This is a genomic window from Simplicispira metamorpha (assembly GCF_004341365.1).
GTDB classification, from domain to species: domain Bacteria; phylum Pseudomonadota; class Gammaproteobacteria; order Burkholderiales; family Burkholderiaceae_C; genus Simplicispira; species Simplicispira metamorpha.
In genome coordinates this window covers 55488-110694 of sequence record NZ_SLXH01000004.1, presented here as the reverse complement: position 1 = coordinate 110694, position 55207 = coordinate 55488, and the positions used below count along the sequence as shown (strand labels likewise).

Annotated in this window: 54 protein-coding genes and 1 tRNA gene (2 of these 55 only partly in view); 32 read left to right on the top strand and 23 right to left on the bottom strand. The window is 66.1% G+C overall.

Features of this window, described 5'->3' with window-relative positions; genetic code table 11:
* The 3 genes from EV674_RS03495 to EV674_RS03485 form a co-directional block, all read left to right on the top strand.
* Nucleotides 1-879, top strand: the 3' portion of a protein-coding gene (locus EV674_RS03495; RefSeq protein WP_119011999.1) for a S49 family peptidase. 165 nt of this gene lie to the left of the window's left edge; 879 of the gene's 1044 nt are visible here — the last part of the coding sequence; its start codon lies off the left edge, out of view; it ends in the stop codon at nt 877-879.
* 24 nt (nt 880-903) lie between these two features.
* On the top strand, nt 904-1497 hold the full coding sequence (locus EV674_RS03490) for a LemA family protein (protein WP_374761658.1): 594 nt from the start codon (nt 904-906) through the stop codon (nt 1495-1497).
* 91 nt (nt 1498-1588) lie between these two features.
* Nucleotides 1589-2674, top strand: a complete 1086-nt coding sequence (locus EV674_RS03485) for a M48 family metalloprotease (protein ID WP_119011998.1) — start codon at nt 1589-1591, stop codon at nt 2672-2674.
* Between the two features lie 81 nt (nt 2675-2755).
* Here EV674_RS03485 and EV674_RS03480 read toward each other — a convergent pair whose 3' ends face one another.
* The gene (locus tag EV674_RS03480) at nt 2756-3370 is read right to left on the bottom strand and encodes a Smr/MutS family protein (protein ID WP_241524865.1); all 615 of its coding nucleotides are present in this window, start codon (nt 3368-3370) and stop codon (nt 2756-2758) included.
* 263 nt (nt 3371-3633) lie between these two features.
* Nucleotides 3634-4347, bottom strand: coding sequence for a RadC family protein (gene radC / locus EV674_RS03475; RefSeq protein ID WP_119011997.1), 714 nt, complete (start codon nt 4345-4347; stop codon nt 3634-3636).
* Between the two features lie 57 nt (nt 4348-4404).
* Here radC and EV674_RS03470 point away from each other — a divergent pair, with 57 nt between their 5' ends.
* Together EV674_RS03470 and ispH are read left to right on the top strand one after the other, a co-directional pair.
* On the top strand, nt 4405-4857 hold the full coding sequence (locus tag EV674_RS03470; RefSeq protein WP_119011996.1) for an FKBP-type peptidyl-prolyl cis-trans isomerase: 453 nt from the start codon (nt 4405-4407) through the stop codon (nt 4855-4857).
* A complete protein-coding gene (ispH, locus tag EV674_RS03465; RefSeq protein WP_119011995.1) occupies nt 4854-5843 on the top strand; it encodes a 4-hydroxy-3-methylbut-2-enyl diphosphate reductase in 990 nt (329 codons plus the stop codon). Before EV674_RS03470 ends, ispH begins: the two co-directional genes overlap by 4 nt.
* Before the next feature lie 86 nt (nt 5844-5929).
* Here the strand turns inward: ispH and EV674_RS03460 are convergent, their stop codons facing one another.
* Nucleotides 5930-6622, bottom strand: a complete 693-nt coding sequence (locus tag EV674_RS03460) for a CBS domain-containing protein (protein WP_119011994.1) — start codon at nt 6620-6622, stop codon at nt 5930-5932.
* Between the two features lie 126 nt (nt 6623-6748).
* On the opposite strand from EV674_RS03460, the gene serS reads away from it, so the two are divergent.
* The 3 genes from serS to EV674_RS03445 all read left to right on the top strand — a co-directional run bounded on the left by serS (nt 6749) and on the right by EV674_RS03445 (nt 9629).
* Complete coding sequence (serS, locus tag EV674_RS03455; RefSeq protein WP_119011993.1) at nt 6749-8065, top strand: serine--tRNA ligase; 1317 nt, start codon at nt 6749-6751, stop codon at nt 8063-8065.
* Nucleotides 8066-8098: 33 nt separating this feature from the next.
* Nucleotides 8099-8188 (top strand) — tRNA-Ser (locus EV674_RS03450).
* Between the two features lie 133 nt (nt 8189-8321).
* Entirely contained in the window at nt 8322-9629 is a 1308-nt protein-coding gene (locus EV674_RS03445; protein ID WP_119011992.1) for a sensor domain-containing diguanylate cyclase, read from the top strand.
* 85 nt (nt 9630-9714) lie between these two features.
* Here the strand turns inward: EV674_RS03445 and EV674_RS03440 are convergent, their stop codons facing one another.
* Genes EV674_RS03440 through EV674_RS03425 form a run of 4 tightly spaced genes read right to left on the bottom strand, consistent with a single transcriptional unit; the run spans nt 9715 to nt 13253 of the window.
* Entirely contained in the window at nt 9715-11016 is a 1302-nt protein-coding gene (locus EV674_RS03440; RefSeq protein ID WP_119011991.1) for a tryptophan--tRNA ligase, read from the bottom strand.
* Nucleotides 11017-11053: 37 nt separating this feature from the next.
* Nucleotides 11054-11722: a site-2 protease family protein gene (locus tag EV674_RS03435; protein ID WP_119011990.1), complete on the bottom strand. Its 669-nt coding sequence runs from the start codon at nt 11720-11722 to the stop codon at nt 11054-11056.
* Nucleotides 11723-11733: 11 nt separating this feature from the next.
* Nucleotides 11734-12369 carry an L-threonylcarbamoyladenylate synthase gene (locus EV674_RS03430; protein ID WP_119011989.1) on the bottom strand — a complete coding sequence of 212 codons (636 nt, stop codon included), beginning with the start codon at nt 12367-12369 and terminating at the stop codon, nt 11734-11736.
* A gap of 20 nt (nt 12370-12389) precedes the next feature.
* Nucleotides 12390-13253, bottom strand: coding sequence for a 3',5'-nucleoside bisphosphate phosphatase (locus EV674_RS03425; RefSeq protein WP_119011988.1), 864 nt, complete (start codon nt 13251-13253; stop codon nt 12390-12392).
* 164 nt (nt 13254-13417) lie between these two features.
* On the opposite strand from EV674_RS03425, the gene EV674_RS03420 reads away from it, so the two are divergent.
* The gene (locus EV674_RS03420) at nt 13418-15202 is read left to right on the top strand and encodes a methyl-accepting chemotaxis protein (protein ID WP_119011987.1); all 1785 of its coding nucleotides are present in this window, start codon (nt 13418-13420) and stop codon (nt 15200-15202) included.
* Between the two features lie 160 nt (nt 15203-15362).
* Nucleotides 15363-15965, top strand: a complete 603-nt coding sequence (locus EV674_RS03415) for a TIGR00645 family protein (protein ID WP_119011986.1) — start codon at nt 15363-15365, stop codon at nt 15963-15965.
* 30 nt (nt 15966-15995) lie between these two features.
* Here EV674_RS03415 and recJ read toward each other — a convergent pair whose 3' ends face one another.
* From recJ to EV674_RS03390, 5 genes are read right to left on the bottom strand one after another with little or no spacing between them, the layout of a single operon-like run.
* Entirely contained in the window at nt 15996-17786 is a 1791-nt protein-coding gene (recJ, locus tag EV674_RS03410) for a single-stranded-DNA-specific exonuclease RecJ (RefSeq protein WP_119011985.1), read from the bottom strand.
* A complete protein-coding gene (locus tag EV674_RS03405) occupies nt 17783-18787 on the bottom strand; it encodes a phosphoglycerate mutase (RefSeq protein ID WP_119011984.1) in 1005 nt (334 codons plus the stop codon). Before EV674_RS03405 ends, recJ begins: the two co-directional genes overlap by 4 nt.
* Before the next feature lie 23 nt (nt 18788-18810).
* On the bottom strand, nt 18811-20484 hold the full coding sequence (locus tag EV674_RS03400) for a SulP family inorganic anion transporter (RefSeq protein WP_119011983.1): 1674 nt from the start codon (nt 20482-20484) through the stop codon (nt 18811-18813).
* 48 nt (nt 20485-20532) lie between these two features.
* Nucleotides 20533-21849, bottom strand: coding sequence for a sulfatase family protein (locus tag EV674_RS03395; protein ID WP_119012050.1), 1317 nt, complete (start codon nt 21847-21849; stop codon nt 20533-20535).
* A gap of 11 nt (nt 21850-21860) precedes the next feature.
* Nucleotides 21861-22841: a Bug family tripartite tricarboxylate transporter substrate binding protein gene (locus EV674_RS03390; RefSeq protein WP_119011982.1), complete on the bottom strand. Its 981-nt coding sequence runs from the start codon at nt 22839-22841 to the stop codon at nt 21861-21863.
* Nucleotides 22842-22924: 83 nt separating this feature from the next.
* On the opposite strand from EV674_RS03390, the gene EV674_RS03385 reads away from it, so the two are divergent.
* The 12 genes from EV674_RS03385 (at nt 22925) to EV674_RS03330 (ending at nt 33244) form a co-directional block, all read left to right on the top strand.
* Nucleotides 22925-23479: a MarR family winged helix-turn-helix transcriptional regulator gene (locus tag EV674_RS03385; RefSeq protein ID WP_119011981.1), complete on the top strand. Its 555-nt coding sequence runs from the start codon at nt 22925-22927 to the stop codon at nt 23477-23479.
* Between the two features lie 89 nt (nt 23480-23568).
* Nucleotides 23569-24231, top strand: coding sequence for a cupin domain-containing protein (locus EV674_RS03380; protein WP_119011980.1), 663 nt, complete (start codon nt 23569-23571; stop codon nt 24229-24231).
* 94 nt (nt 24232-24325) lie between these two features.
* Entirely contained in the window at nt 24326-24556 is a 231-nt protein-coding gene (locus EV674_RS03375) for a DUF4160 domain-containing protein (RefSeq protein ID WP_119011979.1), read from the top strand.
* Nucleotides 24544-24999 (top strand): DUF2442 domain-containing protein, encoded by a 456-nt coding sequence (locus EV674_RS03370; protein WP_119011978.1) that lies wholly within the window; start codon nt 24544-24546, stop codon nt 24997-24999. Before EV674_RS03375 ends, EV674_RS03370 begins: the two co-directional genes overlap by 13 nt.
* A gap of 39 nt (nt 25000-25038) precedes the next feature.
* Nucleotides 25039-26292 (top strand): lipoprotein-releasing ABC transporter permease subunit, encoded by a 1254-nt coding sequence (locus EV674_RS03365; protein ID WP_119011977.1) that lies wholly within the window; start codon nt 25039-25041, stop codon nt 26290-26292.
* 46 nt (nt 26293-26338) lie between these two features.
* The gene (lolD, locus tag EV674_RS03360; RefSeq protein ID WP_119011976.1) at nt 26339-27040 is read left to right on the top strand and encodes a lipoprotein-releasing ABC transporter ATP-binding protein LolD; all 702 of its coding nucleotides are present in this window, start codon (nt 26339-26341) and stop codon (nt 27038-27040) included.
* A gap of 2 nt (nt 27041-27042) precedes the next feature.
* Nucleotides 27043-27375, top strand: a complete 333-nt coding sequence (locus EV674_RS03355; protein ID WP_119011975.1) for a DMT family transporter — start codon at nt 27043-27045, stop codon at nt 27373-27375.
* A gap of 17 nt (nt 27376-27392) precedes the next feature.
* Complete coding sequence (locus EV674_RS03350; RefSeq protein ID WP_206613225.1) at nt 27393-27746, top strand: thioredoxin family protein; 354 nt, start codon at nt 27393-27395, stop codon at nt 27744-27746.
* A 160-nt stretch (nt 27747-27906) separates the two neighbouring features.
* The gene (locus EV674_RS03345) at nt 27907-28734 is read left to right on the top strand and encodes a TatD family hydrolase (protein WP_119011974.1); all 828 of its coding nucleotides are present in this window, start codon (nt 27907-27909) and stop codon (nt 28732-28734) included.
* 147 nt (nt 28735-28881) lie between these two features.
* Nucleotides 28882-29469 carry a DNA-deoxyinosine glycosylase gene (locus EV674_RS03340; RefSeq protein WP_119011973.1) on the top strand — a complete coding sequence of 196 codons (588 nt, stop codon included), beginning with the start codon at nt 28882-28884 and terminating at the stop codon, nt 29467-29469.
* Nucleotides 29470-29479: 10 nt separating this feature from the next.
* Entirely contained in the window at nt 29480-30553 is a 1074-nt protein-coding gene (locus EV674_RS17510) for a hypothetical protein (RefSeq protein WP_241524858.1), read from the top strand.
* Between the two features lie 18 nt (nt 30554-30571).
* Entirely contained in the window at nt 30572-33244 is a 2673-nt protein-coding gene (locus EV674_RS03330; protein WP_119011972.1) for a bifunctional diguanylate cyclase/phosphodiesterase, read from the top strand.
* Between the two features lie 30 nt (nt 33245-33274).
* On the opposite strand, the gene EV674_RS03325 is transcribed toward EV674_RS03330, so the two are convergent.
* A complete protein-coding gene (locus tag EV674_RS03325; protein ID WP_119012048.1) occupies nt 33275-34180 on the bottom strand; it encodes a DMT family transporter in 906 nt (301 codons plus the stop codon).
* Between the two features lie 107 nt (nt 34181-34287).
* On the opposite strand from EV674_RS03325, the gene EV674_RS03320 reads away from it, so the two are divergent.
* The 3 genes from EV674_RS03320 (at nt 34288) to EV674_RS17885 (ending at nt 36319) form a co-directional block, all read left to right on the top strand.
* The gene (locus EV674_RS03320) at nt 34288-35271 is read left to right on the top strand and encodes a quinone oxidoreductase family protein (RefSeq protein WP_119011971.1); all 984 of its coding nucleotides are present in this window, start codon (nt 34288-34290) and stop codon (nt 35269-35271) included.
* A complete protein-coding gene (locus tag EV674_RS03315; RefSeq protein WP_119011970.1) occupies nt 35268-36125 on the top strand; it encodes an NUDIX hydrolase in 858 nt (285 codons plus the stop codon). Before EV674_RS03320 ends, EV674_RS03315 begins: the two co-directional genes overlap by 4 nt.
* 62 nt (nt 36126-36187) lie before the next feature.
* Nucleotides 36188-36319 (top strand): hypothetical protein, encoded by a 132-nt coding sequence (locus tag EV674_RS17885; RefSeq protein ID WP_279389227.1) that lies wholly within the window; start codon nt 36188-36190, stop codon nt 36317-36319.
* A gap of 118 nt (nt 36320-36437) precedes the next feature.
* On the opposite strand, the gene EV674_RS03305 is transcribed toward EV674_RS17885, so the two are convergent.
* The 4 genes from EV674_RS03305 to EV674_RS03290 all read right to left on the bottom strand — a co-directional run bounded on the left by EV674_RS03305 (nt 36438) and on the right by EV674_RS03290 (nt 42701).
* Complete coding sequence (locus EV674_RS03305) at nt 36438-38090, bottom strand: Na/Pi cotransporter family protein (RefSeq protein ID WP_119011969.1); 1653 nt, start codon at nt 38088-38090, stop codon at nt 36438-36440.
* Between the two features lie 96 nt (nt 38091-38186).
* Nucleotides 38187-38690 (bottom strand): signal peptidase II, encoded by a 504-nt coding sequence (lspA, locus tag EV674_RS03300; protein ID WP_119011968.1) that lies wholly within the window; start codon nt 38688-38690, stop codon nt 38187-38189.
* Nucleotides 38691-41558: an isoleucine--tRNA ligase gene (ileS, locus tag EV674_RS03295; protein ID WP_119011967.1), complete on the bottom strand. Its 2868-nt coding sequence runs from the start codon at nt 41556-41558 to the stop codon at nt 38691-38693.
* A 108-nt stretch (nt 41559-41666) separates the two neighbouring features.
* Complete coding sequence (locus EV674_RS03290) at nt 41667-42701, bottom strand: bifunctional riboflavin kinase/FAD synthetase (protein ID WP_119011966.1); 1035 nt, start codon at nt 42699-42701, stop codon at nt 41667-41669.
* A gap of 181 nt (nt 42702-42882) precedes the next feature.
* On the opposite strand from EV674_RS03290, the gene EV674_RS03285 reads away from it, so the two are divergent.
* Nucleotides 42883-43452, top strand: coding sequence for an HNH endonuclease (locus EV674_RS03285; RefSeq protein WP_119012047.1), 570 nt, complete (start codon nt 42883-42885; stop codon nt 43450-43452).
* Between the two features lie 84 nt (nt 43453-43536).
* A complete protein-coding gene (locus EV674_RS03280) occupies nt 43537-44478 on the top strand; it encodes a bestrophin family protein (RefSeq protein WP_119011965.1) in 942 nt (313 codons plus the stop codon).
* 73 nt (nt 44479-44551) lie between these two features.
* Here EV674_RS03280 and EV674_RS03275 read toward each other — a convergent pair whose 3' ends face one another.
* Nucleotides 44552-45859, bottom strand: a complete 1308-nt coding sequence (locus EV674_RS03275; protein ID WP_119011964.1) for a tetratricopeptide repeat protein — start codon at nt 45857-45859, stop codon at nt 44552-44554.
* A 78-nt stretch (nt 45860-45937) separates the two neighbouring features.
* On the bottom strand, nt 45938-46630 hold the full coding sequence (locus EV674_RS03270) for a YceH family protein (protein WP_119011963.1): 693 nt from the start codon (nt 46628-46630) through the stop codon (nt 45938-45940).
* 21 nt (nt 46631-46651) lie between these two features.
* On the opposite strand from EV674_RS03270, the gene purN reads away from it, so the two are divergent.
* On the top strand, nt 46652-47230 hold the full coding sequence (purN, locus tag EV674_RS03265) for a phosphoribosylglycinamide formyltransferase (RefSeq protein WP_119011962.1): 579 nt from the start codon (nt 46652-46654) through the stop codon (nt 47228-47230).
* A 27-nt stretch (nt 47231-47257) separates the two neighbouring features.
* On the opposite strand, the gene EV674_RS03260 is transcribed toward purN, so the two are convergent.
* The gene (locus EV674_RS03260; RefSeq protein ID WP_119011961.1) at nt 47258-47521 is read right to left on the bottom strand and encodes a DUF1653 domain-containing protein; all 264 of its coding nucleotides are present in this window, start codon (nt 47519-47521) and stop codon (nt 47258-47260) included.
* A gap of 97 nt (nt 47522-47618) precedes the next feature.
* Between EV674_RS03260 and EV674_RS03255 the strand changes: the two genes are divergently transcribed.
* Entirely contained in the window at nt 47619-48941 is a 1323-nt protein-coding gene (locus EV674_RS03255; protein ID WP_119011960.1) for an RsmB/NOP family class I SAM-dependent RNA methyltransferase, read from the top strand.
* 81 nt (nt 48942-49022) lie between these two features.
* Entirely contained in the window at nt 49023-50240 is a 1218-nt protein-coding gene (locus tag EV674_RS03250; protein ID WP_119011959.1) for a DesA family fatty acid desaturase, read from the top strand.
* 81 nt (nt 50241-50321) lie between these two features.
* Here the strand turns inward: EV674_RS03250 and rpmG are convergent, their stop codons facing one another.
* From rpmG to trxB, 3 genes are all read right to left on the bottom strand, one after another.
* Nucleotides 50322-50492: a 50S ribosomal protein L33 gene (gene rpmG / locus EV674_RS03245; RefSeq protein WP_119011958.1), complete on the bottom strand. Its 171-nt coding sequence runs from the start codon at nt 50490-50492 to the stop codon at nt 50322-50324.
* 11 nt (nt 50493-50503) lie between these two features.
* Nucleotides 50504-50737 carry a 50S ribosomal protein L28 gene (gene rpmB, locus EV674_RS03240; RefSeq protein ID WP_119011957.1) on the bottom strand — a complete coding sequence of 78 codons (234 nt, stop codon included), beginning with the start codon at nt 50735-50737 and terminating at the stop codon, nt 50504-50506.
* A gap of 175 nt (nt 50738-50912) precedes the next feature.
* Nucleotides 50913-51872 (bottom strand): thioredoxin-disulfide reductase, encoded by a 960-nt coding sequence (gene trxB, locus EV674_RS03235; protein ID WP_119011956.1) that lies wholly within the window; start codon nt 51870-51872, stop codon nt 50913-50915.
* A gap of 233 nt (nt 51873-52105) precedes the next feature.
* Here trxB and EV674_RS03230 point away from each other — a divergent pair, with 233 nt between their 5' ends.
* Nucleotides 52106-54589, top strand: a complete 2484-nt coding sequence (locus EV674_RS03230) for a DNA translocase FtsK (RefSeq protein WP_119011955.1) — start codon at nt 52106-52108, stop codon at nt 54587-54589.
* Nucleotides 54590-54634: 45 nt separating this feature from the next.
* On the top strand, nt 54635-55207 hold the 5' portion of the coding sequence (gene lolA, locus EV674_RS03225) for an outer membrane lipoprotein periplasmic chaperone LolA (RefSeq protein WP_119012046.1). The gene runs 60 nt beyond the window's last position; the window shows 573 of its 633 coding nt (coding positions 1-573); the start codon lies at nt 54635-54637; the stop codon falls past the right edge of the window.

The following is a 55207-nucleotide window of genomic DNA, read 5'->3' as shown; positions in this document are numbered from 1 at the left end:
GCCGAGCAGCGCGCAGCGCGCCGCTGGCGCACTTTCACCCGTTTGGGTTGGCTGGCCTTTTTTGTTTTTCTGGCCTGGGCGGTGATGTCACGCGACATGAACACCGCCACCAAAAGCAGTCCACACACCGCCGTGGTGGACATCAAGGGCGAAATCGCTGCGGGCGCCGAGGCCAGCGCCGAGTTTGTCGTCGCCGCCATGCGCAGCGCGCTGGAAGACGAGGGCTCGCAGGCGCTGGTGCTGCTCATCAATTCGCCGGGTGGCAGCCCGGTGCAGGCGGGCATCATCAACGACGAAATCGTGCGCCTCAAGGCCAAGCACAACAAGCCCATCTACGCCGTGGTGGAAGAAACCTGTGCCTCAGCGGCCTACTACATCGCCGCTGCCGCCGACCGCATTTATGTGGACAAGGCCAGCATCGTGGGCAGCATCGGCGTGCTGATGGACGGTTTTGGCTTTACCGGCGCCATGGAAAAGCTGGGCGTCGAGCGCCGCCTGCTCACCGCAGGCGAGAACAAGGGCTTCCTCGACCCCTTCAGCCCCCAGACCGAAACGCAGCGCGCCTACGCGCAGGCCATGCTCGACCAGATCCACCAGCAATTCATCACCGTGGTCAAGTCGGGCCGGGGCGACCGGCTCAAGCCCACGCCCGAAACCTTCAGCGGCCTGTTCTGGACGGGCCAGCAGGCGCTGGACATGGGCCTGGCCGACCACTTGGGCAGCCTCGATTACGTGGCCCGCGAGGTCGTCAAGGCCGAAGACATCATCGACTACACCCGCCGCGACAACGTGGCCGAGCGGCTGGTCAAGCGCTTTGGTGCCGCCATGGGCACGGGCGCGGCGCGGGCGCTGCAATCGTCGGCGCTGCAATTGCGCTGATCCAACATCTGGGAGGAGCTTGCCATGGACATGCAACTGTGGGTAGGGGTGCTGCTGCTGGTGGCTGTGGCGCTGTGGGCCATGGCCGTTTACAACCGGCTGGTGCAACTGCGCAACCGCACCGCCAACGCCTTTGGCCAGATTGATGTGCAGCTCAAGCGCCGCCACGATCTGGTGCCCAACCTGGTCGAAGTGGCGCGCGGCTATTTGCAGCACGAAGCCAGCACGCTGCAAGCCGTGATTGCAGCGCGCGGCCAGGCCCAGGGCGCCGCCAGCAACGCGCGCCAGCATGTGGGCGATGCGGCGGCGCTGGGCGCGCTGGCTGCCGCCGAAGGCGTGCTGGGCAGCAGCCTGGGGCGCCTGATGGTGGTGGCCGAGGCCTACCCCGAACTCAAGGCCGACGCCACCATGCAGTCACTCAGCGAAGAACTCACCAGCACCGAAAACCGCATCGGCTTTGCCCGCCAGGCGTTCAACGACCAAGTGCTGGAGTTCAACAACGAGGCCACGCAGTTTCCGGCCCTCATCGTGGCGCGGCTGCTGGGCTTTGCGCCCGCCGCCATGCTCGAAGCCACGCGCAGCGAGGCCGAGCGCGCCGCCCCCCAGGTGAAGTTCTGAGCCGCTGCGCTGGCGCGCGCCTGCACCGCTGCTGGCCTCTGCCACCTGCCTGCTCCAGCGCCTGCGCCGCCTGCCACTGCGCCCACCCCCCATGAAGTTCTGGGACCACCAGCACAACGCCCGCGCTGAGACGCGCCGCCTGCTGCTGGCTTTTGCCGTGGCGGTGGTGCTGCTGGTGGCGTCAGTCCATGGCGCGCTGGTGCTGGCCTGGCAGATGATGAACTGGGCGCTGCCGGTGCAGTTGCCGTATCCGCGCGGCTTTTTGGCGGCCAACGTGGGCGTGTCGCTGCTGCTGGTGCTGGGCGGCTGGTGGCTGGAGACCTCGAATTTGCGGGCCGGTGGTGTGCGCCTGGCCCAGCGCATTGGCGCCCGCGAGGCCCGGCCCGCCACCAGCCACGCCGAGCAGCGCCTGTGCAACGTGGTGCAAGAGCTGTGCATTGCCGCCCACATGCCCCAGCCCCAGGTCATGGTGCTGCCACGCACCGAGGCCATCAACGCCTTTGCGGCGGGCTGGGACGCATCGGACGCCGTGGTGGCCGTCACCCAGGGCGCGCTCGACTGGCTGACCCGCGAAGAGCTGCAAGGCATGGTGGCGCATGAACTCAGCCACCTGCACGAGGGCGACACCCGCCTGAAAATGCGCCTGGCCGGCATGGTCTATGGCCTGGAGCTGGTACACCACTTTGGTGACGAGATGCGCGAACGGCCCGGTTTGGCGTGGTGGTTTGGCAGTGCCATCCGGCTGGCGGGCTGGGCGGGCTGGCTGACCGGGCGGCTGCTCAAGGCGGCGGTATCGCGCCAGCGAGAGTTTCTGGCCGACGCCCGCGCTGTGCAGTGGACGCGCAGCAAAGACGGCCTGGGCGGCGTGCTGCGCAAGGTGCAGACCCAGCGCGCCCAGGCCGGTGCTGCGGGCGCGCCGCACGGCCACACCGGTCTGGCCCACCCCGCCGTGCAGCACATGCTGCTGGTGGATGTGCCCAGCGCCAGCGTGCTACAGCGCCACCTGGACAGCCACCCCACGCTGGACGAGCGCGTGCAGCGCATCTATGGCCGCCGCATGCAGCCGCTGCCATTGACGCCCGTGCATGAGCCCCCCGAGAGCGCCCCGCGCACCGCTGCCGCTGCGCCCGGCGGTGCTTCGCTGGCCTCGCTGGTCGATCCGTTTGCGCGTTTTTGATTGTCAAAAAAGATAGCTGCTTGCGCCCGCTGCGTTTGGGCTGCAGGCCAAAAATACCTGAAATTTTTTCGGTGCGGGGGGCTACTGCCGCGTGCCCACTGGTTGCAGCAGCACCAGCAGCGCGCCTGCGCCGCCGTCCATGGGGCGCGCCTGCACAAAGGCCAGCACCTCGCTTTTTTGCACCAGCCAGCGCTGCACCCGGCTTTTGAGCACGGGGCTTTTGCCTGGCGAGCCCAGTCCCTTGCCATGCACCACGCGCACGCAGCGCATGCCGTTTTTGTGCGCGTTGCGGATGAACTGGCCCAGCGCCTCGCGCGCCTCATCGACGCGCAGGCCGTGCAGGTCGAGCTGGCGCTGGATGCTCCAGTGCCCGGCGCGCAGGCGCTGGGTGATCTCTACGCCAATGCCGGGGCGCCGGAAACTGAGCTGGTCGTCGGTGTCGAGCAGGGTGCTGACGTCGAAGTCGTCGCTGATGGATTCGCGCAGCACGCGCTCTTCGTCCAGCCAGTGCTGCACGGGCAGGGGCAGCGGCGGCGGGTCGGACAGGTGCAGGCGCTCGCGGGTGCGCAGCGGCCTGATGGCACCCACAGCGCGGCTGAACAGCTGGTGCTCGGCCTCGCGGCGGGCGGCGGCGGCGCGGCGTTCTTTGGCTTGGGCCTCCAGCCGGGCCTGTTCCTCGCGCAGCTGGCGGGCCACTGTGCCCAGGTCGTGCAAATCGGTGATGCGCGGGCCGCTGCGGCGCCGGGGAGAACTGGCACGCGCCCCTGTTCCCGCCGGGGCGGTGCGCGGCGCCTGGTGGATGCGCGCTGCCGCTGCGGCGCGCCGGGCCGCAGCGGGCGAGAGCGGCGGTGGCTCTGGTGGCGCTGGCAGTGGCAGTGCCTGCTGGCCCGCATCCGAGGCGCGTGCCGCCTCCAGTGCGGCGGCCAGTGCCGAGCGCAGCAGGGTAGGGTCTTGCAGGATCACAGCAGGCCCTTTTCTGCCATCGACAGCGCCTGGCCCGGCGCCACGATGACGTGGTCGAGCACGCGCACGTCGATCAGCGCCAGGGTGGTTTTCAAAGTTTGCGTGAGCGCCTCATCGGCGCGGCTGGGCTGCACATTGCCGCTGGGGTGGTTGTGCGACAGCACCACGGCAGCGGCCTGGTGGTGCAGGGCGCGCAGCACCACTTCACGCGGATAGACGCTGGTTTGCGTCAGCGTGCCACGAAACATCTCTTCCAGCGCCAGCAGGCGGTGCTGGCTGTCCAGAAACAGCACGGCAAACACCTCGTGGCCTTTGTAGGCCAGGTGCAGTTGCAGGTAGTGCTTGACGGCGTCGGGCGAGTCGAACACCTCGCCCTCTTGCAGCTGCTGGGCCAGGGCGCGGCGGGCCAGTTCGAGCACCGCCACCAGCTCGGCGCGCTTGGCCGGGCCCAGGCCCTTGATGCGCTCCAGGTCGGCCGCGCTGGTGTGCAGCAGCCCGCCAATGCCGCCAAAGCCGCCGCTGAGCTGGCCCGTGGTGGCGTCCACGCGGGGCGGGTCGAGCAGCTCTTGCGCCATCTGCAACACGTTTTTGCCGACGATGCCAGTGCGCAGCAAGATGGCCAGCAGCTCGGCATCGGCCAGGGCAGCGGGGCCGCGCGCCAGCAACTTCTCGCGCGGCTGCGCGTCGGCAGGAAGGTCTTTGAGGGGCATGGGAGAGCAGTGTGCGGGAGGCCAACCGTAAAATGGCGCCAGTTTATAGAGGCACCCATGGCACTTGTTCAACCGGGTTCATTCCTGACCCTGCATTACCGTCTGGCGGGCCCCGCTGGCGACATCATCAACACTTTTGACGGCAAACCGGCCACGCTTTCGCTGGGCGCAGGCGAGCTGTCCCCGGCCATGGAAGAGCGCCTGCTGGGCCTGAACGAGGGCGACCGCGCCACGTTTGAGCTGCCCGCAGGCGAGGCTTTTGGCCAGCGCAACCCCGAGATGCAGCAGTGGGTGGCGCGCACGCTGCTCAACGCCATGGGCGACCCCGACGACCAGTACCACCCCGGTGAAGTGGTCGAATTTGCCACCCCCGATGGCCTGGCCACCTACGCGGGCGTGGTGGTGCAAGTGGGCAACACCGACAGCCCCGATGCGTTGTTGATCGACTTCAACCACCCCCTGGCCAGCCAGCCAGTGACGTTTGAAGTCCAGGTGATTGGCGTGCTGTGAACCTGCCCCAGGAAGTGCTGCTGGCCGAGCCGCGCGGCTTTTGTGCGGGCGTGGACCGGGCCATTGAGATCGTGGAGCGGGCGCTGCAAAAGTTTGGCGCGCCCATCTACGTGCGCCATGAAATCGTGCACAACACCTACGTGGTCAACGACCTCAAGGCCAAGGGCGCCATCTTCATTGAAGCACTGAGCGATGTGCCGCCTGGCGCCACGCTGGTGTTCAGCGCCCACGGTGTGAGCAAGGCCGTGCAGATGGAGGCGCACGCGCGCGGCTTCAGCGTGTTTGACGCCACCTGCCCGCTGGTCACCAAAGTCCACGTCGAGGTGGCCAAGCTGGCCCAGGAGGGCTACGAGTTCATCATGATTGGCCACAAAGGCCACCCCGAGGTCGAGGGCACCATGGGCCAGCTCGACCACGGCATCCACCTGGTGGAAGACGTGGCCGACGTGGCCCGCGTGCAGCCGTTGCAAACGGCCAAACTCGCCGTGGTCACGCAAACCACCCTGAGCGTGGACGATGCCGCCGAGATCACCGCCGCCGTGCGCGCGCGCTTTCCGCAGGTGCGCGAGCCCAAACAGCAGGATATTTGCTACGCCACGCAAAACCGCCAGGATGCCGTCAAGGTACTGAGCCCGCAGGTGGACTTGGTGATTGTGGTGGGCAGCCCCACCAGCTCCAACAGCAACCGCCTGCGCGAGCTGGCGGCCAAGCTGGGCACCACGGCCTACATGGTCGATAGTGCCGATGAGCTGCGTCCCGAGTGGTTCAAGGGCATTGCCCGCGTCGGCCTGACGGCGGGTGCCTCGGCGCCCGAGATTCTGGTCAAGCAGGTGATTGACCGCATCAAGGCGCTGGGCGCGGTGTCGGTGCGCAGCATGAACGGCATCGAAGAGACGGTGAAGTTTCCGCTGCCCAAGGGCCTCAAGCTCGATGCCGCTACCGGCCTGGAACTGGCCGAGCGCCGCCCCGAAACCGGTGCTGCCTGACGCTGTAACACTCTCTTATTGATAGCTGGTAGCGCCCACCACGCAAGGGCTGGAGGCTGATTTGATCGATAATTTTATCGGCCAAGTCAGCTCCACAAGTCCAGCGGCGGGTCGGCGGCCACGGCGCGCAGGATGTCGGTGCGCGAGACAAAACCCGCCATGCTGCCCCACTCATCCGTCACCGGCAGGCCGGGCAGGCCGGTGTCCAGCAGCACCTGGGCGACGCGGCGCAGCTCGGTATCGACCGACACCGTCGGCACCGGGCTGACCATGGCCTCTGCCACCAGGCGGCGCACCAGCGCCAATTGTTCGCCCATGCTGCCCGGCGCGGGCAGCAGCTCCTGGGGCGCGATGTCGCTGCGCAACAGCAATCCCACCACATGGCCTTGTGCATTGAGCACCGGCGCCTGGCCGATGTGGTGTTCAGACAGCAGGTGCCAGGCGTCATGCACGCGCATGGTGGGAGTGACGGTGAGGGCGCCGCGCGTCATCACATCGCTCACGCGTGTCAGCGGCTGGCGTGCCATCTGCGGGCCTTGCTCGGTGCGGGCGTAGGCGCTGACGGCATCTTGGGCGCGCAGCGTCATGGTCGGCGGCGTGGGCGCTGTGGTCTGGGCCGGTGGTGGGGGCAGCGGGAAGGGCGCTACGCCATCGCCTTGCGGGTCCAGGCGCGCGCGCAGCGCCAAGGGGCGGCGCACGCTGCGCACGGGCGAGATTTTGGCCAGGTTCTCGGGGCCACCGCGGTACATTTGCCCAGACGGGCCAAAGACAAAAAACATGCTGAGCTCCTGCGGGCAGAATCGGCGCTGCCATTGGACAGGCATGTTAAAGGGCGGTGGTGGCGCCAGAGGGCAATACCCCGGCGCTGTGGCGGGCGCCGCCGCCGTGGCCCCTAAAATCGCTGCATGCTTGACATTTTTCTTCTCCGCAAAGACCTGGCCAGCGCCATCGCCCGCCTGGAAACCCGCAAAAATCCCCAGGCGTTCTTGGACGTGCAAGCGTTCCAAGCGCTGGAATCCGAGCGCAAAACCCTGCAAACCCGCACCGAGGAGCTGCAAGCCCAGCGCAACCAGCTCTCCAAGCACATCGGCATGCTGATGGGCAAGGGCGACAAAGAGGGCGCCGAGGCTGCCAAGGCCCAGGTGGCGGCTTCCAAGGTGGAGCTGGAGCAATCGGCCCAGCGCCTGGAGCAAATCCAGACCGAGCTGCAAACCATGCTCATGGCCGTGCCCAACCTGCCCCACGAGAGCGTGCCCGTGGGCCCCGATGAATCGGGCAACGTGGAAGTGCGCCGCTGGGGCACGCCCGCCACCTTTGCGTTCGAGGTGAAAGACCATGTGGACGTGGGCACCCCGCTGGGGCTGGACTTTGACATGGGCGTCAAGTTGTCGGGCTCGCGCTTTACGGTGATGAAGGGCGGCATCGCCCGCCTGCACCGGGCGCTTAGCGCATTCATGCTGGACGTGCAGACGCAAGAGCACGGCTATGCCGAGTGCTATGTGCCCTACGCCGTCAACGCCGATTCGCTCAAAGGCACCGGCCAGCTTCCCAAGTTTGAAGGCGACCTGTTTGCCGCCAAAAAGGGTGGCCAGGACGGCGAGCCCGTGCCCGACCACGCCGCGCTCTACCTCATCCCCACCAGCGAGGTGCCGCTGACCAACTTTGTCCGCGATGTGGTGTTGGCCGAATCCGAGTTGCCCATCAAGCTCACGGCGCATACGCCATGCTTTCGCTCGGAGGCAGGCAGCTATGGCCGCGACACGCGCGGCATGATCCGTCAGCACCAGTTCGACAAGGTGGAAATGGTGCAAATCGTGCATCCCGACCACAGCTACGAAGCGCTGGAAGCCATGACCGGCCACGCCGAGGCCATCCTGCAAAAACTGGGCCTGCCTTACCGCGTGATGAGCCTGTGTACGGGCGATATGGGCTTTGGCGCCGCCAAAACCTATGACCTGGAAGTGTGGCTGCCCGGCCAGAACAACTACCGCGAAATCAGCTCGGTGAGCAACTGCGAGGCCTTCCAGTCGCGCCGTCTGCAAGCGCGCTTCAAGAACGCCCAGGGCAAGAATGAACTGGTACACACCCTGAACGGCTCGGGCCTGGCCGTGGGCCGCACGCTGGTGGCCGTGCTGGAAAACTACCAGAACGCAGACGGCAGCGTGACCGTGCCCGAAGTGCTTCGCCCCTATATGGGCGGGCTGGAAGTGCTGGTGCCTTGAAATATCTGCTAGAATCGCAGGCTTCGACACACAGGAGAGGTGGCAGAGTGGTCGAATGTACCTGACTCGAAATCAGGCGTGGTAGCAATATCACCGTGGGTTCGAATCCCACCCTCTCCGCCAAATTAAAAACCCTTGCAAGTCAATGACTTGCAAGGGTTTTTTCTTTGGTCTTGGTGCTGTTTGCCGGGCCAGCCAAAGCAGCGCGTTACCATTCAGTGGCCATGCTTGCACCATCAGGATTTGTCGCGCCCCCATGAAAACCTTGCTCAGCCACATTGATCCCGCCGTGCTTGCCGTTGCGCTTGAGCAGTCGTTCAACGCGGTGGTGTTGACTGACGCAAGCCTGGACAAAGAGGGTTGCCGCATCGTTTATGCCAACGAAGCCTTTAGCCGCATGACTGGCTATAGCGAGCAAGAACTGCTGGGCCGTAACCCACGCCTGCTCCAGGGGCCGGCCACCAATCCCGACGTGATGGAGTGGCTGCGCGAGTGCCTGCGCCAGGGCAGCTATTTCCAAGGCTCCACCATCAACTACCGCAAGGACGGGCGACCCTACACGGTAGAGTGGAACATTTCCCCGGTGCGCAATCCGGCGGGCGAGATCACCCACTTCATCTCAGTGCAGCAAGACATCAGCAACCTGATGGCGGCACAAAAGACAACCCAGCTTTTTGCCCATGTGCTCAACGTCACCGACGATGGCGTGCTCATCACCAACCGCCACGGCGTCATCGAGTTTGTCAACAAAGGGTTTGAAAAAATCACCGGCTATGGGTTGACCGAGGTGCTGGGGCACACCCCCAGTCTGCTCAAGTCCGGTGAACATGACGCGGCGTTCTACCAGAACATGTGGGACACCCTGAAGCAGGGCAAAACCTTCAGGGGCACCTTCACCAACCGCGCCAAAAACAACGCGCTGATTTACTGCGACGAAACCATCACGCCCCTGACCGACGAGGCGGGCGAAGTGACGCACTACGTGAGCATTTTTCGCGACCTGACCACCCGGGTGCTGGAAGAGCAGATGTTTCGCGAGACCATGCGCTTTGACGCATTGACCGGCGCGCTCAACCGCGCCTCCGGTGAAATGGTGCTGGAAAAAGCCTACATGCAGGCCGTGGGCAGCAAACTGCCCATGTCGATAGCCATCGCTGATGTTGACTACTTCAAGCAGATCAACGACACCTGGGGCCACAGTTGTGGCGACGCAGTGCTCAAGGCGCTGTCGCGCAGCCTCATTGCCGCACTGCGCGCCAACGACAGCGTCATCCGTTGGGGTGGAGAAGAATTCTTGCTGGTTTTCAGTGGCTGTGACCTGGGGCAGGCGCTGCCTCTGGCTGAGCGCTGCCGCGCAAGCGTGCAACGGTTGACGCACGAGCAGGCGGGCCAGGTCACGTTGTCTGTGGGAGTCGGCGAGCTGCAGCCTGGCGAAACCCTGGCGCAGTTGATTGAGCGCGTTGACAAAGCCATGTACCGCGCCAAACACGCTGGCCGCAACCAGGTGCAGCCTGCGGCGGTGGTCATGCCCCCTGCGGCTTCAGGCACAGGGGGCGCATTTTGATGGTTTTTTGGCCGGCAGGGCTTGTGTAGCGTGCGCTTTATGCTATTTAAATAATAGCAATCTTATGGCGCTGCCTGGCACCCAATCAGGCGTTGGCAGCGTCGCTCAGTTGTTGCAGGGCTGCGGCTACGTCCTGCGTTGATACGCCTTCTACCGGCGCCAGGCGCGCGGCCAGGGTGTGCAGCGCATTGGCGTCTTTTTGCAGCTGGGCGATGGCCTGGCCTGCCTCTTGGGGTGCGGCAAAACCCGTGCTTTGCAGCAGCAGGCGGCCATCGGCGGCCACCAGCTTGAAGTAGAACTGGCCGTCTTTTTCGCGGTACTGCTTGAAGCTGGGCAGCGCAGCCTTGGTGGCTTTGGCTGCCTGGGGGGCAGCGGTGCCCTGGGCCAGGCTGCGCAGGCCCACGGCAGAGCGCAGCTCGCGGATGAACGGCGTGGCCAGCGTGCGGGCCCGCTCGGCACCGGCCAGCAGGGTTTGCTCGATGCGCTCGGGGTGGCTGATCAGCGCTTCGTACTGCGCCCGCATGGGCGTTATCACCTGGTCCACGCGCTCCAGCAGCAGCTGTTTGGCGTCGCCCCAGGCAATGCCGTCGGCATACTGCTGGCGCAGGGCGGCGGTCTCTTGCTCGGTGGCAAAGGCCTGGTAAATCTGGAACAGCGCCGAACCTTCGACTTCTTTGGGTTCGCCGGGCGCGCGCGAGTCGGTCAGCAGGCTGCCGATGAGCTTTTGCAGCTGCGCGCGCGAGCTGAACAGCGGGATGGTGTTGTTGTAGCTTTTGCTCATCTTGCGGCCATCGAGGCCGGGCAGGGTGGCCACGTTGTCGTCAATCACCGCTTCGGGCAGCGTGAAGTGTTCGCCGTAGAGGTGGTTGAAGCTGGCGGCCATGTCACGCGCCATTTCGATGTGCTGGATCTGGTCGCGGCCCACGGGCACTTTGTTCGCCTTGAACATCAGGATGTCGGCGCCCATGAGCACGGGGTACATGAACAGGCCGGCAGTGACGCCGTCGTCTGCCTCGCGGCCCGCCGCCAGGTTTTTGTCTTGCGATGCTTTGTAGGCGTGGGCGCGGTTGAGCAGGCCCTTGCCGGTGACGCAGCTGAGCAGCCAGTTGAGTTCGGCAATTTCGGGGATGTCGGACTGGCGGTAGAACGTGACCTGCTCGGGGTTGAGCCCGGCAGCCAGCCAGCTGGCGGCAATCTCCAGTGTCGAGCGCTGGATGCGCGCCGGGTCTTCGCATTTGATGAGTGCGTGGTAGTCGGCCAAAAAATAAAAGCTCTGCACGCCGGGGCGCAGGCTGGCCTCGACCGAGGGGCGGATGGAGCCGACAAAGTTGCCCAGGTGGGGGGTACCGGTGGTGGTGATGCCGGTCAGAAAACGCGTGGTGCTCATAAAAACGCAATCAGCAAGAAAAAAGAAAAGGCGCCATCTAGCGCAGCAGGGCGGTGAGCGGTGTCAGCAGCAGGTTGATGGCGCCGTAGCCCAGGCTCATCAGCGGGCGCAGCCACAGCGAGCCCACAATGCCCGCCAGAACCAGCGCCATCACGATGAAAAAGCCCCAGGGTTCCACGCGCGACAGCAGGTGTGCCTGCTTCCAGGGCAGCAGTCCGACCAGAATGCGCCCGCCATCCAGTGGCGGCAGCGGAAACAGGTTGAAGGCCCACATCACCAGATTGACCAGCACGCCAGCGCGGGCCATCTCTAAAAAGAAGCGCTCCTGCGTGCCCGTGCCCACCAGCACCACCAGCAGCACTGCCCAAAGGGCGGCCTGCACAAAGTTGGACGCTGGCCCGGCCAGCGCCACCCACACCATGTCGCGCTTGGGGTTGCGCAGGTGGCCAAAATTGACTGGCACGGGTTTGGCGTAGCCAAACAAAAATGCGCCCGAGGTGGCAAAGTACAGCAGCAGCGGCATCAGGATGGTACCGACGGGATCGATGTGCTTGAACGGGTTGAGTGTGATGCGTCCCAGCATGTAGGCGGTGTTGTCGCCATAGTGGCGCGCCGCGTAGCCGTGGGCCGCCTCGTGCACGGTGATGGCAAACAGCACCGGCAGGGCGTAGATCAGAACGGTCTGGATGAGGTTGGAGATGTCCACCGGGAGCCGCCTCAAAGACCAATGGCCGACAGGCTGCCGCGGCCTTCGCGCAGCACCACCGGGTCGCCGCCGCTGCCCATGGGTGTCAGGTCGATCACCGTGGTGGGCTCGAAGGGGCAGGCGCCCGCGTCGATCACGGCGTCAATCTGGTGCTCGTAGCGTTGGCGAATTTCTTGTGCGTCGTTGAGCGGCTCGGTCTCGCCCGGTGGGATCAGCGTGGTGGCCAAGAGCGGCGCACCGTGCAGGTCAATCAGCATTTGCAGGCCTTTGCGGTCGGGCACACGCAGACCGATGGTTTTGCGCGAAGGGTGGCTCACGCGCCGGGGCACTTCTTTGGTGGCTTCCAGGATGAAGGTGTAGGGGCCGGGTGTGGCCAGCTTGAGCAGGCGGTACTGCTTGTTGTCCACCAGCGCGTAGTTGGCCAGCGCCGACAGGTCGCTGCACAGCAGCGTCAGGTGGTGTTTTTCATCGACCTGGCGGATGCGGCGCAGGCGGTCTACCGCTTGCTTGTCATCCAAGTGGCAGACCAGGGCGTAGCTCGAATCGGTGGGCACGGCCAGAATGGCGCCTTTTTGCAGCAGCGCGGCGGCTTGCTTGAGCAGGCGTGGCTGGGGGTTGTCGGGGTGGATGTCAAAAAACTGGGCCATGGTGTCAGCCTTTGTGCCTATCAGGCAGCGGGTTGGATGCGATCGGCCAGCAGCTCCCACACGGGGGTGAGACCGGAGGGCAGGGCGGGCAGCTTGCCCAGATCGGTATGGGATTCGTCGGGGCCATGGAAGTCGCTGCCGCGCGAGGCGGCCAGGCCAAATTCGCGGGCCATGGCGGCGTAGGTGGCGTATTCGGCCACCGAGTGGCTGCCTGTGACCACCTCCACGCCTTGGCCGCCGTGTTCCTTGAACTCAGAAAACAGGGCGAATTCTTCGTTGGCTGTGAGCCGATAGCGCGCCGGATGGGCAATGATGGCCACGCCGCCGGCCTGCGTGATCCAATGCACGGCATCGCCCAGATTGGCCCAGCGGTGGGGCACAAAACCGGGCTTGCCCTCGGTGAGGTATTTGCGAAACACCTCGGAGGTCTCTTTGCACACGCCTGCCTCTACCAGAAACCGGGCAAAGTGCGTGCGCGAGATCAGCGCCGGGTTGCCCACATATTTAAGGGCGCCTTCATAGGCCCCGGCAATGCCCACCTGTGCCAGTTGCTCGGCCATCTCCATGGCGCGGGTGTCGCGCCCACCGCGCGTGGCCGCCAAGCCCTGGGCGATGCGTGGATCGCTGTCGTCAAAGCCCAGGCCGACGATGTGTACCGTCTCGCTGGCAAAACTGACCGAAATCTCGACACCGCTCAAAAAAGCCATGCCCTGGGCCTGCGCCGCCACCCGGGCGCGTTGCACGCCGCCGATTTCATCGTGGTCGGTCAGGGCCCATAAATCGACACCGTTGCCGCGCGCTCGCGTTGCCAGCACCTCGGGGGTAAGGGTGCCATCGGAAACCACAGAGTGGCAGTGCAGGTCAGCGTTGAGGTAGGAGTTCACCGGGCAATTTTAGAGTGTTTACCTTGGAGGGGTGTTCAAGCGCCAATGCAGGCAGGTATGGAAGCATTTGCTTACGTAGAATGCCTTTTTTTAATGTGTTCAGGCGGTGCGCCGCGGTCGCTGGTTTGATACCCCCTGGATGTTTGGCGCAGAAAAGAGAAGCTATGAAACTGGACAACATGAGGGTATCCCACAAGCTGTGGGGCACGATTTTGGGATTGCTGGGCCTGATTCTGGCGGTGGCAGCGTTCACGCAATACCACTCCAGTGCAGCGATGAGCCGGGCGTTTGAAGACATTGCACGTTATGAAAACGCCATCACCCAAGCCACGCGCTGGCAGGGGCTGACCGAGGTGGTGATGGAGCGCACCGTGGCCGCCATCAATGTGCAATCGGCCGAAGCCTACAAATTCCTCACCCAGAAAAGCGCCGCCGATTCCGCCAAGATCAATGAAATCCAGGCCAAAGCTGTCGAAAACGCCCGAACCGACGCTGAAAAACAGGCCCTGGAGAACGTGAGCAAGGCCCGCACCCATGCGCGCACCTTCCTGGCCAAAGTGCCTGAGCTCAAAGAGGCTGGCGACTACGCTGCCACCTTCGCGTTCACACAAAACGAATTCACTCCTGCCGCTGCTGGCCTGCTGGATGCGTTGGTGGCCTTTGTCAAGGTGCAGGAGGCGCAGCGCGACGCGGCCATCGCCGTCGCCCATGAAGCGCGCCGCAATGCCGTGGTGGTGGGCCTGGTCAGTGCCGCAGCGGTGTTGCTGGTGGCTATCTTGATGGCCATGGCGCTGGTGCGATCCATCATGCAGCCGTTGAACCGTGCCGTTGATGCCGCCAAAGCCATCAGCGCTGGCGACCTGACCCAAACTCTGGAAGGGGGGCGCCAAGACGAGTTTGGCGATCTGCTCAAGGCCTTTGACCAGATGTCGCAGCGCCTGCGCGCCCTGGTGTCGGAAGTGCGCACGGGGGTTGAATCCGTCTCGTCTGCCTCCAGCCAGATTGCCACCGGCAACCAGGACTTGTCGGCGCGCACCGAGCAAACGGCGGCCAACCTCGAAGAAACCGCTGCCAGCATGGAAGAACTTACCGCCACCGTTACCCAGGCCGCCGAGACGGCGCGCCAGGCCAACCAGCTCGCTGGCACGGCAGCGCAGGCCGCCGAGCGCGGTGGCGAAGTGGTGGGGCAGGTGGTGGCCAGCATGCAGCAGATCACCGACAGCTCGCGCAAGATTGCCGACATCATCGGCGTGATTGACGGCATCGCTTTCCAGACCAACATCCTGGCGCTCAACGCCGCCGTAGAGGCGGCCCGCGCCGGTGAACAAGGCCGGGGCTTTGCCGTGGTGGCTTCCGAAGTGCGCAGCCTGGCCGGGCGCAGCGCGGATGCGGCCAAAGAGATCAAGGCGCTGATTGGCGCCTCGGTGCAGAACGTTGAGTCGGGCTCCCAGCAGGTGGCACAGGCCGGACAAAGCATGCAGGAAATCGTCAGCGGCGTGCGCCGCGTCAGCGACCTGATCGGTGAGATCACGGCCTCGTCCACCGAGCAGCGCGATGGCATTTCCCAAGTCAACCAGGCCGTGACCAATCTGGACCAGATGACGCAGCAAAACGCCGCGCTGGTTGAGCAGTCTGCCGCCGCCGCCAGCGCCATGCATTCCCAGGCCCGGCGCTTGGCCGAGGTGGTGGGGCAGTTCAACGTGGGTGGTGCCAGCGCTGGTATGGTGGCCCGCTCTGTGGGCGCGTCGCCAGCCCGCCCGGCGTATAAGAGTGCCGCAGTGCCAGCACCCGCGCCCGCGCCCGCGCCCAAGGCGGGCGTGGCCAAGGCCGTGGCTGCACCCCGGCGTGCGCCGCCCGCCCCGGGTGCCAGCGCCCCCAGCACGGCGCCCCGCATTGCCCCCGCACCGCGCAGCACCCCGGGCAATGAGGATGATTGGGAAAGTTTTTGAGTCTTGATTTTTTGCTATTGATTTAATAGCTTTAGCCGCTTGCACCGCGAGGTTCAGGCGGCTTTTTTATGTAAAAAATACCTGGCGTGGGTGCCACCGCAGCGCCGGGCGCCCTTTTAAAATCAGCGCCCCGCGTTTTTTCTCTCACCACAGGCATCCCATGCTCTCATCGCCCCCCGGCGGCTCTCCGCTGCGCCCTTTGCCCTCCCTGATTTTTGCCAGCCGCTGGCTGCAACTGCCCTTGTATCTGGGGCTGATCGTGGCCCAGGGGGTGTACGTGTTCCACTTCTGGGTGGAGCTGGTGCATTTGCTCGAAGCCGTGTTTGGCAACAGCGATGCCTTGCAGGCGTTGATCAGCGGCATTGGCTACAAAACCGATGTACAAATCACCAAAATCAACGAAACCATCATCATGCTGGTGGTGCTGGGGCTGATTGACGTGGTGATGATCTCCAACCTGCTCATCATGGTGATTGTGGGCGGCTACGAAACCTTTGTCAGCCGCATGAACCTGGAGAGCCACCCCGACCAGCCCGAGTGGCTCAACCACGTGAACGCTTCGGTGCTCAAGGTCAAGCTGTCCACGGCCATCATCGGCATCAGCTCGATCCACCTGCTCAAAACCTTCATCAACGCGGCCAACTACGACCTGAAAGTGCTGATGTGGCAAACCATCATCCACATCGCTTTCTTGCTGAGCGCGCTGGCCATTGCCCTGACCGACCGGTTGATGAGCCACAACGCAGCGTCCGCCGACCACTGAGGCGCTGTAATCCGCAGGTGCGCACACGCCTTACAGCTGCGCGCCTTCGATCAGAAACTGCACCTTGCGCTCGCCGCGCCACTCGTTCACATCGAGGCGAAAGGCCAACACGGCGCGCGCTGGCAGCGGCTCGGTGCGGCCAAACCAGATGCCATCGACCGGCGTGCCCCGGTGCAGCAGCTTGAGCGACAGGTGGCTGCCGTCTTTGCCGACCAGGCGCTGGCTGAGCACCTCGACTTCTTCGCTGAAGGTGGGCGCGGCAAACCCCTGGCCCCAGACCTCGTGGCCCAGCGTATCGACCAGATCGGCGCGGCGGTACTCGGGCGCCAGCGGCCCGTCGGTTTCAAGTGTGCGCGTGAGCGTGGCCGCATCCAGCCACTCTTGCGCGATTTGCGCCAGCGCCTGGCGGAAGGTGTCGAAGTGATCGCGTGCAATGGTGCAGCCCGCCGCCATGGCGTGGCCGCCAAAGCGCAGCAGCACGCCGGGGTGGCGCTTGGCCACCAAATCCAGCGCATCGCGCAAATGAAACCCGGGGATGGAGCGGCCCGAACCTTTCAATTCATGGCCCTTGCCCGGCGCGGCGCTGGCGGCAAACACAAACGTGGGCCGGTGCAGCTGGTCTTTGAGGCGCGAGGCCACGATGCCGACCACGCCTTCGTGGAAGTCGGGGTCGAACACGCTCACGGCGGGCGGTGAATCGCTGGCCGCTGTGCCGGGTGCAGGCACCGTTGGGCCACCCTCTGCGGTGGCGGTAGGCGCGCCCGGCGGCGGGTTGGCCTGGCGGCGCAGCATGGCTTCGACCATGGCAAAGGCTTGCTCGCGCATGCCGCCTTCAATCTCGCGGCGCTCGCGGTTGATGGCATCGAGCTGGTGCGCCAGTGCGTCGGCGTGGCTGGCGTCGTCGGTCAGCAGGCATTCGATGCCCAGCGCCATGTCGGCCAGGCGCCCTGCGGCGTTGATGCGCGGGCCCAGGGCAAAGCCGAAGTCCTGGCTGGTGGCACTGCGCGCGTCGCGTCCGGCGGCGCGGAACAGCGCCGCCACGCCCACTGGCATCTGCCCCGCACGGATGCGCTTGAGGCCCTGCGCCACCAGGCGGCGGTTGTTGGCATCCAGCCGCACCACGTCGGCCACCGTGCCCAGGGCCACCAGCGGCAGCAACGCATCGAGTTTGGGCTGGCTGGCAGCGTCAAAAGCGCCGCGCTGGCGCAGCTGCGCTCGCAGGGCCAGCAGCACGTAAAACATGACGCCCACACCGGCCAGGCTTTTGCTGGCAAAGGTGCAGCCGGGCTGGTTGGGGTTGACGATGGCATCGGCCTGCGGCACAGCGTGGGAGGGCAGGTGGTGGTCGGTGATGAGCACCTGCATGCCCAGGGCATGGGCTGCGTCCACGCCTTCGGGGCTGCCGATGCCGTTGTCCACGGTGATGAGCACATCGGCGCCGCGTTCTTTCACGCGCTGGGCAATCGGCGCCGTCAGGCCATAGCCATCGACCACGCGGTCGGGCACCAGGTAGTCGAGGTGGCGCGCGCCCAGCAGGCGCAGGCCGCGCACGGCCACGGCGCAGGCGGTGGCACCGTCGCAATCGTAGTCGGCCACGATGCAGAGCTTTTTGTCTTGCGCGATGGCGTCGGCCAGCAGCACGGCGGCTTGCTGTGCGCCCAGCAGCTGCGCGGGCGGCAGCAGGCGCGCCAGGGCGTCGTCCAGCTCGTCGGGGGCCATGACGCCGCGCGCCGCGTACAGGCGCGCCAGCAGCGGGTGAACGCCCGCTTGCTCCAGCGCCCAGGCGGCGCGGGGGGGGATGTCGCGTACTATGATTTTCATAGCTGCTCGCGCACGTCAGCAAAGCGCTGGGGCCGGAAAATGCTTGAAATTTTGTGCCGCAGGCTGCGCCCTCCGCTGTGCCAGGTGATGGCGCTGCGCTGGCCGCACAGCGTCAGCTGCACCGGGGTGCCGCGCGCCATTTGGGCGTGCAGCCGGGCCAGCGGGCCCGCATCCAGCGCGGCCCAGGCGCTGGCCCAGGCGGCCCAGTCCTGGCGCAAGGCGGGTGCGCGCAGGGCGTCTTCTACCTGCACGGGTGCGCCCGAGGGCGCAGTGGCATGGAGCCGCCCCGCGCCATGCACCCAGAAGGCGTTGACCGGCAGCAGGCCCTGCGCGCTGCGCGCGTCGTTGAAGGGGTGGGTGTAGAGCAGCATTTGCAGCTCGCTGTGCAGGCGCTGCCAGGTTTGCGCGGCCTGCACCTGCGGGCTGTGCTGGCCGCTGGTTTGCGCCTGGTGTTGCAGCCAGCCTCGCACATCGTGGCCCTGGGCCCGCTCCAGCGACGGTGTGACCAGGTGCGCCAGCGCATCGCCCCGTGCCAGCCAGCGCGTGGGCTGCTCGTACACCAGGGTGATGCCATCGCTCTCCAGCCAGGGCGCCACGATGGCCAGCAGGGCGCGCGAGGCGGCTTCGTCCAGCGCCAATTCGTGCGGGTCGATCAGCGTGATGTGGTCGGTGCCCACCTGCCAGTGGCAGGGAGTGACAAAGGCCCAGGCGCTCGTGTCTGCGGTCTGCGCGGGTGGGTGTTCTGGCGGCGGCCCCTGCCGCTGCACCTGCCAGGCCGCCCAGGGCGTGTGTGCGCCATCACCGGGCAGGCCCAGGGCGCGGGCCAGTGCGCGTTCGTGCGGCATGGCGGGATGGTCTTCGTCGCCGCTGTCGCTGCCTTGGCGTTGCAGCTGGCGCAGCAGCCCGTCGAGGTGGGGCAGGGCCAGGGTTTGCAGCGTGTGCTGGCAGCCGGGGTGGTGGCTGGCGGCATAGGGAACCAGCAGGTGGAGCGTGTCGGACATGGGGCGCTATTGTCCCGGATGGCCTAGATCGCTGCCCCCGCAATGTCGTGTGGCCCCTCGTCCAGCCGGGCCAGCGCGGCCAGCAGCTCGGCATCGGTGCGGTACAGGCGCAGCCAGTCGCCCGGGGGCAGGGCGCCTGCGCGGCGCAGGGGCGCCTCCACCGGCAGCTTGAGGCCGCTGATGTGCAGGGTGATGCCTTGCAAATACAGCTGGGCGCACAGCTTGGCCATCACCTCGATCCCCGTGGCGTCGATGCGGTTGATGGGCTGGGCCAGCAGGCACACATGCTGCGTGCCCGGGTGTGTGGCCAGGTGTTCTACGATGGTGCGTTCAAAGCTGCTGGCGGCGGCAAAGTCCAGCGCGGCATCCATGCGCAGCGCGTACAGCCGCGGCGCCAGCGGCGGCAGTTGCCACAGGTGGCGGTCGCGCAGGCTGCCGTCGGGGTGCTGGCCCACTTCGATGATGCGCGGGTGCAGGCGCTGGTACAAAAAATGGCTCAGCGCCAGCAAAATGCCCGTCAGCACACCCCAGTACAGGCGCGGCGCTGCCACCAGCGTGACGATAAAAGTGGTGCCCGCAATGGCCGCTTCCACCCGCGAGATGCGCCACAGCCGCACAAACTCGCGCGGCTTGAGCAGCCCGATCACGGCCACCAGCACAATTGCCGCCAGCACCGCGTGAGGCACTTGTTGCAGCACCGGCATGAACAGCAGCAGCGCCAGCAGCACCACCACCACCGAGACCACCGTGGCCCAGCCGGTCTGCGCCCCCGCGTACAAATTCAGCGCCGAGCGGGAAAACGACGAGCTGGTCGGAAACGCCCCGCTGAACGCCGCCGCCAGCTTGCCCAGGCCCTGGCCGATCAGGTCTTGGTTCTGGTTCCAGGGCTTGCCCGCGCGCTCGCTGTCCACTTTGGCGCTGGAGGCTGTTTCCAGAAAACTCACCAGCGTGATCACCAGCGTGGGCAGCACCAGCTGGCCCAGCGCCTCCCAGCCCGGCCAGTGCGGCAGAAACAGCCCGGGCAGCCCGTGCGGCAGCACCCCCACCACTTTGCCGCCCAGCGCTTCAAAGCCCATCGCCACCGACACCGCTGCGCTCAGCAGCACGATCACCAACACCGAGGGAAACGCAGGCCGCCAGCGGCGCACCAGCACCAGCAAGGCCAGACTGACCAGACCGAAGCCCATGGCGTACACGTCGGGCCAGCCGCCCTCCCACACGCGCAGCCCTGCCGACAGCCCCAGCAGCGCGGGCAGTTGCGAGGCCACGATCAACACCGCCGCCGCCTGGGTAAACGCCATCAGCACCGGGGCACTGACCAGGTTGAGCAGCCAGCCAAAGCGCAGCAGCCCCAGCGCCGTTTGCAGCAGGCCGCTGAGCAGCGCCAGCCACACCGCCAGATTCACCCATTCCGCCCCGCCCGGCACCGCCAGGCCGTTGAGCGAGGCGCTGATCAGCAGGCAGCTCAGCGCCGTTGGCCCCACCGACAGCCGGGTCGACGCGCTGAACAGCACCGCGATCAGCGCGGGCAGCATGGAGGCGTAAATGCCTGTCTCCAGCGGCATGCCCGCCAGTGCGGCGTAGGCCACGCCCTGGGGCAAGACCATCAGGCCCACGGTCAGGCCCGCCAGCGCTTCGCTGCGCAGCAGCGCCGCATCGGGCCGGGGCCAGTGCAAAAAAGGAAGCAGATGTTTCATGGCGCCGAGACTGTAGCGGTGCGCGCCCGCAGGGGCACGCAGAGGGCTTTAGCGCTGGGGCATGTCTTTGACCGAATAGCCCAGCGACACGGTCGCATCTTCGGGGATGGCGGGCATGGTGGCGTTCCAGGCCTCCCAGGCGGCGCGCAGCTCGGCCAGGCGCGCGGGCTGGCGGCCACCCACGTTGGCGCGCTCGCGCTCGTCGGCAGGAATGTTGAACAGGTAATCGTGGCCATCCACGCGCAGGTATTTCCAGTCGCCATCGCGCAGCGCCCGCTGGCCCCGGTGGTTCATGCGGAAATGCACGGGCCGGGCAAACTCCTGCCCCGGCGCACGCAGCACCGGCAGCAGCGATACGCCGTCCAGCGGGTAGTCCGGGTGGGCGGCCACGCCAGCGGCGTCCAGCAGCGTGGCCGTCCAGTCCATGGTCAGGCACTGCTGGGTGCTTTCGCGGCCTGGGGCAATCACGGCGGGCCAGTGCGCAATCCAGGGCACGCGGATGCCGCCCTCGGTCAAGTCCATCTTGCCGCCCACCAGGGGCCAGTTGTCCGAGAAGCGTTCGCCGCCGTTGTCGCTGGTAAAGACGATCAGCGTGTTGTCCAGCTGGCCGTTGGCGCGCAGGGCTTCGACCAACCAGCCTATGCCCTCGTCCATGTGGTGGATCATGCGGCGGTACTGGTGGATGTTGCCGCCATGCAGGTGGAAGAGGTTGGATTTGACCTCTTCCGACAGCGCCTGGTCGTCGCGCGTCTCCCAGGGCCAGTGGGGGGCGGTGTAGTGCAGGCTCAGCAGAAAGGGTGTGTCTTGCGTGGCCATGCGGTTGACGTAGTCCACCGCGCGCTGTGAGAGCAGGTCGGTCAGGTAGCCCTCTTCGGTGTGGCTTTGCTCGCCCAGGTACAGGTCGTGGTGGCCGGCGCTGCTGTGGTGGCTGAAGTAATCCACCCCGCCCGACATGGGGCCAAAAAATTCCTCATACCCCGATTGCAGCGGGCCGAAGGCGGGCGGGTAGCCCAGGTGCCATTTGCCGATCAACGCAGTGCGGTAGCCCGCACCCTGGAGCAACGAGGGCAGGGTGGGGTGCTCGGGCGGCAGGCCCAGCGTGGTGCTGCCCTTGCTGCGGCTGTTGATGGGTTCTTCCGCCGCGCCGCGCAGCCGGTACTGGTAGCGCCCGGTGATCATGGCAAAGCGGGTGGGCGAGCACACCGGCGAGTTCGCATAGCCCTGCGTGAGCTTGAGCCCATGGGCGGCCAGGCGGTCGAGCACCGGCGATACCGGGCCAAAGGCGGCATCGCGCCCGCCGTAGCAGCCTAGGTCGGCAAAGCCCAGGTCATCGGCCACGATGAAGATCAGATTGGGTTTTTGCATGGTGGGCGCTTTCAATCCACTTTCATATTGGTGGCCTTGGCGATGCGGCCATATTGGGCCGACAAATCCGCCAGGCGCTTGCTGGCTGCAGCGCCCACCGCGCCATCGACCTGCAAGTCCAGCGTGGTCAGGCGGGCCTGGATGTCGGGGCGGCGCAGGGCGTCGAGCATGCCGCGCTGCAAGATTTGCATCACCGGCTCGGGCGTGGCGGCGGGCACCATGGCCATGTACAGAATCTCCTGCACCAGCTGCGGGTAGCCAGCTTCAATGACGGTGGGCACATCGGGCGCCACCTTGGAGCGCTGGCGGCTGGTCACGGCCAGCGCAGTGATCTTGCCGACCTTGATGTGTTGCAGCATGGTGGGCGCCGCCAGTATCCCGCCATCGACCTCACCGGCCAGCACGGCGGTGGAGGCGGGCGTGTTGCCCTTGTAGGGGATGTGTTGGATTTTCATGCCCGTGGCGTCACCCAGTATCTCGGCGGCCAGGTGGCCGGGGCTGCCGCTGCCTGCCGAGCTGAAATTGACGCCCTTCGCTTTGCCCGCCGCCACCATATCCGACAGGCTTTTGAATCCGGTAGAGGGGTGCGCCACCACCATCATCCCCGAGCTGGCCAGCACCATCAGCGGCTTGAGGTCGCCCGGCTTGAAGGGCATGGTGGGGTAGATGTGCGGGTTGATGGTGAAGGTGGTGTCGATACCAAACATCACCGTGTAGCCATCGGCGGGACTTTTGGCCACCATGTCGGCGCCAATGTTGCCGGCTGCGCCGGGCTTGTTTTCAGTGATGAAGGGCTGCTTGAGCTGCGTTTGCAGGGCATCGCCCAGCGAGCGGGCCAGCACATCGGCGGGGCCGCCCGGCGCCCAGGCGTTGATGAACCTTACCGGCTTGTTCGGGTAGTCGGTGCTTTGGGCGTGCAGCGTGGTGTGGGCCAGGGCGCAGGCGCTCAGGGCCAGCAAGGCCAGGCGGCGGGTGGGCAAAAGGGGGCGCATCGGGTTTGTCTCGCTCGAAAAAGTGAAGAAGCGGGGGCGACTGTAGGATGCGGGTTCATGATTGTTCTAATCAATCCATCCCCATGAAAACCCTCAACCCGCAGGGCATAGACGACATGTTGCTGTACCGCCTGGGCCGGGTGCTGGGCACGGCAGGCAGCCTGATCACGCGCATCTGCGAAGGCGAATTCGGCATCACCCGGCGCGAGTGGCGCGTGCTGGCCAATCTGGCCAAGAGCGATGGCCTGCTGTCGTCTGAACTGGCCGAGGTGGCCCAGCTCGACCGGGCACGCACTTCGCGCGCCGTGACAGCGCTGGTGGCCAAGCAGCTGGTGGTGCGCGTGCACCGCCCACACGACCGCCGCCAGGTGGCCTTGCACCTGAGCGAGGCGGGCCGCGCGCTCTACCAGGCCGTGTTGCCGCGCGCCACGGCCATCCACCGCGAACTGGTGGCCCCGCTCAGCCCCGAGCAAGCCGCCCAGCTCGATGCCCTGCTGGCCCTGCTGCAACACCAGGCCGACACCATGCAGCGCGATGCCGATTTGCCCAAGGCCGACCGGCGCCGGGGCGGACGCAAGGTGGGGCACGATTACCGGCGTGGCACGCCAGCTGGCTCCGCTGGCGAAGAGGGCGGCTGAAGCCCCGCCACGGGGCTGGGCCGTACGGCTGGCCCCACCCCGGCCCCAGTCCCCATCCGGAAAAGCCACCCGGGCTACCATCCTGCGCCATGCAGCTGAACACCGATTTTTCGCAGCGCTGCGTGGTCAACACCCACGCGCTGCCCTGGCAAGCCTCCCCCTCGCCCCTGGTGGAGCGCCGACTGATAGAGCGCGACGGCGGCGAACAGGCCCGCGCCACCTCCATCGTGCGCTACGCCCCCGGTGCAGCGTTTCCGGCGCACCGACATGACCTGGGCGAAGAAATCCTGGTGCTGGAGGGCCTGTTCACAGACGAAACCGGCGACTACGGCCCCGGCACCTACCTGCGCAACCCGCCGGGATCGGCCCATGCGCCCTCATCGCAGCCGGGCTGCACTTTGTTTGTGAAGCTGCGCCATTTGTCGCCCGGCGATGGGCAGCAGCTGGCCATTGACACCCGCAGCAGCACCGACTGGCGCCCCGGCCTGGTGCCCGGCCTGCGCGTCTTGCCCCTGGCCGGTTACGGCAGCGAGCACACCGCCCTGGTGGATTGGGCGCCAGGCACCCGCTTCAGCCCCCACCGCCACGCTGGCGGCAAAGAAATCCTGGTGCTCGAAGGCGTGTTCTCGGACGAGCACGGCGACTACCCCGTCGGCACCTGGCTGCGCAGCCCCGATGGCAGCGCGCACCAACCCTACAGCGAAACCGGCTGTCTGATCTGGGTGAAGACGGGGCATTTGCCGAGCAGATGACCCTTCTGGGCTGCTGCTGTGTGGCACCTAGTCCGCCCACCGAGCCAGCGCAGTCAGTACTGATATATAGAAATAATTTCTATACAATTCAAGCATGACCACCAAACAGCGCTTTCGCGGCAACAAATACCGGCTGGAAGTGCGCGAACGCGACCATGGCCCGGCGCATTGCCACCTGGTGGGCGGCGAGGTGGACGTCATCATTTACCTGGCAGACCTGCACACCGATGGCACTTGGCCGCGCGGGCTGCGCGCCGAGGTCATGGCGTGGGTGCAGGCCCATCTGACCGATTTGTGGAAGGAGTGGCACCAATGGCACGCATGAAACGCGCCCGCCTGGCGGGCATTGAGGTATTGAACAGTTTCAGGATGCGCCTGGATTTTGTCGGTGGCGAGGTCTATACGCTGGACTTTCAGCCGCTGCTGGACGAATCGCCCGGCCTGGCACGGCTGCGCGACCCGGTGGCGTTTGCTGGCGCCACCTTGGTTGATGGCGAGGGCTGGACGGTCGAATGGCCTGCGCTGGACATCCAAATCGGCGCCGACACCCTCTGGCTTGATGCGCAGGCACAGAACGCACCCGACGAGAACACGCGCATCTTTGCCCAATGGCGCGCGCGCCATGGCCTGAGCCTGTCGCAAGCCGCACAAGCGCTGGGCATGACGTCGCGCACCATCAGCGCCTATGGCACTGGCGCCCGCCCCGTGCCGCGCTATATCGCGCTGGCCTGCAAAGGCTGGGAGGCCGAGCACCGCCGCACGGCCTGAGCGGCTCCAGCCCCAGCCCGGTGCCACAATCGCGCTTCCATGCAAATCCCCTACGAACTCGCCCTGGGCTGGCGCTACACGCGCGCTGGGCGCGCCACGCGGCGCAACGGCTTTATCTCTTTCATCTCGGGCGTCTCCATGCTGGGCATTGCCCTGGGTGTGGCGGCGCTGATCATCGTGCTCTCGGTGATGAACGGTTTTCAGAAAGAAGTGCGCGACCGCATGCTCAGCGTGGTCTCGCACATCGAGATTTTTGCCCCCGGCGGCGCGGCGCTGCCCGACATGGCGCGCACCCTGGCCGAGGCCCGCCAGCAGCCGCAGGTGGTGGGCGCTGCGCCCTTCGTGGCCGCGCAGGCCCTGCTGGCGCGCGGCGAGGACATGAAGGGCGCGCTGGTGCGCGGCATCGATCCCGACCACGAGGCCGAAGTGACCGATCTGGCCGCCGCCAACCCCGCTGTGCTGGCGCAACTGGTGCCGGGCGCCTTTCGCGTGGTGCTGGGCGCCGAGCTGGCCCGCTCGCTGGGCGTGCGCGTGGGCGATGTGGTCACGCTGATTGCCCCCGCTGGCCAGGTCACGCCCGCCGGTGTGGTGCCGCGTCTCAAGCAGATGACGGTGGCGGGCACCTTTGATTCGGGCCACTACGAGTACGACTCCGCACTGGTCATGCTGCACCACGAGGACGCGCAGCGCATCTTCCGCCTCGAAGGGCCGACCGGTATCCGCCTCAAGCTGGCGGATTTGCACCAGGCGCGCAGTGTGGCCATGGCGCTGGCGGGCAGCCTGAGCGGCGACCTGCTGATCCGCGACTGGTCGCAGCAAAACCGCACCTGGTTTGCGGCCGTGCAACTCGAAAAACGCATGATGTTCATCATCCTGACGCTGATCGTGGCCGTGGCCGCCTTCAACCTGGTCAGCACCCTGGTGATGACGGTGCAGGACAAGCGTGCCGACATCGCCATCTTGCGCACTTTGGGCGCCAGCCCGCAAAGCATTCTGGGCGTTTTTGTGGTGCAGGGCGCCATGGTGGGCGTGATCGGCACGCTGGCCGGGCTGCTGCTGGGCCTGGGCGTGGCGCTGAACATCGACGTGATCGTGCCCGCCATCGAGCGGCTGCTCAACGCCAGCTTTTTGCCCAAAGACATCTACCTCATCAGCAAAATGCCCAGCGACCCGCAGCCATCGGACATCGTGCCCATTGGCGTGATCTCGCTGGTGCTGTCGTTTGTGGCCACGCTGTACCCCAGCTGGCGCGCCAGCCGCGTTAACCCTGCCGAGGCACTGCGCTATGAATAAGATAGCTGCTGGCGCAAGTCCTGTAAGCCTTGGAGGCCAAAAATACATGAAGAACGACGTGGTGCTGCAAGCCCAGGGCCTGACCAAGCGCTTTACCGAAGGGCGCCTGGACGTGACGGTGCTGCACGGCATCGATTTGCAGGTGCATGCGGGCCAGACCCTGGCCATCGTGGGTGCCTCGGGCTCGGGCAAAAGCACGCTCTTGCACCTGCTGGGTGGGCTGGACGCGCCCACCTCGGGCACCGTGCAGCTGCATGGGCAGGTGCTGTCGGATTTGTCGCCCGCGCAGCAAGGGCGCCTGCGCAACTTGCACCTGGGTTTTGTGTACCAGTTCCACCACCTGCTGCCCGAGTTCAGCGCGCTCGACAACGTGGCCATGCCGCTGCGCATCCGGCGCCTGCCGTATGCCCAGTGCAAACAGCAGGCTGCCGAGATGCTGGCCCATGTCGGCTTGGAGGGGCGCGTGCAGCACCGCCCGGCAGAGCTCTCGGGTGGCGAGCGCCAGCGCGTGGCCATTGCCCGCGCGCTGGTCACCCAACCGGCCTGCGTGCTGGCCGACGAGCCCACCGGCAACCTCGACCGCAGCACCGCCGAGGGCGTGTTCCAGCACATGCTGGCGCTGGCGCGCGGGCAGGGCACCGCCTTTGTGATGGTGACGCACGACGAATCCCTGGCCGCGCGCTGCGACCGGGTGGTGCGCATCGTGGCCGGGCGTCTGGAGGCCGACGGGGCGATGGGAGGGCACTGACCATGCAGGCTTACATGGCCCTGGGCCTGGCCATCGTGGCCGAAGTGATTGCCACCTCAGCGCTCAAGGCCAGCGAGGGTTTTACGCGGCCCGGGCCATCCGCCATCGTGGTGCTGGGTTATGGCCTGGCGTTTTATTGCCTGTCGCTGACCCTGAAAACCGTGCCCGTGGGCGTAGCCTACGCTGTCTGGTCGGGCCTGGGCATCGTGCTGATCACCGTGGCGGGCTACGTGCTGTACCGCCAGCGCATAGATGCCGCAGCACTCATCGGCATGGCGCTGATCGTGGCCGGTGTGGCGGTGATCCAGCTCTTCTCCAAAACCACCACCCACTGAATCGCCAGAGCACCACCATGACCATGCAGCCCCTCACCACCGAGCCGCAGCTGCACGCACGCATCGCTGCGGGGCCACTGCTGGTGCTGTACGGCGGCGCGCACTGCGGCGTGTGCCAGGCCATCCGCCCGCGCCTGGAGGCGTTGGTAGCCCAGCACTTTGCCGCTGTGGCGCTGGCCTATGTCGATTGCGCGCAGGCACCGGCCTTGTGCGCCCAGCAGGGCGTGTTCAGCCTGCCGGTGCTGCGTTTTTATGTGCAGGGCCAGCTGGCGCTGGAGTGGGCGCGCAGCTTCAGCCTGCACGAGGTGGCCGCGCAGATGGAGCGGGTGCTGGCGTTGGCGGGTGACACCACGGCGCCAGCGCAGCTGTGAGCAGGACGGCGCACCTTGCCCCACCCGGCAGGCATGGCAGATTTTTCAGCCACTGAAAACATCAAAAATGAGAGCTGCTCGCGCAAGCCAGACAAGCCCTGGAGCCGGAAAAGACCATCAATCGGCCAGCCCAGCCCCGGAACATGGCACCATCGCCCCCATGCCCGCCTGGATAGACACCCACTGCCACCTCGACGCCCCCGAGTTCGCGCCCGACGCCGATGCGGTGCGGGCAGCGGCGCGGGCGGCGGGCGTGCAGCACCTGGTGATTCCGGCGGTGGAACTGGCCCACGCCCCGGCGGTGCAGGCGCTGGCGCAGCGCCACGGCGACAGCTACGCGCTGGGCATCCACCCGCTCTACACCGGGCGCGCAGGCGATGGCGATGTGGCCGCGCTGGCGCAGGTGCTGGAGCGTGCGCGCCACGACCCGCACCTGGTGGCCGTGGGCGAAATCGGCCTGGATTACTTTGTTCAGGGGCTGGATGCGGCGCGCCAGGAGCAGTTTTACCGTGCGCAATTGCAGCTGGCACGGCGCTTCGATCTGCCCGTGATCCTGCACGTGCGCCGCAGTGCCGACCGCCTGCTCAAGGGGCTGCGCGAGGTGCCGGTGCAGGGCGGCATCGCCCACGCCTTCAACGGCAGCTGGCAGCAGGCGCAGGCGTTTATCGCACTGGGATTCAAGCTGGGCTTTGGCGGCGCACTCACCTACGAGCGTGCGCTGCAACTGCGCCGCCTGGCCACCGCGCTGCCGCTGGAGGCGCTGGTGCTGGAAACCGATGCGCCCGACATGCCGCCGCACTGGCTCTACCGCACCGCCGCCGAGCGCGCCGCTGGCCAGCCCCAGGGCCGCAATGCGCCCGCCGAGCTGCCGCACATCGCGCAGGTGCTGGCCGACCTGCGCGGCCTGCCCCTGGACACGCTGGCCGCCCAGACCACGGCCAATGCGCTGCACGCATTGCCCCGGCTGCAAGGGCGCGTCGGTTTATAGTGAAAATGGCCTCCAGCCCTTGATGTATCAGCGCAAGCAGCTATCAAATCAATACCGATGGGCGCCCAGTGGCCGACCCATAGAGCGCCCCCGCAGGCCCGCCGGGCAGGGCGCTGGCGCCGGGGCGGCAAAATCCATCCCCGCGATATGACCCATTCCCGCTCCCCTTTTGTCCAGCGCCTGGCGCCAGAGGCCGCCCCGGCCCATGCCGGGGTGTTGCCTGCGGCTGCACCGCTGCCCCGGCTGGTGGGCCTGGCGCCCGTGGTGGGCCCCGACACCGTGGTGCTGGTGCTGGGCAGCTTTCCGGGCGTCGCCTCGCTGCGCGCGCAGCAGTACTACGCCCACCCGCAAAACCAGTTCTGGCGCCTGTTGCAGTCGCTGTGGCCGCAGCACACCCTGCCTGCGCGCGAGGACTACGGCGCGCGCTGCGACTGGCTGCTGGCGCGCGGCCTGGGCCTGTGGGACGTGTACCGCGCCTGTGAGCGCAGCGGCAGCCTGGATGCGCAGATCCGCCACGCCGAGGTCAACGACTTCAGTGGCCTGCGCCTGCGCTGCCCGCGCCTGGCCGCCATCGCCCACAATGGCGCAGAGAGCTTTCGGCATGCGCGCAGCACGGCCGCGCTGGGTGTGCCGGTGGTGAAACTGCCGTCCACCAGCCCGGCCAACGCCTCCTGGAGCTTTGAGCGCAAACGTGCAGCCTGGGCACAGGCCCTGGCCGCTGATGGATTACTGTAAAGAAGACTGCATGGCCCGTACTGCCCCCAAAAAATCCCCCATCCTCCTGCCCGAAGTCACCGTCTCCGACGATGGCGATGTGCGCCACCTGCACTTGGGAACGCCCTGGATTCAGGGCTCCATGCGCGTCAAGGAGCCGTTCGAGATCGAGCTGGAATACGTCCAGCGCATGATGGCCTGGCTGCTGTTCATGGACGATGACAGCGTGGCCGAGCGCCACGCCATGCAGCTGGGCCTGGGTGCAGGCGCCATCACCAAGTTCTGCCACAAAAAGCTGCGCATGTGCGCCACCGCCATCGAGCTGAACCCGCAGGTGGTGTCGGTGTGCCGGGCCTGGTTCAAGCTGCCGCACGACGGCCCCATGCTGCGCGTGGTGCAGGCCGATGCCGGGCAGGAAATCCGCAGCCCCGAATGGACAGGCACCGTCGACGCCCTGGCCGTGGACTTGTACGACGACAACGCCGCCGCCCCGGTGCTCGACAGCGCCGACTTTTACGCCGACTGCCGCGCCCTGCTCACCGACCTGGTGGGGCGCCGGGTGCGCGTGTCCTCCAGCGGGCAAGCCGATTTTGTCGAAGCCCTGGGGGCCATGGCCGTGTTCACAGACTTCTCCCAGGTGGCGGCCAGCATGCAGTCGGGCGCCGTCGATTGCGCCGTGACCGGCACCCTGTCGGGCAACACGCTGGGCCTGCACCGCCTGAGCACCCACCTCTACCCCATGCCCCTGACTTGGGGACTGGCCATTTTTGCGGCCAACCGCCGCGCCTGGGAGGGCCTGCCCCCCGATCTGCGCACCCTGCTGCGCCGCGAACTGCCCCGGCTGGAGGCTTCCATCTGGGAGGCCGCGCAGCGTGACACCGCCGAGGGCATCGCCTGCAACACCGGCGCGCGCACCTGCGCCCCCGAGCAGCGCGGTGACATGGCGCTGGTGCCCGTGTCTGCGCAAGACGATCGCCAGCGCCAGACGCTCTTTGCCACCGTGGTTCTGCCGCGTTGGTTGCAGCGCTGCGGTCGGTCTTGCGCGCAGGTCTGGAACCAGACCATCGGGCCAGCGCGTGGCCTGCCAGCGCCCACCACGTACTGACCACCTGCAAGGGCCGCCATGGGTTTTCTGCGTACCAAAATTGCCGTCTGGACTTTGGCTGCGCTGTTTTTGCTGGCGCTGGCCATGACCGCTGCATCGCTGGCGTGGAGTGGTCGGCACAACGCGCTGCAAGACGGCCAGGCCCAGGTCGAGCGTTTCATGGCAGTGTCAGAGGCCGCACTCAACCGCAACTTTCTGGCCATTGATATTTTGCTGGCCAGCACGGAAGAGCTGCTGCTGCTTTCGGGCAGCGCCGCCGGCGCGATGGAGCCTTGGCAGACCAGCCGCTGGTTGCGCAGCGCCGCACGGCAAAACCTGCTGGTGCGCTTTATTGCGCTGCTGGACGCGCAAGGGCGGGTGCTGGCCTCATCGGATGCCGCCGCCGAGCAGGTGCCGCTGCGCCTGCCCGACGGTTTTTTTGCCAAGGCGATGGCGCAAGAGCTGCCAGCCACCCTGGTCAGCTCGCCCGTGGTGGGCCAGGCCAGTGCCGAGCAGGTGCTGTACTTTGCCCGCCCGGTGCCCCTGGCCGATGGCACCCAGCTGCTGGCCCTGGCCGAAGTGCCCGCTGCCATGCTGACGTCGGTGCTGCTGCAAGGCGGCAGCATTGCGGGCCTGGAAGTCACCCTGGAAGACCGCGAGGGGCGCCTGATACTGAGCACGCCCGAGCCGCCCTCGGGCCGTGACTACACCTCGCCCGTGCCATTGCACCGCCTGTCGGCCTCCCCCGTGGACTGGGACATGGTGGCGCGCCTGAGCGCCACACCCGCTTTGGTGCAGGTGCGCCCCACATTGCACCCGGCGCTGTGGATTTCTGCCAGCCTGCCCCGGGCAGCGGCGCTGTCAGGGTGGCAAATGCACCAGCACATCATCCTGGCCGTGGCCCTGGCCTTTGGGTTGACGGTGCTGGCCGTGGCAGGCTTTGCGCTGGATTACCTGGGTCGCATGGCCAACGCGCGCCAGACCATTGCACAGTCCAAGGCCATGCTGGACCAGGCGCTGGAGTCCATGGTCAGCGGCTTCATGTTGCTGGATGCCGGGCGCCGGGTACGGCAGTGGAACCACCGCTTCGAGGAGTTTTTTCCGTGGCTGGTGCCCATGCTGGCCCATGGCGTCAGTTTTCGCGATGTGCTGGAGGCCACCGTCCCACACCAACTGCCCCAAGCCAGCGCGGCAGAGCGCCAGCGCTGGGTAGAGCTGCGCCTGCTGGAGCAACTGAATCCGCAGGGCACATTTGAGCTGCTGCTGCCCAGTGGCCGCAGTGTGCAAATCGTGGAGCGCACCACGCCCGAGGGGGGCCTGGTCATCACCTACCACGACGTGAGCGACCTGCGCCGCGCCAGCGCTGAGATCGAGCACCTGGCTTTCTACGACCCCCTGACCGGCCTGCCCAACCGGCGCCTGCTGCTGGACCGCCTGGCCCAGGCCACCGTGGCGGCCGAGCGCACGGGCCAGTATGGGGCGCTGTTGTTTCTCGATCTGGACGATTTCAAGGGCCTCAACGACACCCAGGGCCACGAGATGGGCGACCGGTTCTTGCAGCAGGTGGCGCAGCGCCTGCGCGCCTGTGTGCGCCAGGCCGACACCGTGGCCCGGCTGGGGGGCGATGAGTTCGTCGTCTTGCTCACCGATCTGGCGGCCAGCCCTGACGAGGCCGCCACACTGGCCCGCCAGGTGGGCGAAAACGCCCTGCACAGCCTGGCCCAGCCCTATCTGCTGGGCACGCACACCTACCACGGCAGTTGCAGCATGGGGGCGACCTTGTGGGCAGGCAACGACCAGTCTGCGGCAGAACTGCTCAAGCGTGCCGACATCGCCATGTACCAGGTCAAGGCAGCGCATGGCAACGGCCTGTGCTTTTTCGACCCCCGGATGCAGACCGCCATCAGCCAGCGCGTGCAACTGGAGACCGACTTGCAAACCGCGCTGGTGTTGCAGCAGTTCAAGCTGCACTACCAGCCGCAGTACACGCTGGCGGGCACCATCGTCGGGGCCGAGGCGTTGTTGCGCTGGCAGCACCCCGAGCGCGGCCTGGTAACGCCCGGCGAATTCATCGCCGTGGCCGAAGAAAGCGACCTCATCGTGGCCATGGGCGACTGGGTGCTGCGCAGTGCCTGCGAGCAGCTGGTGGCCTGGGGGCGTGAGGCAAATCTGTGCCACCTGCGCTTGTCGATCAACGTCAGTGCGCGCCAGTTTCGCCGGCCCGATTTTGCCCAGCAGGTCATTGCCATGCTGCAACAAACGGGCGCGCCTGCGCACCTGCTCAAGCTGGAGCTGACGGAGTCACTGATGCTCGATAACGTGGACGACACCATCGCCAAAATGCACCAGCTGCGCACCAAGGGTGTGCGTTTTTCGGTGGACGACTTTGGTACGGGCTACTCCTCGCTGGCCTACCTGACGCGGCTGCCGCTGCACCAGATCAAGATCGACCAGTCGTTTGTGCGCAACCTGGGCGTGCGCCCCACCGATGACGTGATCGTGCAGACCATCATCGGCATGGCGCGCAACCTGGAGCTGGAAGTGATTGCCGAGGGTGTGGAAACCGAGGCGCAAAAGAAATTTCTCGCCCTGCATGGCTGCGATCTCTACCAGGGGTATCTCTTGGGGCGTCCCATGCCAGTGGCCGATCTGGAAGTCCAGCCGCCGCTCTGGCCGTCCCCGGCGTCTGGCGGGGGCGTCGCTGTGTTGTAGCGGTGCCGTGCAAGGTGCGCCAGCGCGCGTTCAGCGCCGGGCCGACACCACAATGCCGCCCACGATCAGCACAAACGCTGCGGCGTGGTACAGCCGGGGCATTTCACCCAGAAACGCTGCCGACAGCACTGCCGCAAACAGCGGCGTGAGGTTGGTAAAGAACCCCGCCACCGCTGGGCCAGCGCGCTGCACGCCAATCCCCCAGCTGCGGTAGGCCAGCAGCGCCGGGCAGGTGGCAATGAATGCCAGCGCCGCCGCCAGCGGCCAGCCCCACTGGATGTGCGGGTGCGCCGGGCCCAGCGCCCACTCCACGCTGCTGAAAAGGCCCGACCAGCCCAGCCCAAAAATCAGCTGTGCCATCAAAAACGCCGCCCAATCGCTGCGCACGCTGGCGGGCTCGCGGGTGCGCACCAGCAGCCAGCTGTAAAACGACCAGCCCATGGTGGCCAGCAGCATGAGCAAATCGCCCGGCACGGGGCGCAGCGCAATCAATTGCTGCCATTCGCCCCGGCTGAGCACCAGCAGCACGCCCGCCACCGACAGCAGCGCGCCCAGCAACTGCTGGCGCGTCACGGCTACGCCAAAAAACAGCGCGCCAATGGCCAGCATCCACACCGGCATGCTGGAACCTACCAGCGTCACGTTGATGGGTGTGGACGTTTGCAGTGCCAAGTACAGCAGCGCGTTGTAGCACCCAATGCCCAGCAACCCCAGCAGCGCAAAGCGGCGCCAGTGTGGCCACAGCGCGCTGCCCGGGCGCAGCACGCCATAGGCCCAGGGCAGCAGCAGCAGCCCGGCCAGCAGCCAGCGCAGAAAGTTCAGCGTCATCGGGGGGAGCATCTCGTTCACCATGCGGCCCACCACGGCATTGCCCGCCCACATCAGCGGTGCGGTTACCAGCAGCGCGGCGGTGCCAATTGTCATTTTTTGTGTCATGGCGCCACTGTAGCGATTGCCCTTGCGCTGCGTCGGCAGGGCGTGCAGATCCGTGGCAGGATGCTGGCCCATTGTGTTCGTCCACCCACCGCAGGAGAAACCCACCCATGAGCCTTGCCGTACAAATCCGCCAGCATGGCGGCCCCGAAGAACTCCAGCTCGTCGATGTCACCGTGGGCGCGCCTGGCCCCGGCGAAGTGCGCATCCGCCACCACGCCATCGGGCTGAACTTCATCGACGTGTACCACCGCACCGGCCTGTACCCGCTCACCATGCCCGCCACCATCGGCATGGAAGGCGCCGGTGTGATCGAGGCCGTGGGCGAGGGCGTCACGCACTTGCAGGTGGGCGACCGCGCCGCCTACGCCAGCAACCCGCCCGGCGCCTACTGCGAAGTGCGCGTGATGCCTGCCAAGTGCGTGTGCAAGCTGCCCGACGCCATCAGCTTCGAGACTGGCGCGGCCATGATGCTCAAGGGCCTCACCGCCCAGTACCTGCTGAAAAAGACGCTGCCCGTGCAGGGCCTGCAACCGGGCGACTTTGTGCTGTTCCATGCCGCCGCCGGGGGCGTGGGGCTGATTGCCTGCCAGTGGGCGCGCGCGCTGGGCTTGCAGCTCATCGCCACCGCAGGCACCGATGCCAAATGCCAGTTGGCGCTGGCCAATGGTGCGGCCCACGCGATCAACTACCAAACCGAAGACTTTGCCGCGCGCGTGAAAGACATTACCGGCGGCCAGGGCGTGAAGGTGGTGTACGACTCGGTGGGCAAAGACACCTGGGACAAGTCGCTGGAATGCCTGCGTCCGTTTGGCCTGATGGCCAGCTTTGGCAATGCCTCCGGCCCGGTGCCGCCGTTTGCGCCGGGATCGCTGGGCGCCAAAGGCTCGCTCTACGTCACGCGCCAGACGCTGTTTACCCACATCACCACGCGCGAGTCCACGCAGGCCATGGCCGATGAGCTGTTTGCCGTGGTGGCCAGCGGCCAGGTGCAGATCCACATCGCGCAGCGCTACCCGCTGGCCGATGTGCAACAAGCCCACCGCGACCTGGAAGCGCGCAAAACCACCGGTTCGACGCTGCTCACGCTGTGACGGCGTTGCAACCAAGCCTGTCGTTCAACCAGTGGCTGGTGGGCGCGCGGCAACGGGCGCACCAGCCCGCCCGCCAGCCACGCCAAGCGCTGCGGGTGGCAGGGCAGGTGGTGGGGTCGGTGGCAGCGGGGGTTTTAAGCCAAATCAGCCTCCAGCGCTTATGGGATAAGCGCTATCAGCTATCAAATAGCGAGCATTCTGGTGTGCCTGTGTGGAGCCTGGAACTGGCGCCCGAAGCGCTTTCCGAGGCCACACCCGGCGCCATCACCGATGCCTTGAACACCCTGGCAGCAGCGTTGCGCGACGCAAACCTGTGCGGCCCCTGGCGCAACGAGCAACTGGCGGTGACCAACCTCCAGGGCGACGTGGTGGGCACCGTGGAGCGCGGCGCCGTGCGCGTGCTGGGCATCACCACCTGCGCCGTGCATTTGGTGGGCCTGGCACCCGACGGTCGCATGTGGGTGCAAAAGCGGTCGCTGAACAAGCCCAACGACCCGGGCCTGTGGGACACGCTGATGGGCGGCATGGTCTCGGCCGCCGATTCGTTGTCCCAGGCCCTGGCGCGCGAGACCTGGGAAGAGGCCGGGCTGCACGTGGGCGCCCTGGCCGATGTAGCGCACGGCGGCCATGTGCTGTTCAGCCGCCCCAGCAGCGAGGGCGGCGGCGCGGGCTACATGGTCGAACGCATCGACTGGTTCAGCGCCGTGGTGCCCGAGGGCATGGCGCCCGTGAACCAGGACGGCGAGGTGGACGAGTTTGCGCTGCTACCGTTGGCCGATGTGCGTGCGCAGGTCGCCCAGGGCCTGTTCACGCTGGAAGCCGGTCTGGTGATTGCGGGGTTTCTGGGCCTGTGATTGGCGGGCGGTGCTGGGGCTGCGGCGGCTCTGCCTTCGTCAGATCACAGACGTTGGCCGACGTGGCGCAGCACCGCCTGGTTGGTTTTGACGCAGAAACGCCCTTTTTGCGTGCCACGCAAAAGGCCATGCCCGTCTGGCGGCGCGACCAGTTTGCCGTGCGCAGCGACAGCGACGTGGCGCACGCGGAGTGACGCGGAGGCGGCGTTGCCAGACACCATAGCGATGATTTGCTGCTAAATTGATAGCTGTTAGCGTTTATGGATGAAGCGCTTGAGGCCAAAAAGGCTTGAACTTTTTTGGCGGTGCTTCTCAAGCCTGGTCGGCCATCGCCCGCAGCCGGTTGGGCGCCAGCGCACCGGCCGATTCCAGAATCGGGTAGGCCACCGAGCACAGCAGCGAGTTGATGCGTTTGAGCTCGCTGATCAGGTCAATGTGCAGCGAGCTGGTCTCGATGCTGGGCACCGAGTTGTCTGACAAGCGTGCCAGGTGGGTGGCCGAATACGCATGCTCCAGATCGCGAAAGCGGGCTTTTTCTTCAAGCAGCTTTTGCGCATCGCGCACGCTGCCGTTCAGGAACACGCTCATGGCCAGGCGCAGGTTGTCCAGCAGGCGCGCGTGCAGGTCGTTGATTTCTTCCATGCCAGCTTCAGAGAACTGCAAGCCCTTCTTGATCTTTTTGTCCTCAATGTCGATCAGGATGCGCTCGATGGTGTCGGCCACCTGCTCCATGTTGATGGTGAAGCCGATGATGTCGGCCCAGCGCCGGCCCTCGCGCTCGTCCAGCGCCTCGCGCGGGATTTTGGTCATGTAGTACTTGATGGCCGAGTACAGGCCGTCCACCTGGTCGTCCAGGCGGCGCAGCTCTTGCGAGAGCTTGAGGTCGTCGGTGCGCAAAACGGTGTGGATGCCCTGCAACATCGTCTCTACCACGTCGGCCTGGTGCAGCGCCTCGCGGGCGGCGCACGAAATGGCCAGCGAGGGCGTGGCCAGGGCCGATGCGTCCAGGTGGTGTGGCCGGGTGTCGGTGGCGCTGGCTTCTTCAGCGGGCAGCAGGTGCGCCACCAGCCGCGCTACTGGCTTGGTCAGGCCGATGCACACCACGGCCATGGTGCAGTTGAAGGCCAGGTGAAACAGCACCACCAGCGTGGCATCGCTGGCCACGTAAGGGCGCATGTATTGCAGCCAGGGCGCCGCCAACGGGGCCATCAGCGCCACGCCGGTGATCTTGAACATCAGGTTGCCCAGCGGCACCTGGCGCGTGGCCACGTTGGCGCGCAGTGTGGTCAGCACGGCCAGCAGGCCGCTGCCCAGGTTGGCGCCCAGCACCAGGCCCAGCGCCACAGTGACGGGGATGCCGCCCGAGCCCACCAGCGTGGCCGTGAGCAGCACCGTGGCCAGGCTGGAGTACGACACCAGCGCCAGCAGCGCGCCCATGGTCAGCTCCATGGCCAGATCGCTGGCCAGGGCGCCCAGCAGCGCGCGCACGGTGTCGGACTGCGTGAGCACCGTGGTGGCCTCGGTGATCAGGCGCAGTGCCAGCAGCATCAGGCCCAGCCCGATGAACACGCGCCCCATGCGGCCCACGGTGGTGTCGGGGCGCGGCACGTACAGCACCACGCCGACAAAAATGCACAGCGGCGACAGCCACGACAAATCCAGCGAAAACACCACTGCCATCACGCTGGAGCCCACGTCTGCGCCCAGCATCACGGCCAGCGCCGCAGGCAGCGCGATCAGGCCCTGGCCGACAAAAGAGGACACGATCAGCGCCGTGGCCGTGCTCGACTGCACCACCGCCGTGACGCCCACGCCCGAGAGCGCTGCCGTCACGGGGGTGCGCACGCTGCGCGCAATGATCTGGCGCAGGCTGGCACCAAACACGCGCAAGATGCCGGTGCGCACCAGTTGGGTGCCCCAGACCAGCAGTGCCACTGCGGCCAAAAGATTGAGAAGATGCTTCATGGGTGAGCCGGGCACTATAGCGGCCCAGCCCCCTGGCGGTGGCACCGGCAGGCAATAGCGCACTGGGCAGTGCGCTATTGCGGCCAGCGCGGGCTTTTAGCGGGCGTTGCGCACGCGCAGCAGCTCGTCCAGGATCAGGCAGGCGGCGCCCACGGTGATGGCCGCATCGGCCACGTTGAAGGCCGGAAAGTGCGAGCGGCCCCAGTAAAAGTCCAGAAAATCCACCACGTAGCCGTGCACCATGCGGTCGATGACGTTGCCCACGGCGCCGCCCAGGATGCTGGCCAGTGCAAAGGCAAACAGCTTTTGCTCCGGGTGCTGGCGCAGTTGCCACAGGATGAACAGCGCCGCTGCCACGCCAAAGCCGGTGAACAACCAGCGCTGCCAGCCCCCGGCGTTCGACAGAAACGAGAACGCGGCCCCCGTGTTGTGCGCCCGCACGATGTTGAAAAAACTGGTGATGGGCGTGGCATCGCCCAGCTGGTAGGCGCCCAGGATCAGCGTTTTGGTGAGCTGGTCAGCGACCAGGATCACCAGTGCCCAGCCCAGCCAGGGCCAGATGCTGGCGCTCTTGCTGCCAGAAAAGTCGTTGCGGGCCATTTACGCGTGCGTCCGTGCTTCGCCGCTGCCGTGCAGGTTGCTGGTGCAGCGGCCACAGATGGTGGGGTGGGCGGCATCTTGGCCCACGTCACCGCGGTAGTGCCAGCAGCGCTCGCATTTGGCATCCGAACTGGCTGTAACGCCCGTGTGCAGGGCGCTACCAGCTACTAAATTGATAGTGGATACGATGAACACGAACTTCAGGTCATCGCCCAGGCTGGACAGCAGCGCGTAGTCTTCGGGCGGTACGGTCAGCACCACGTTGGCTTGCAGCGAGGCGCCCACCTGGCCGGCCGCCCGCAGCGCCTCGATGTCTTTGTTGACCACATCGCGGATGGCACGGATGCGCTCCCACTTGGCCAGCAGGCCATCGTCGGGCTGGCCCAGGGCCTGGAATTTCTCGACAAAGATGGATTCGGAGCCGCCAAAAATCTTCCACGCTTCTTCGGCGGTGAAGCTCAGGAACGGCGCCATCCAGCGCAGCATGGCGTGCGTGATCTGGTGCAGTGCGGTCTGGGCGCTGCGCCGCGCCAGGCTCTTGGGCGCGGTGGTGTAGAGGCGGTCTTTGAGCACATCGAGGTAGAAGCCGCCCAGGTCTTCCGAGCAGTACAGCTGCAGCTTGGCGACCACGGGGTGGAACTCATACACCTTGTAGTGCGCCAGGATGTCGTCTTGCAGCTGCGCGGCGCGCGTCAGGGCGTAGCGGTCGATTTCCAGCAGCTGGTCGAACGGCACGGCGTCCTGGGCCGGGTCAAAGTCGCTGACGTTGGCGAGCAAAAAGCGCAACGTGTTGCGGATGCGGCGGTAGGCATCGACCACGCGGGCCAGGATTTTGTCGTCGCCAGCGATGTCGCCCGAGTAGTCAGAGGCGGCCACCCACAGGCGGATGATTTCGGCGCCCAGCTTTTTGTTGATGTCTTGCGGGTCGATGCCGTTGCCCAGCGACTTGCTCATCTTGCGGCCCTGGCTGTCCACCGTGAAGCCGTGCGTCAGCAGGCCGCGGTAGGGCGCGCGGCCTTCCAGCGCCGATGCCAGCAAGAGCGAGCTGTGGAACCAGCCCCGGTGCTGGTCGTGGCCTTCGAGGTAGAGATCGGCCTCGGGGCCGCTGTCGTGGTGTACGCCGGGGTGCGTGCCGCGCAGCACATGGCTGAAGGTGGAGCCAGAGTCGAACCACACTTCCAGGATGTCGGTGCTCTTGGTGTAGTGCGGGGCATCTTGCGCGCCCAGAATGTCTTCGACGCTGACGCGGCTCCAGGCCTCGATGCCGCCTTGCTCGACGATGTTGGCGGCCTGGTCCAGGATTTCCATGGTGCGCGGGTGCAGTTCGCCCGAGTCTTTGTGCAAAAAGAACGGGATGGGCACGCCCCAACTGCGCTGGCGCGAGATGCACCAGTCGGGCCGGTTGGCAATCATGTCTTTGAGGCGGGCCTTGCCGTTTTCAGGGTAGAAGCCGGTGTGCTCAATGGCCTTGAGGGCGGTCTGGCGCAGTGTCTCGGGGGCTTTGTCGGTGGTGAACACGCCCTCGCCCTCGTCCATGCGGATGAACCACTGGGCGGCGGCGCGGTAAATCACCGGCGTTTTATGGCGCCAGCAGTGCGGGTAGCTGTGGGTGATGGTCTCGGTGGCCATCAGGCGGTTGGCCGTGCGCAGTGTCTCGATGATGACCGGGCAGGCTTTCCAGATGTGCTGGCCGCCAAACAGCGCAAAGTCGGGGGCGTAGCAGCCGTTGCCCTGCACCGGGTTAAGGATGTCGTCGTACTTCATACCGTGCGCTACGCAGGAGTTGAAGTCGTCCACCCCGTAGGCGGGCGCCGAATGCACGATGCCGGTGCCATCGCTGGCGGTGGCGTAGTCGGCCAGGTACACGGGCGACAGACGCTGGTAGCCGTAGCTGCCATCCTCGCTGGCCACGTCGTACAGCGGGTGCTGGAACTCCAGGCCACCCAGCTTTTCACCGGCCACGGTGGCCAGCACCGTAAAGCTGTCCATGCCCCAGCGCTTCATGCAGGACTCGACCAGCGTGGCGGCGACGATGAACAGGCCGCGTTCTGTATCGACCAGCGCGTAGGGCAGCTCGGGGTTGAGGTTGAGCGCCTGGTTGGCGGGAATCGTCCAGGCGGTGGTCGTCCAGATGACGGCAAAGGCGTCTTTGCCCAGCGCGGGCAGGCCAAAGGCGGCGGCCAGCTGCGCTTTGTCGTGGGCTTTGAAGGCCACGTCCAGCGTCTGGCTTTGCTTGTCCTGGTACTCGATTTCAAACTCGGCCAGCGAGCTGCCGCAGTCAAAGCACCAATAGACGGGTTTCAGGCCACGGTAGACAAAGCCGCGCTCGATGACGCGCTTGAAGGCGCGGATTTCGCCCGCCTCGTTGGCGAAATTCATGGTTTTGTAGGGGTTGTCCCATTCGCCCAGCACGCCCAGGCGTTGAAAGTCGGCCATTTGCTGCGCGATTTGTTCGGTGGCGTAGGCACGGCTTTTGGCCTGCATGTCGTCGCGGCTGAGGTTGCGGCCATGTTTCTTTTCAATGGCGTTTTCGATGGGCAGGCCGTGGCAGTCCCAGCCGGGCACGTACAGCGCGTCAAAGCCCTCCAGCTGGCGCGCCTTGACGATCATGTCCTTCAGGATTTTGTTGACGGCGTGGCCCATGTGGATCTGGCCGTTGGCGTAGGGCGGGCCGTCGTGCAGGATGAACTTGGGCGCGCCCTGGCGGGCCGAGCGCAGGCGTTTGTACAGACCGGTGTCGTTCCATTCCTTGACCCAGCCGGGCTCACGCTTGGGCAGATCGCCGCGCATGGGGAAGGGGGTGTCGGGCAGGTTCAGGGTGCTGCGGTAGTCGGCAGCGGCGGGGCTGGTGTTTTGCGTGTCGGACATGGCGAATGCTTCGGGGGGAGTGCGGGGGCAGGCTGGGCGCCAGACGCCAAAGCGCCCGGCGGGCCGTGAAGGGGTGGGAGGATGTTGGCGGCGGGCGGCGCCAACGCGTCAAATTCGGTCGCGCGTGGTCTGGCGGCGGGTTTCGGCGTGGGCGGCGAACCACGCACGCGCATCGGCGCAGTCGCGGGCGATGCCGGCGGTGAGGGCGTCGAGGCTGTCGTATTTCAGCTCGTCGTGCAGTTTGTGCAGCAGTTCCACGCGGATGATTTTACCGTAGGCCCCTTCGGAGCCCAGGTGTGCGGGCCAGTCCAGGCAGTGGGTTTCCAGCAGCACGCGGCCACCGTTGGCATCGTTGGGATCGAGCGAGGGGCGGATGCCCAGGTTGGCCACGCCTTCCAGCGCTTGTTCGTCCAGGCCGTGGACGCGCACGGCAAAAATGCCGCTGGCCGCAGGCTTCCAGTGGGCAAAGCGCAGGTTCAGGGTGCGAAAACCGTCGTGGGCCCCGGCGCTGCGCTCGCCCAGGGCGCGCCCCAGTTTGCGCCCATGCACCACGTGGCCCGAGATGGTGTAGGGCCGCCCCAGCAACTGCGCTGCGTCTTGCATGCGCCCGCTGCCCAGAGCATCGCGCACGGCAGAACTGGAGACGCGCAGGCCATGCACTTCGTAGCTGTTCATGCGCGCCACGTCAAAGCCGTGGGCCTGTCCGGCAGCGTCCAGCATGGCGTAGTCGCCCGCGCGCTGGCGGCCAAAGCGGAAGTCATCGCCCACCAGCACGTAGCGCGCGCCCAGGCCCTGCACCAGCACTTCGTCGATGAAGGCCTGGGGCGACTGCGCGGCCAGGCGTGCGCCAAAGGGCAGCACCACGGTCTGGCGCACGCCGCAGCGCTCCAGCTCGGTGAGCTTGTCGCGCAGGGTGCCGATGCGCGCGGGGGCCAGATCGGGCTTGTTCAGCGCGGCGGCAAAGTAGTCGCGCGGGTGGGGCTCGAAGGTCAGCACGCAGCTGTCCACACTGCGGTGGCTGGCTTCGTTTTGCAAGAGCGCCAGCATGGCCTGGTGGCCCCGGTGAACACCGTCGAAATTGCCAATCGTCACGGCGCAGGCGCTGGCAATGCCGGGGTGGTGGAAGCCGCGAAAAATCTTCATGAGTTGTTATCTTTTTAATAGCGCATGGCGCACAGCCATCAAGCGCCAGAGGCCGATTTGACTTGAAAAAAGCGTATATTGTGACGCAGCCCATGCAGTGCGCCTGTCGCCTGCGTGGGCTGTCCAGACAGTCCGCGTGGCGTTCCTTCCTTGTCTGCAGCGTTGTTCCAGGAGGTCAGTGGTGAAGGTCTTGAAGCTTTCGGCACAGGGTGTGCCCCAGTCATGGATATCGCTGGAGCAGGCTGTCATCCACAGCGCTGCGGGCGATGTGCGCTGGGTGGCAGGCAGCGAGGTGGCGGTGTTCCACGGCGGGCACAACGCCATCACCGGGCTGCAGTCGGTCATCACCGTCCACAGCATCATCGGCACCCGGGGCGTGCCGGGCATCAACCCCTTTGACATCCAGCCCGCGCTGGCCAACAGCAAACTGTTTGCCCGCGACCGCTGCATCTGCGCGTACTGCGGCGGGCATTTTGACGAGTACAGCCTCACGCGCGAGCACATCGTGCCGCTGGCACAAAAGGGCGCCGACCACTGGATGAACGTCGTCACCGCCTGCCGCCCCTGCAACCACCGCAAAGGCCCGCGCACCCCCGAGCAGGCGCACATGCCGCTGCTTTACGCGCCTTACGTGCCCAGCCTGTGGGAGGACTTCATCTTGCGCAACCGCCGCATCCTGACCGACCAGATGGAGTTCCTGATGGCCCATGTGCCCAAATCTTCGCGCTTGCTGGATGCGCTGGACTGCTAAAAAACCCTGGGCCTGGGCCTTTCGGTGGGGTCGGGGCTGTGGTCAAATCAGGGTTTACCCTTAAATGCCATCGGTGTTCTCCGCATGATTGTTCGTGATCGCCCCTCGGGGCTGCGCTTGTTTCTGGTGCTGCGGGGGTCTGTGTTGCAGCGCATCCGCCTGACCTTGCTGCTCAATACCTTGCTGGCCACGCTGGTCACGCTGGCGCATGGCAACCTGTTCACCGTGAAGATCACGCTCACGGCCATCCCGTTCACGCTGATTGGTTTGCCGCTGGCGATTTTTCTGGGGTTTCGCAACACCACCGCCTACGACCGCTACTGGGAGGCGCGCAAACTCTGGGGCGAGCTGGTGCTGCGCATGCGCAGCCTCTCGCGCCAGTGCCAAAGCCTGATCCAGCTGCCCCAGCCCATCGACCCGCTGGCGCGCGACAGCGACGTGCGCGTGCGCATGGTGCACCGCTGCATTGCCTTTGCCCACGCGCTGCGCTTGCAACTGCGCGGCCAGAAGGACGATGGCACCCTGGAGCGCTGGACGACGGCAGCCGAGTTTGCGCAAATCCGCAGCGTCCGCAGCCCTGCCGACGCGCTGATGCTGGCCATGGGCCGCGACCTGGGCGAGTGCGTGCGCCAAGGCCACATCGCCCCCAGCCTGGCCGTGCCCATCGACCAGACGCTGTCGGCCCTGACAGCGGCAGCGGCCTCGTGCGAGCGCATCAAGCACACGCCGATTCCGTTTTCGTACACGCTGCTGCTGCACCGCACGGCCTACATGTACTGCTTTTTGCTGCCCTTTGGCCTGGTGGACACCACGGGGTTCATGACGCCGTTTGTCGTGGCCATCGTGGCCTACACCTTCTTTGGCCTGGATGCCCTGGGCGATGAAATCGAAGAGCCGTTCGGGCTGGAGAGCAACGACCTGCCCCTCGATACGCTGTGCCGCAGCATTGAAATATCGCTGCGCGAATCCTTGGGTGAAACCGATCTGCCTGAGCCGCTACAGCCGGTCAATTTCCGCCTGACCTGAAAGCACACCGGCCCGCCAGCGTGGTGCGGGCGGGCCGGTGTGTGCGCACAACGTCGGGCGCGGGGCCGTGTGCTCAGGCGCCCTTGTGCGCCACCACCACAAAGCCGTGGACGGGGGCGTGGTTCTCGTGGCGCAGCACGGTGTCTTCGATGGTGACGTCAACGCCGGCCGCTTGGCACAGCGCCTCGACGTGGCTGTGCCGGTGGGCGTAGCGGCCCGTGGCTTGCAGCACCAGGTCGGGGCCGTCCTCGGGGGCGGCTTCGCACGAGAAAATCAGGTGGCCGCCGGGGGTCAGAATGCGCAGCGCATCGGCCAGGGCGGCGCTGATGTCGCCGGTGTAGATGAACACATCCAGCGCCGTGATCACCTGGTAGAGCGCATCGGGCGTGTCTTGCAGCGCGTCCAGCAGGTTGACGTGGTGGAAGCGGTCGTACACGCCGTGGCGGGCGGCTTGTTCGATCATGCCCTTGGAGATGTCCACGCCAATCAGAAAGCCGTCGATGCGCCCCAGGTACACGCCCAGCAACCCGGTGCCGCAGCCCAGGTCAAGGATGTTGAGCTTTTTGTCCGGGTGCAGGGCGGTGATTTTTTCTGCCACTTGTTTGGGCAGCTGGTACTTCAGGGTGCGCACCATGTGCAGGTCGTAGAACTCGGCCATGTCATCGAACAGGCCGCGGCTCAGTTCGGCGGGCTGGTGCGCGGGCGTGGCGCCGTGGGCCAGCGCGTTGTAGTAGGCATAGACCGAATCACCCGGTGCCAGCGCCAGCAGGGCGGTGGTGTCGGGCAGGGCGCGGGCTGCCTGGCCTTGGGCCACGTGGGTTTGCACCCGGCCCATCAGCGCCTGGGTGTCTTGCGGGTTTTCTTCGATCAGGGCGCTCCACACCGCAATGGCCTCGTCGTACTGCGCCAGGCTGCTCAGGTCGCGTGCCAGCGTGCGGCGCAGCGTGGCGTCGCCCGGCACCAGCGTCAGGCCCCGGCGCAGGTGGCGCACGGCCATGTCCAGGTGGCCCGCGCGGTGGGCGATATCGACCACACCGGCCAGCACCCGCAGGTTGCTGGGCTCCACCTGGGCGACTTTTTCTGCCGTGGCGATGGCCTTGTCGAACTGGTTTTGCCGCGCTTGCAGCAAGGCCAGTTCCAGCAGGCCCGGGCCCCAGTCGGGTGCCAGCGTGACGGCGCGTTGCAGCGCATCAAACGCGCCGGGGATGTTGCCGGATTTTTCCGCCATCACCCCCGCCAGCACGAACACACGCGGGTCGTTGGGCGCTTGTTTTTGTGCTTTGTTCAGCGTCTGTGCGGCGTTTTTCAGGTCGCCTTTGGCGATCTGTTCGCGCGCAAGGTGCAGGTGTTTCAGGTTGGGGTCGGTGGCGGTGGCGCTCATGTCGGACAAATAGGGTTGCGAACGTTGCGTGGTGGCCAGGGGCCGGGGCGCGGGTTCGGGTAGAAGAAAAGCCCGCCATTATCCTTGCGCTGCTTCGCCGGGCGCGGGCTCCACGCCCAGCTCGGCGCACAGGCGCTGCACGGTGGCTTGCAGGGCGGCGACCTGGGCTTCCAGGCTTTCCACGCGCGCTTGCAGGGCCGGGCTGCCTGCGCTGGCGCTGCTGGGGGCGTTGCCCAGCAGGGCGCTGGCATCGACCGGGCCACACAGCAAATGCGCCCAGCGCTGCTCACGCGCACCGGGGGCGCGGGGCAGTTGCACGACCAGCGGGCCGCCTTTTTCGGGGCTGCGCTCTTGCAGCTCGTCCAGGAAGGCTTCGACCGAGGAGATGTCGGCAAAGCGGTACCAGCGCTCGGCGTTGATGCGCAGCTCGCCCGCCGTTTGCGGGCCGCGCAGCATCAAGAGGCCCAGCAGCACGGCAGACTGCTCGGGCACGCCCACGCCGCGCTGGAAGTTGTGCTCCCAGCGCGTGGTGCGTCCGCCGCTGGCTTCATGCACCAGCGACAGGTATTTCAGCTCATCCAGCGCTTCTTGCGCTTGGGCGTCGCTGACGTTCATCACCGGGTCGCGGGTGGTTTTCTGGTTGCAGCCCAGCACCAGGGTGTTGAGGGTGAGCGGGTAGCTGTCGGGCACGGTGCGGGCTTTTTCCATCAGCGTGGCCAGAACGCGCGCTGCGATGAGGCTCAGGGGGCGGGTGGTGGGGTCAAAGGGCATGGCAGGGATAATTCCGGTCAAATGAAAAATATCGTGATTCTGATTTCAGGCGGCGGCTCGAACATGGCGGCCATTGTGCGGGCAGCGCAGCAACAAGACTGGGCGCAGCGCCTGGGCGTGCGGGTGGCGGCCGTCATCAGCAACAAAGCCGATGCCAAAGGGCTGGAGCTGGCCCGCGCGCAGTGCATTGCCACCGAGGTGCTGGACCACAAGCAGTTTGCCAGCCGCGAGGCTTTTGACACTGCGCTGGCCGCGCTGATCGACCAGTACGACCCCGCGCTGGTGGTGCTGGCAGGCTTCATGCGCATCTTGTCGCCAGGGTTTGTGGCGCACTACGAAGGGCGGCTGACCAACATCCACCCCTCGCTGCTGCCCGCTTTTACCGGCCTGCACACGCACCAGCGCGCCATTGACGCGGGCTGCAAGTTTGCCGGTGCCACCGTGCATCTGGTCACTGCCGAGCTGGACGTGGGCCCCATCCTCGATCAGGCCGTGGTGCCCGTGCTGCCCCAGGACACCGCCGACACGCTGGCCGCGCGCGTGCTCTCGCAAGAGCACCTGATCTACCCGCGCGCGATTGCGAATTTGCTATCTAAATAATAGCTGCTAGCGCATACCAGACGGGCGCTAGAGGCTATTTTTGCTTTCAATGATTTCGCCAGCCACCGGGGCAAAGCGTGCCTGGGGTTGGCCGTTGACCTGCACGGTTTCCAGAAACATGGCGGCGGGGCGCACCCACAGCCCCTGGTCGCCATACAGTGCGCGGTACACCACCATGGCCTCGCGCGTTTCACTGTGGCGGGCGGTGGCCACCACTTCATAGCGCTGGCCTTTGTAATGCCGGTACAGGCCGGGCGGGATGGTGGTCAGTGGAGGCAAGTCGTCGTGCATGGGGCGCTGGCGGGGGGCAAGGTAAAAAGCGCCAGCATAAGCCGCCGCAGCGCAGGACAATGCCCGCTGGCCTGCCCACAATGGGACAATCGCGCCCATGCATCCCAACGCCCTTATCGAAGCCTGCGCCGAACTCGTGCGGCTCACCCTGACTTTTGAACACCCTGCCGACGCCGTGGTGTCGCGTTTTTTCCGCGACCACCGGGGTCTGGGCCAGCGCGAGCGCGCTGCGCTGGCAGAAACCGTTTACACGGTGCTGCGCAAAAAACTGCTGTTTGACCACATGGCGCCTTCGGGCTCCGGCCCCAAGGAGCGGCGCTTGGCCATCCTGGGCTACGCCCACTGGCAAGACGAAGAAGCCCGGCGCAGCAACCCGCAAGCCGTGCACGGCCCGCGCGAGTTTTTGCGCGGCGCCTTGAACGACCGCGAAAAGCAGTGGCTCGACGCTTGCGACGCCGTGCGCCCCGATGAGCTGCTGGAGCGCCACCGCCACAACCTGCCCGAGTGGCTGGCCCAGCCGCTCAAAGCCCAGCTGGGCGACGGCTTCTGGCCGCTGGTGCAGGCGCTGTCGTCCAGCGCACCGCTGGACTTGCGCGTCAACGTTTTGAAAGAAAAACGGCCTGAAGTGCAGAAGGAGCTTGCGCAAGCAGCTATCAAATCAGTAGCGACGCCGTACTCGCCTTGGGGCCTGCGCGTCGAGGGCAAGCCCGCTCTGGCCAAGCTGCCCGCGTTTGTGCGCGGCGCCATCGAAGTGCAGGACGAAGGCTCGCAACTGCTGGCACTGCTGCTGGACGCCAAGCGTGGCGAGATGGTGGTGGACTTTTGCGCAGGCGCCGGTGGCAAGACGCTGGCCGTGGGCGCCACCATGCGCAGCACCGGGCGGCTGTACGCCTTTGACGTGTCGGGCCACCGGCTCGATGCGCTCAAGCCACGGCTGGCGCGCAGCGGGCTGTCCAACGTCCATCCGGCGGCCATCGCCCATGAGCGTGATGAGCGCGTCAAGCGCCTGAGCGGCAAGATCGATCGGGTGTTGGTCGATGCGCCGTGCTCGGGCCTGGGCACGCTGCGGCGCAACCCCGACCTGAAATGGCGCCAGTCGCCCAACGCGGTGCAGGAGTTGCAGGTCAAGCAGGCGGCCATCCTGGCCAGCGCCGCGCGCCTGGTCAAGCCCGGCGGGCGCCTGGTGTATGCCACTTGCAGCGTGCTGCCCGAAGAAAACGAGCGCATCGCTGAAGCCTTTGCCGCTGCCCACCCCGACTTTGTGGCGATGGATGCGGGCGAGACGCTGGCCCAGCTGAAGGTGGAGGGCGCGGCCAGCCTGTGCAGCGGCGGCGACACGGGCAGCCTGTACCTGCGCCTGTGGCCCCATGTCCACCACACTGACGGCTTCTTTGCCGCCGTCTGGACGCGCAAGCCATAAAACCGGCCCGCCACTAGAATCGCCGCTTTGCCCCCGTGCCGGGGGCGTTGTAGCGGCGATGCGCCGGGGGGCTGGTAGGGTATGTTGTTTTTTGAGGGGGCTGCCGCAAGCGCAGCCATCGATTGGTTGGCCCAGGGTGTGCTGCGCCTGTCCTGGTGGCAAACCGTGTTGTGGGCGCTGGGCCTGACGCACATCACCATCGCATCGGTGACGATTTTTCTGCACCGCTCCCAGGCGCACCGCTCGCTGGATTTGCACCCGGTGCCAGCGCACTTCTTCCGCTTCTGGCTGTGGCTCACCACCTCCATCGTCACCCGCGAGTGGGTGGCCATCCACCGCAAGCACCACGCCAAGTGCGAAACCCCCGATGACCCGCACAGCCCGCAAACGCGTGGCCTCAAAACCGTGCTGTGGCGCGGTGCCGAGCTGTACCGCGCCGAGGCTGAAAGACCCGATACCCTGGCCAAGTTTGGCCGCGGCACACCCGACGATTGGCTGGAGCGCCATGTCTATACGCGCCGCGCCTCCTGGGGCATTGCGCTCATGCTGCTGATCGACGTGGCGTTGCTGGGCGTGGCCGGTCTGGCCGTGTGGGCGGTGCAGATGGCCTGGATTCCGTTCTGGGCGGCGGGCGTGGTCAATGGCCTGGGGCATTTCTGGGGTTACCGCAACTTCGAGGCGCCTGACGCCAGCACCAACCTCTCGCCCTGGGGCATCCTGATCGGTGGCGAAGAGCTGCACAACAACCACCACACCTACCCCACATCGGCCAAGCTCTCGGTCAAGCCGTACGAGTTCGATCTGGGCTGGACTTATATCTGCCTGCTGCAAAAGCTGGGCTGGGCCAGCGTGAAAAAGGTGGCGCCACGCCTGAAGTTGGGCGCCATCAAACCCGTGGCCGATGAAAAAACCCTGGAGGCGTTGATAGCGCACCGCTACGAGGTCATGGCCGGTTATGCGCGCGGCGTTCGCCAAGCCTGCCAGGACGAGATGGCGGCGTTGCAGGCGCGCCAGGCCGATGTATCGGTGCTGCGGGCGGCAAGGCGCTGGTTGCACCGCGATACCGAGCAGGTGCCGCGTGCGGTACTGCCACACCTGGCCCAGGTGCGTGCGGCCCACCCGGTGCTCGACCAGATGGTCACCATGCGCGAGGAACTGCGCCAGCTGTGGCTCAACACCTCGCATTCTCGCGAGCAGCTCACCGCCGATTTGCAGGCCTGGTGCCAGCGTGCCGAGGCCAGCGGCATTACGGCGCTGCGCGAGTTCTCACTGCGCTTGCGCGCCGCCCAGCCGGTGTGAGGGCGCAGGGCAGGCCCCCTGCGCGCACAAAAAAACCGCCGGGCTTGCGCCGGGCGGTTTTTTTGCGGGCAATGCGCTGAATTACTTCAGCTTCATTTCCTTGTAGTCCACGTGCTTGCGAGCTTTGGGATCAAATTTCTTGATCAGCATCTTCTCGGGCATGGTCTTCTTGTTTTTGGTGGTGGTGTAGAAATGACCCGTGCCTGCAGTCGATTCCAACTTGATCTTGTCGCGTCCGCCTTTGGTTGCCATGGTGGTTCTCCTTAAGCCTGGCCGCGTGCACGCAGGTCTGCGAGCACCGATTCAATACCGTTCTTGTCGATCAAACGCAGGGCAGCGCTCGAAACACGCAGGCGCACCCAGCGGTTTTCGCTCTCAACCCAGAAACGGCGGTATTGCAGGTTCGGCAGGAACCGGCGCTTGGTTTTGTTGTTGGCGTGGGAAACATTGTTCCCGACCATGGGCTTCTTGCCCGTGACTTCACATACGCGTGCCATGAGGACACTCCGATATTTTGAACGGCCCCCAGCAGCGCTGGTGGCCTCACCTCGCCATTGAAGGGTGGCGGTAACCCGAATTTGCCTGTAGCCCCAAGCTGCCCCAGGGCCCTGATTCAAACGCCCCCAAAAGAGCGCAGCCAGTTTTGGCAAAGCCGCAGATTATAGCCTGCGCTCAGGCGCCAGCGCCTTGCTCCAGAAAACGCTGGGCGTCCAGCGCCGCCATGCAGCCCGTGCCGGCGCTGGTGATGGCCTGGCGATAAACGTGGTCTTGCACGTCGCCAGCGGCAAAAATGCCGGGCACGCTGGTTTGCGTGGCAAAGCCCTTGAGCCCGCCCTGCGTGACGATGTAGCCGTTTTCCAGCGCCAGCTGGCCCTGGAAGATGTCGGTGTTGGGCGCATGGCCGATGGCGATAAAGCAGCCTTGCAGTGCAATGTCCTGCGTGCTGCCGTCTTGCGTGCTTTGGATGCGGATGCCGGTCACGCCGCTTTGGTCGCCCAGCACTTCTTGCAGCGTGTGGAAGGTTTTGAGCTCAATCTTGCCGGCTGCCACTTTTTCCATCATCTTGTCGATCAGGATGGGCTCGGCCTTGAACTTGTCGCGCCGGTGTACCAGCGTGACCTTGCGCGCGATGTTGGACAGGTACAGGGCTTCTTCTACCGCTGTGTTGCCGCCGCCGACCACGCACACGTCCTGGTCGCGGTAGAAGAAGCCGTCGCAGGTGGCGCAGCCCGAGACACCCCGGCCCATGAACGCCTCTTCAGAGGGCAGGCCCAGGTACTTGGCCGAGGCCCCCGTGGCGATGATGAGCGAATCGCAGGTGTAGGTGCCGCTGTCGCCGGTGAGCGTGAAGGGGCGCTGGCTGAAATCGACCTGGTTGATGTGGTCAAAAATGATTTGCGTCTTGAAGCGTTCGGCGTGCTGCAAAAAGCGCTCCATCAGCGCCGGGCCTTGCACGCCATGCACGTCGGCAGGCCAGTTGTCCACCTCGGTGGTGGTGGTGAGTTGCCCGCCCTGGGCCATGCCGGTGATGAGCACCGGGTTGAGGTTGGCGCGTGCGGCGTAGATGGCGGCGGTGTAGCCGGCAGGGCCGGAGCCGAGGATGAGGACTTTGGCGTGGGTGGTGGTGGACATGGTGCAGACTCGCTGAAAGTGCGCCGGGGCGCGTTCCAAAACCGCAAGTATTAACCAACTGCTGCTGCTGGCCGGTGCTGGCCCCAGGCATGGCCGCCGTGGAAAAGGGCCATGTGAGGCCAAGGCGGCCCCATTTTGCAAGCAGGTGTTGCAAGCGCTGCGCTGGCAGCGGCGGGCAGGGGGCCTGCCGGGTTTTGCAGGGAGTGCTTGGGGTAAGCTTCGCCCGCACGCCCATGACCTACTCTTTCAATACCCTGAACGCTTCTCCCCCTGGCAAGTCTGCACTGCGCATCGGCGTGGCCCGTTTTGGCCACGAGGTGGCCTTGGTGGTGGGCTTGCTGGCCCTGGTTTTCTGGCTGATGGCATTGCTCAGCTACTCTCCCCAAGACATGGCCTGGTCCACCTCCGGCACAGGCGACGCACTGGTGCGCAACCGCGTGGGGCGCCTGGGCGCATGGCTGGCCGATGCCAGCTACTTTGCCCTGGGCTTTTCCGTGTGGTGGTGTGTGGCCGTCAGTGTGTATGTCTGGCTGGGATCGCTGGCGCACTGGATGCGCGGTGGCGCAGCGGGCACTTCTGCGGCGCTGCCAGTGCCCGATGTGCTGGCGCGCCGGGCCTTGTTCTGGGCCGGGCTGGCGCTGCTGTTGTGCGCCAGCTGCGCACTGGAGTGGTCGCGCATGTACCGCTTTGAGACGCTTTTGCCCGGCCACGCGGGCGGTGTGCTGGGCTACACCCTGGGCCCGGCCACCATGAAGTGGCTGGGCTTTACCGGCTCGGGCATCGTCGGCATTGTGCTGGCCGTGGTGGGCGCGGCGCTGGTGTTCCGCTTCTCCTGGGGCCAGGTGGCCGAGGCCCTGGGCGCCCGCCTGGACGCGCTGGTGCAGTTTGGGCGCCTGCGCCGCGAAGTAGCCAAAGACCTGGCCGAAGGCAAGCGCGCAGCACGCCTGCGCGAAGAAGTGGTGCAGGAAGAGCGCACCGAGCTGCAAGAGCACCATCCCCAGCCGCTGCAAATCATTGAACCCCCGCAGGTCGAACCCGCGCGGCCCCAACCTGCACCGGCCCCTGCCAAGGCCGCCCCCGCCAAAGCAGCGCGTGCGGAAACCATCCGCACCGAGCCAGTGTTTACCGACCCCGTGCTGCACGATGCACCCCTGGCCGACCCGGCGCGCCCCGGCGCTGCGGCGCCCGCGCCCGCTCCCGCCAGAGCGCGCGCCGTACCAGAGTCCAGCCGCAGCCTGGGCGGCCTGCCCCAGGTGACGCTGCTGGACAGCCCGCCCCCGCGCCAGGAAAACGTGGCGCCCGAGACGCTGGAGATGACCAGCCGCCTGATCGAGAAAAAACTCAAGGACTTTGGCGTCGAAGTGCGCGTGGTGGCCGCCATGCCCGGCCCGGTGGTCACGCGCTACGAGATCGAGCCTGCCACGGGCGTGAAGGGTTCGCAGATTGTGGGCTTGGCCAAAGACCTGGCGCGCTCGCTCAGTCTGGTGTCCATCCGCGTGGTCGAGACCATTCCCGGCAAAAACTACATGGCGCTGGAGTTGCCCAACGCCAAGCGCCAGACCATCAAGCTCAGCGAGGTGCTGGGCTCGCAGGTGTACCACGATGCCCCCTCCCTGCTCACCATGGGCCTGGGCAAAGACATCGTGGGCAACCCGGTGGTGGCCGATCTGGCCAAGATGCCCCATGTGCTGGTGGCGGGCACCACGGGCTCGGGCAAATCGGTGGGTATCAACGCCATGATTTTGTCGTTGCTCTACAAGGCCGACCCCTGCGATGTGCGCCTTTTGATGATCGATCCCAAGATGCTGGAAATGTCGGTCTATGAGGGCATTCCACACCTGCTGGCGCCGGTGGTCACCGACATGAAACAGGCTGCCCACGGCCTGAATTGGTGCGTGGCCGAGATGGAGCGCCGCTACAAACTCATGAGCAAGCTGGGCGTGCGCAACCTGGCGGGCTACAACCAGAAAATCGACGAGGCCGCCGCGCGCGGGGAGTTCATCTACAACCCCCTGAGCCTCACGCCCGAATCGCCCGAGCCGCTGGACAGGCTGCCGCACATCGTGGTCGTCATCGACGAGCTGGCCGACCTGATGATGGTGGTGGGCAAAAAAATCGAAGAACTCATCGCCCGCCTGGCACAAAAAGCGCGCGCTGCGGGCATCCACCTGATTTTGGCCACGCAGCGCCCCAGCGTGGACGTGATCACGGGTCTGATCAAGGCCAACATCCCCACGCGCATTGCCTTCTCGGTGGGCTCCAAAATCGACAGCCGCACCATCCTCGACCAGATGGGCGCCGAAGCGCTGCTGGGCATGGGCGACATGCTCTACATGGCCAGCGGCACCGGCCTGCCGGTGCGCGTCCACGGCGCTTTTGTGTCGGACGATGAAGTCCACCGTGTGGTCAGCTACCTCAAATCCCAGGGTGAGCCCGATTACATCGACGGCGTGCTCGACGGCGGCGTGGTCGATGGCGACAGTGACGGTGCAGGCGAGGGCGGTGGTGAGGGCGGCGAAAAAGACCCTCTGTACGACCAGGCCGTGGAGGTGGTGCTCAAAGACCGCAAGGCCAGCATCTCTTACGTGCAGCGCAAACTGCGCATTGGTTACAACCGCTCGGCGCGTTTGCTCGAAGATATGGAGAACGCGGGTTTGGTCAGCGCCCTGACCAGCAGCGGCCAGCGCGAGGTGCTGGTGCCCGCGCGCAGCGAATAGCCTGTCACCGCAGCGCCGGTTCTGCGGCCCCCTATGGAGCATTGCATGAAAAAGATATTGACTACTGTTTTGATAGCTGTAAGCGCCCAGCTGGCGTGGGCTGATGCCCTGAAAGACCTGGATTCTTTCTTGCAGGGCACGCAAACGGGCCGCGCCGATTTCACCCAGGTGGTGACTGCGCCTGCCAAGGACGGCCAGGTCGCGCGCAGCAAAACCAGCAGTGGCACGTTTGAGTTCCAGCGGCCCGGGCGCTTCAAGTTTGTGTACCAAAAGCCGTTCGAGCAAACCATCGTGGCCGATGGCCGCACCCTGTGGCTGTACGACGTGGACTTGAACCAGGTCACCCAGCGCCCCCAGGCCCAGGCGCTGGGCAGCACCCCCGCCGCCTTGCTGGCTGCCGCGCCCGACCTCAAAGCCCTGCGCGCCGAGTTCACGCTGGAGACGGCGCCCGAGCAGGACGGTGTGCAGTGGGTGCTGGCCCGCCCCAAGGCCAAAGACGGGCAACTGCACAGCGTGCGCGTGGGTTTTGCCGCCGGTCAACTGGCCGCACTGGATATTCTGGACAGCTTTGGTCAGCGCTCACTCATCCGCTTTGCCAACGTGCAGAACAACCCGGCG

Bases quoted from the DNA above. Each gene is read 5' to 3' on its own strand.
- EV674_RS03255 (WP_119011960.1), top strand. From the start codon at position 47,619: ATGCATCCCAACGCCCTTATCGAAGCCTGCGCCGAACTCGTGCGGCTC.
- EV674_RS03470 (WP_119011996.1), top strand. From the start codon at position 4,405: ATGGCACTTGTTCAACCGGGTTCATTCCTGACCCTGCATTACCGTCTG.
- EV674_RS03400 (WP_119011983.1), bottom strand. From the start codon at position 20,484: ATGAAACATCTGCTTCCTTTTTTGCACTGGCCCCGGCCCGATGCGGCG.
- radC (WP_119011997.1), bottom strand. From the start codon at position 4,347: ATGCCCCTCAAAGACCTTCCTGCCGACGCGCAGCCGCGCGAGAAGTTG.
- EV674_RS03365 (WP_119011977.1), top strand. From the start codon at position 25,039: ATGCAAATCCCCTACGAACTCGCCCTGGGCTGGCGCTACACGCGCGCT.
- ileS (WP_119011967.1), bottom strand. From the start codon at position 41,558: ATGTCCGACACGCAAAACACCAGCCCCGCCGCTGCCGACTACCGCAGC.
- EV674_RS03445 (WP_119011992.1), top strand. From the start codon at position 8,322: ATGAAAACCTTGCTCAGCCACATTGATCCCGCCGTGCTTGCCGTTGCG.
- EV674_RS03490 (WP_374761658.1), top strand. From the start codon at position 904: ATGGACATGCAACTGTGGGTAGGGGTGCTGCTGCTGGTGGCTGTGGCG.
- rpmG (WP_119011958.1), bottom strand. From the start codon at position 50,492: ATGGCAACCAAAGGCGGACGCGACAAGATCAAGTTGGAATCGACTGCA.
- rpmB (WP_119011957.1), bottom strand. From the start codon at position 50,737: ATGGCACGCGTATGTGAAGTCACGGGCAAGAAGCCCATGGTCGGGAAC.
- recJ (WP_119011985.1), bottom strand. From the start codon at position 17,786: ATGAAAATCATAGTACGCGACATCCCCCCCCGCGCCGCCTGGGCGCTG.
- purN (WP_119011962.1), top strand. From the start codon at position 46,652: ATGAAAAATATCGTGATTCTGATTTCAGGCGGCGGCTCGAACATGGCG.
- EV674_RS03395 (WP_119012050.1), bottom strand. From the start codon at position 21,849: ATGCAAAAACCCAATCTGATCTTCATCGTGGCCGATGACCTGGGCTTT.
- trxB (WP_119011956.1), bottom strand. From the start codon at position 51,872: ATGTCCACCACCACCCACGCCAAAGTCCTCATCCTCGGCTCCGGCCCT.
- lolD (WP_119011976.1), top strand. From the start codon at position 26,339: ATGAAGAACGACGTGGTGCTGCAAGCCCAGGGCCTGACCAAGCGCTTT.
- EV674_RS03275 (WP_119011964.1), bottom strand. From the start codon at position 45,859: ATGAGCGCCACCGCCACCGACCCCAACCTGAAACACCTGCACCTTGCG.
- EV674_RS03405 (WP_119011984.1), bottom strand. From the start codon at position 18,787: ATGTCCGACACGCTCCACCTGCTGGTTCCCTATGCCGCCAGCCACCAC.
- EV674_RS03320 (WP_119011971.1), top strand. From the start codon at position 34,288: ATGAGCCTTGCCGTACAAATCCGCCAGCATGGCGGCCCCGAAGAACTC.
- EV674_RS03230 (WP_119011955.1), top strand. From the start codon at position 52,106: ATGACCTACTCTTTCAATACCCTGAACGCTTCTCCCCCTGGCAAGTCT.
- EV674_RS03415 (WP_119011986.1), top strand. From the start codon at position 15,363: ATGCTCTCATCGCCCCCCGGCGGCTCTCCGCTGCGCCCTTTGCCCTCC.
- EV674_RS03485 (WP_119011998.1), top strand. From the start codon at position 1,589: ATGAAGTTCTGGGACCACCAGCACAACGCCCGCGCTGAGACGCGCCGC.
- lspA (WP_119011968.1), bottom strand. From the start codon at position 38,690: ATGGCCCGCAACGACTTTTCTGGCAGCAAGAGCGCCAGCATCTGGCCC.
- EV674_RS03340 (WP_119011973.1), top strand. From the start codon at position 28,882: ATGACCCATTCCCGCTCCCCTTTTGTCCAGCGCCTGGCGCCAGAGGCC.
- EV674_RS03305 (WP_119011969.1), bottom strand. From the start codon at position 38,090: ATGAAGCATCTTCTCAATCTTTTGGCCGCAGTGGCACTGCTGGTCTGG.
- EV674_RS03460 (WP_119011994.1), bottom strand. From the start codon at position 6,622: ATGTTTTTTGTCTTTGGCCCGTCTGGGCAAATGTACCGCGGTGGCCCC.
- EV674_RS03270 (WP_119011963.1), bottom strand. From the start codon at position 46,630: ATGCCCTTTGACCCCACCACCCGCCCCCTGAGCCTCATCGCAGCGCGC.
- EV674_RS03390 (WP_119011982.1), bottom strand. From the start codon at position 22,841: ATGCGCCCCCTTTTGCCCACCCGCCGCCTGGCCTTGCTGGCCCTGAGC.
- EV674_RS03350 (WP_206613225.1), top strand. From the start codon at position 27,393: ATGACCATGCAGCCCCTCACCACCGAGCCGCAGCTGCACGCACGCATC.
- EV674_RS17510 (WP_241524858.1), top strand. From the start codon at position 29,480: ATGGCCCGTACTGCCCCCAAAAAATCCCCCATCCTCCTGCCCGAAGTC.
- EV674_RS03280 (WP_119011965.1), top strand. From the start codon at position 43,537: ATGATTGTTCGTGATCGCCCCTCGGGGCTGCGCTTGTTTCTGGTGCTG.
- EV674_RS03440 (WP_119011991.1), bottom strand. From the start codon at position 11,016: ATGAGCACCACGCGTTTTCTGACCGGCATCACCACCACCGGTACCCCC.
- EV674_RS03330 (WP_119011972.1), top strand. From the start codon at position 30,572: ATGGGTTTTCTGCGTACCAAAATTGCCGTCTGGACTTTGGCTGCGCTG.
- EV674_RS03385 (WP_119011981.1), top strand. From the start codon at position 22,925: ATGAAAACCCTCAACCCGCAGGGCATAGACGACATGTTGCTGTACCGC.
- EV674_RS03250 (WP_119011959.1), top strand. From the start codon at position 49,023: ATGTTGTTTTTTGAGGGGGCTGCCGCAAGCGCAGCCATCGATTGGTTG.
- EV674_RS03430 (WP_119011989.1), bottom strand. From the start codon at position 12,369: ATGGCCCAGTTTTTTGACATCCACCCCGACAACCCCCAGCCACGCCTG.
- EV674_RS03420 (WP_119011987.1), top strand. From the start codon at position 13,418: ATGAAACTGGACAACATGAGGGTATCCCACAAGCTGTGGGGCACGATT.
- EV674_RS03370 (WP_119011978.1), top strand. From the start codon at position 24,544: ATGGCACGCATGAAACGCGCCCGCCTGGCGGGCATTGAGGTATTGAAC.
- EV674_RS03290 (WP_119011966.1), bottom strand. From the start codon at position 42,701: ATGAAGATTTTTCGCGGCTTCCACCACCCCGGCATTGCCAGCGCCTGC.
- EV674_RS03380 (WP_119011980.1), top strand. From the start codon at position 23,569: ATGCAGCTGAACACCGATTTTTCGCAGCGCTGCGTGGTCAACACCCAC.
- EV674_RS03345 (WP_119011974.1), top strand. From the start codon at position 27,907: ATGCCCGCCTGGATAGACACCCACTGCCACCTCGACGCCCCCGAGTTC.
- EV674_RS03355 (WP_119011975.1), top strand. From the start codon at position 27,043: ATGCAGGCTTACATGGCCCTGGGCCTGGCCATCGTGGCCGAAGTGATT.
- EV674_RS03375 (WP_119011979.1), top strand. From the start codon at position 24,326: ATGACCACCAAACAGCGCTTTCGCGGCAACAAATACCGGCTGGAAGTG.
- EV674_RS03325 (WP_119012048.1), bottom strand. From the start codon at position 34,180: ATGACACAAAAAATGACAATTGGCACCGCCGCGCTGCTGGTAACCGCA.
- serS (WP_119011993.1), top strand. From the start codon at position 6,749: ATGCTTGACATTTTTCTTCTCCGCAAAGACCTGGCCAGCGCCATCGCC.
- EV674_RS03260 (WP_119011961.1), bottom strand. From the start codon at position 47,521: ATGCACGACGACTTGCCTCCACTGACCACCATCCCGCCCGGCCTGTAC.